Raw genomic sequence first — 57,671 nt, forward strand, 5'->3', positions numbered from 1 at the left:
ATGCCATCTATGACACTGTCGGGCCGCGCAAAATAGATATACTCGAAAACGCACAGCGACTTGCGCTGCTCCGTCGGTTTCTGTACAACGTGCAGGCCGTCAAAGTCGGCCATCACGATTTCGCCCGGCTCCACGTCACGCACAAATGTGGCACCGCAGGCGTCCAGTGCACAGGTCTCGGAAGCAAAGACATAGGTCTTTCCGCCGATGCGGCCAATGACCAGCGGGCGGAACCCGTTGGGGTCACGCGCGGCAACCAGTTTTTGCGGACTCATAATGACCAGCGAATAGGAACCCTGTATGTGCGGCAGCGCGCGGCGCACAGCTTCTTCAATAGAAGGCGCCGAAACACGCTGCTGCGCAATGATGTAGGCGATTGCCTCTGAATCGATCGTTGTCTGAAAAATGCAGCCTTTCTGTACCAGATCTTCATGCAGCTCATAGGCGTTGGTCAGGTTGCCGTTGTGGGCAATGGCCAGCGTACCTTTTACATAGCGCATGACCAGCGGCTGCGTGTTTTCGCGCACACTGCCGCCGGCGGTCGAGTAACGGACATGGGCACAGGCCATTTGGCCGGGCAGGCTGTCAAGCACCTGCTTGTCAAACACCTCACTTACAAGGCCCATGCTTTTGGAATAAGACATAACCCCGCGGTCATTTACAACAATGCCGCAGCTTTCCTGCCCGCGGTGCTGCTGCGCCAGCAGGGCATTATAGGACGCATAGGCCACATTGACCGAAGCGTCCGGACTGCAGATGCCGAAAACGCCGCATTCCTCGTGCGGTTTCTGTTCGTATGCAAATTCACTGAGCAAACAGTTTCAACCTCCTCGTTGAGTCAGCCGAACAGGTGGCTTTTTTTACAGGCCAATGCGCTTCATGACCTCAGCATAGGCTTCTTCTACACCGCCCAGGTCGCGACGGAAACGGTCTTTGTCCAGTTTTTCGTGGGTCTTTACATCCCAGAAGCGGCAGGTATCCGGGCTGATTTCGTCCGCCAGCAGGATCTGACCCTTGTAGCGGCCGAACTCCAGCTTAAAGTCGATCAGGTCGATTCCTACGCCTAGGAAGAATTTCTTCATCAGCTCATTGATGCGCAGAGCCATTTCTTTAATGGTCTTTACTTCTTCTTCTGTAGCCCAGCCCATTGCCAAGACATGAGAATCATTGACCATCGGGTCATCCAGCGGATCAGACTTATAGCAGAACTCCAGCACCGGGCACTTCAGCGCGGTGCCCTCGGGTACACCCAGGCGCTTGGAGAAAGAGCCGGCGGCGACGTTGCGGATAATGACCTCCAGCGGAACGATCTGCACCTTTTTCACCAGGGTGTCGCGGTCGCTGAGCTCCTTGACATAGTGGGTCGGAATGCCGTCTTTTTCCAGCATTTTGAACATGTAGTTGCTCATCTTGTTGTTGACAACGCCCTTGCCGGTAATAGTGCCCTTCTTTTTGCCGTTAAAGGCGGTCGCGTCATCTTTATACGAGACGATGCAGTAATCCGGGTCGTCGGTAGCAAACACTTTTTTGGCTTTTCCTTCGTACAGCTGTTCTGTCTTTTCCATGAAAAATACCTCCGTTGCGGTTTCTGTATGAGTTATAAGTTTCTATCTATGATAAAAGTGTTGTAAGCAAATAAAATCAGACCAGGTTGAGAAAGGTGTTGACCCGCGTAATATCCACAACGCTCAGCTGGGTAGTCTTTACCTGGCGCGCGCAGGTCAAAAATGCGTTTGCTGTATCCAGAGAGGTCAGGCAGGTGACGCCGCACTCGACCGCTGCACGCCGGATTGCAAAGCCGTCGCGACTGTGCTGAGCGATTGAAGTCGGTGTATTGATAATCAAATCAATTCTGCCGGAAGTGACCAGTGAAAGGGTATCGCGCTCGCCCGCGCCGATTTTGCAGACACGGATAGTGGGAATGTCGTGGTCATTGAGATACTCGGAAGTGCCCGCTGTGGCGTAAATTGTCCACCCTAAATCGTACAGGCCCTTGGCAATCGGCAAGACCTCCGGCTTATCGCTGTTTTTCACGGTAATGACCACACGGCCGTGCTGAATCATGTGCACACCCGCGCCGTAAAACGCCTTAATAAGGGCCTCATCAAAGGTGTGCGCAATGCCCAAGACCTCGCCGGTTGACTTCATCTCCGGCCCAAGGTTGATTTCGGCACCGCGGATTTTCTCAAATGAGAAAACAGGCATCTTTACAGCAACATAGTCATGCGGGCGCTGCAGGCCATAGTGGTAGCCCATCTGCGGCAGAGTCTTGCCAAAGAACGTGTTGACCGCCAGTGGCACAATCGGAATGCCTGTGACCTTGCTGATATACGGCACCGTGCGGGAAGAACGCGGGTTGGCCTCAATGATATAGACCTTTTCATCTTTTACAATAAACTGAATGTTGAGCAGGCCCTTGACATGCAGCGCCATGGCCAGCTGGCGGGTATAGGAAACGATTGTCTCCTGCACTTCTTCACTCAGGTTAATCGGCGGATACACCGAAATGCTGTCGCCAGAGTGAATGCCCGCACGCTCTACGTGCTGCATAATGCCGGGAATAACCGAATCGATACCGTCACAGACCGCGTCGACCTCTACTTCAGTACCCATGATATACTTATCAACCAAAATGGGGTGCTTCTGCGCAATGCGGTTGATAATACCGATTTGGTTGACAATATCCTGGTCCGTGTAGGCAATCTGCATTCCCTGCCCGCCAAGCACATAAGAGGGGCGCACCAAAACCGGGTAGCCCAGCTCATGTGCAGCAGCAATGGCCTCATCACAGGTAAACACTGTGCGGCCGGCTGCACGCGGAATAGAACAGGCATTTAAAATCTCGTCAAAGCGCTCGCGGTCCTCTGCCAAGTCGATACTGTCACTGGAAGTACCTAGTACCGGAACCCCCATTTTTTCAATCGAAGCTGCAAGCTTGATGGCTGTCTGGCCGCCAAACTGGCACACAGCGCCGTCCGGTTTTTCCAGTTCAATAATATGCAGCACATCCTCAGGAGTCAAGGGCTCAAAGTACAGCTTGTCTGCAATATCGAAATCAGTGGAAACGGTCTCGGGGTTGTTGTTTACGATAATGGTTTCGTAGCCAAGGTCCCGCAGCGCCCAGACACTGTGCACCGAACAGAAATCGAACTCAATGCCCTGGCCAATGCGAATCGGACCGGAACCGATAACTATGATTTTTTTGCGGTCAGACCTCGGACTGGACTCATTTTGTGTACCATAGCAGGAATAGTAATAAGGGGTTTCGGCCTCAAACTCTGCCGCGCAGGTATCGACCATTTTATACACCGGGTGAATGTTCCAGTCATCCTCCTGCTGGCGCAGCTCTTCGACTGATTCACCGTTTAACTCGCCGATGGTGCTGTCAAGGAAACCAAAGTTTTTGGCGTGCAGCAGCAAGTCACGGGTAAGCGGCTGTGTCTGCAGCGCTTTTTCGGTCTCGACAATGGCCTGCAGCTTGCCGATAAACCACAAATCAATTTTGGTAATATCGTGAATCTGCTGGGCCGGCACACCGCGGCGCAGGGCCTCTGCACACATCCAAAGGCGGCGGTCGTCAATGTTGTGCAGACGCTTTACAATTTCCTCATCGGGCAGATCTGCAAGGGACGGGTCACGCAGGCTGTAAAGATTCTGCTCCAGACAGCGGACAGCCTTCATCAGCGCCATCTCAAAGTTTGGCGCAATGCCCATGACCTCGCCGGTGGCCTGCATCTGTGTGCCAAGGGTGTGGCGCGCACCGATAAATTTATCAAACGGCCACTTCGGTATTTTTACTACGCAGTAGTCAAGGGTCGGCTCAAAGCAGGCATAGGTTTTCTTTGTAATGGCATTTTTAATTTCGTCCAGCGTATAGCCAAGGGCAATTTTACTGGCAACTTTTGCAATCGGGTAACCGGTAGCTTTACTTGCTAATGCGGAAGAGCGGCTGACACGCGGATTTACCTCAATGACGCTGTACTCAAAGCTGTCCGGATTCAGCGCAAACTGTACATTGCAGCCGCCCTCTACCCCCAGCTCCGTAATGATATCCAGTGCGGCGGTGCGCAGCATTTGTGTTTCTTTATCGGCAAGGGTCTGGCACGGTGCAACAACAATGGAGTCGCCGGTATGCACACCGACCGGGTCCAGGTTTTCCATATTACACACGGTAATGCAGTTGCCGTTGTGGTCACGCATAACTTCGTACTCAATTTCTTTCCAGCCGGCTATGCTGCGCTCGATAAGCACCTGGTTAACACGGCTGCGCTGCAGGCCGAGTGTCGCAATTTCTTCCAGTTCCTCTTTGTCGGCAGCAATACCGCCGCCGCTGCCACCCAGGGTGTAGGCCGGACGCACAACCACCGGATAGCCGATTTTATCGGCTATTTTAAAGCAGGTCTCCAGGTCTTCGGCCACGGCGCTGTCAGCACAGGGCTGATGAATGCGCTCCATTGCCTCTTTAAACAGCTCGCGGTCCTCAGCCATACGGATTGTGTCAGCGCTGGTGCCAATCATCTCGACATGGTGCTCTTTTAAGAACCCGGATTCCTCCAGCTCGACCGCCAGGTTCAGGGCATTCTGTCCGCCAAGGGTGGGCAGAATGCTGTCCGGTTTTTCTTTGATAATCACCTTTTTTACGGTATCGGTGGTCAGCGGCTCAATATACACTTTATCGGCAATCTGCTTGTCCGTCATAATTGTGGCAGGGTTTGAGTTGATTAAAACGACCTCAACGCCCTCTTCGCGCAGCGCACGGCAGGCCTGTGTGCCTGCATAGTCAAACTCAGCCGCCTGGCCGATGACAATCGGACCGGAACCGATAATAATTACTTTTTTAATTTCAGGGCGCTTACTCAAAGCTTCTCACCTCCAAGTACTTTCATGAAGCGGTCAAACAGAAAGGCTGTGTCACGCGGGCCGCCGCAGGCTTCTGGATGAAACTGCACAGAGAAGCACCGGCCGCTCTTGTAGCGAATACCCTCAATGCTGCCGTCGTTCATGCTGATAAAGCTTGCAGCGGCGACTGCGGGGTCAATGGTCTTTTCATCCACCACATAGCCATGGTTTTGGGAAGTGATATACACACGGTTTGTCGAAAGGTCTTTCACCGGGTGGTTAATACCGCGGTGGCCGTACTTCAGTTTATAGGTATCGAAACCCTGTGCCAATGCCATCAGCTGGTGCCCCAGGCAGATAGCAAAGGTCGGGATTTCTGACTTGTATACTTTTTTAAGTTCCTCGATTCCTTTTCCGCAGGCTTTCGGGTCACCGGGTCCGTTGCTCAGCATCATGCCGTCCGGCTTCCACTCCATAACTTCTTCAAAGGCGGCGTCCCACGGGAAGCACTTCACAGTACATCCGCGTGCCACTAGAGAGCGGATAATATTGCTCTTTACGCCGTAATCCATCAGGGCCACTTTTACAGCGCCATCACCGTACACATTGCCCCCGCGCACACTGACCTGCGGCACACAGGACTCCAGCTGATAATTCTGGATTTTCCGCTTCATAGCCGCCTGGTCAATCTGCTCAAGGCTGTCTGCATAGGCAATCATGCCGCGCATCGTGCCGCTTTCGCGCAGGATACGGGTCAGTGCACGGGTGTCTATCCCCTCAAGGCCCGGCACATGGTGCGTTTTAAGGTACGAATTCAGATCTACATCACAGCGAAAATTGCTTGCTATATTGGAAACGGAACGCACAATATAGGCGCGCAGCCACGGTTTGGAAGACTCAGCGTCTTCATAGCAAATGCCGTAGTTGCCGATCATTGGGTATGTCATAACAACACCCTGCCCAGCATACGAGGGGTCTGTTAAAAGCTCCGGATAGCCGCACATGGCGCTGTTGAACACAACCTCGCACAAAACATCGTGTTCGTCGCCAAACCCGGTTCCGGCAAAGGTCGCCCCGTTTTCCAGCATCAGCAATCCTTTCATGTAATCACCAGCCATTTCTATAAATTCAGCTCTGCTTTTCATTTATGCAGAAGATTTTGTCAGTTTTTTGTCTGCGGACAGAACGATTCCCCCAGTCACAAGAGACATGGCGTCTGGCGGTCTGAGGGATTCATTCTATTATGTGAACTGCTCTGCAATGCGCTGAACAGCTTTTTCTGTATTTTCTTTTGTATTAAATGAAGTAAGGCGGAAATAACCCTCGCCGTGTACACCAAAGCCAGAGCCAGGGGTGCCTACAACTGCACAGCGCTTGAGCAGCTCATCAAAAAACTGCCAGCTGGTCATGCCGGCGGGCACTTTCATCCAGACATACGGGGAATCTACACCGCCGTAAACGGTAAAACCGGCCTTTTTGAGGCCCTGCAGAATAATACGGGCATTCTGCTGATAGTAGGCGATATTTGCGCGCACCTGCTTTTGTCCCTCTTCTGAGTAGACTGCCTCTGCAGCGCGCTGTACGGGATAAGAAACGCCGTTCATTTTGGTAGACTGGCGGCGTCCCCAAAGCTGGTTAAGCGATGTTTCGCCAATTTTCAGTTCTTTAGGGATAACGGTAAATGCACAGCGTGTACCGGTAAAGCCCGCTGTCTTGGAAAAGCTGCGGAACTCAATGGCACAGGTTTTTGCGCCGCTGCACTCGTAAATGCTGTGTGGCACACCTGGGGTAACGATAAACGCTTCGTAAGCCGCATCATACAGAATAACTGAACCGTGCTCGTTGGCGTAATCGACCCACGCCTGCAGACAGTCTTTTTGTATACTGACCCCTGAGGGGTTATTGGGGAAACACAAATAGATAAGGTCAGGCACCGTTTCAGGGAATGACGGCAGAAAGTCGTTTTCCTCTAAACAGGGCATATATACAATTTTGCTCCAGCCCTTGCCCTCGGTATATTCGCCGGCACGGCCCGCCATAACGTTGGAGTCTACATAAACCGGATAAACCGGGTCGCAGACAGCGACAATATTGTCCAAGCCAAAAATATCGCCGATGGAGCTGGTGTCGCTTTTTGCACCGTCACTGACAAAGATTTCGTCCGCATCAATGCCAAGGCCGCGGTAGTCATGGTCAGCGATTGCTTCCCGCAAAAAGGAATAGCCTGCCTCTGGGCCATAGCCGCGGAAAGTCTCTTCCCTGCCCATTTCATCGGTCGCCTTTTTCATGGCCTCGACCACTGGCTTTACCAGCGGGCGGGTCACATCACCAATGCCAAGACGCAGAATTTCTTTTTCGGGATGTGCTTTCTGGTAGGCGTCCACTTTCTTCGCAATATCAACAAACAGGTAATTTGCGGGCAATTTTGCAAAGTTTTCGTTTACTTTTACCATCTGTTTTTTGTGCTCCCTTCCGCAAATAGACAAAGAGGAATTTTTCTTATACCTCTATCGTACCATCAAAGACAAATGCCGCCGGACCCTGCATGAAAACACGGCCGGTCTTTTCGTCCCATGTGACGTGCAGGTCGCCACCGCGCAAATGCAGCAGCACGCTGCGGCCAGTTTTTCCATTCAGCGCACACGCCACCGCAGACGCACACGCGCCCGTGCCGCAGGCAAGCGTTTCACCGGAGCCGCGCTCCCATACGCGCATCTTCACTTCTGTATTGCTGCGTACCTCAATAAATTCCGTATTGACACGCTGCGGAAAAATTTCCGCGTGCTCAAACGCAGGCCCGATTTTGGGCAGGTCCAGCACATCGACATCCGGCACAAACACAACGCAGTGCGGGTTGCCCATGGAAACACAGGTAATGCGCTCTTCTCTACCGCCCACAGTATAAGGAACGTCGATTGCGCGCGTGCCTGGCAGTTTCACAGGGATCTCTGCAGGCACTAAAATTGGTTCGCCCATATCGACCCGCACCGACTGCACCTGGTCATTCTCTACCTGCAAGTACAGCGTTTTGACCCCGCTTTGTGTATCAACCCGCAAGGGGTTCTTACGGCAAATGCCACGGTCATAGACATACTTGCCAACACAGCGCACGCCGTTGCCGCACATCATTGCACGGGAGCCGTCTGCATTGTAAATATCCATTTCACAGTCGGCTCTCTCGCTCGGCTTGATAAGGATAATACCGTCAGAGCCAATACCAAAATGGCGATCACTCAGGCGAATGCTCAGTGCGGACGGGTCCTTTACGGTTTCTTGAAAGCAGTTGATATAGATATAATCGTTGCCGATTCCCTGCATTTTTGTAAACTTCATAAAGTTGCCTCCAGCTGTAAAAACAAAGAATGCGGCAAGGCTGCCAGTAGAACGCTGCACCTCCTTGCCGCAAAATATTCGTATTGCCGTCTTTTTTGACCGCTTTCATTATTTTATTCTATTTTGCGGGTGCTGTCAATCACTTTTGCATGGAAAGTTCCCGCACTGCCCATTTCCCCCCGCGGCAGCGCAGCAAAAGCTGTCCCCCGCTGTGATTCTGCAGGATTTGTAAAAGCTGCACGCATTTTGGGCAAAATGACCACTGCTTCTCTTTACAGTAAATATTAGACTGCAATTTACAATAAAATATGTCCACTTTTCAATAGAAATATAGAAAACTTATAAATTTTTGTTTGCTTTTTTGTTCATTCTATGCTACACTAAGAAACGGAAAAGCAAGCCTGATTTCTGTTAGACAGAAAATGATGGGGCAAGCGTATGTACATTTTTCCTACCTGCCTTTTGGGGATTGTGCAGGAACTGTTGTGTTGAAAAAGAAGAAAGACGCTTTCAGGTGGAAACATCTGGAAGCGTCTTTCTTTTTCGGATTCGCTGTTATTTATGGTATTTTCCGTGATTTAATATCTGATAAGCCCGGTAAATCTGCTCACACAGCATGACCCGAGCCAACTGGTGCGGGAAAGTCATGGGCGACATAGAGAGCCGCAGACGGCCTGCCTGCTTTACCTGCAGCGCAAGACCAAAACTGCTGCCGATGACAAACGAAACCTGCCCTGCATCATGCACGGCAGCTTCCTGCAAAAAGCGCGCAAGTGCGGGCGAATCCATTTCCCTGCCCTCAATACACAGTGGAACCACTGCTCCGCTGCCGCATGCGGAAAGGATGTGCTTTCCCTCTTTTTGCAGAGCTGTGTCAATCTGTGCCTGCGATGGGGAATCTGGCAGGCGGCTTTCCGGCAGTTCCGTAATAGAAAACTGCGCAAACGAGCGCAGCCGCTTCTCGTACTCTGCGCAGGCCTGCCGCCAATAGTTTTCTTTAAGCGAGCCGATACAGACGATCTGCACTTTCTGCACTAAAACACCGTCACCTTTCCCGGGTTTTCACGCGGGGCCACTTCCAGTAAAAAGTCCCGGCCGTCCTGTGCACCCATCTGGGTAAGCGCACACAGGCTGGTTGTGCGCGCCAGTTCCGGTGTATTGTTCTCTTTGCTGAGATGTGCTAAGAAAATGTGCGCTGTGCCGCTGTGCACCAGGCCGGTGACTGCCTCAGAGCAGGCCGCATTGGAAAGATGACCGCGATCTGATAAAATCCGCCTCTTGAGCGGATAGGGATACGGCCCATTCTGCAGCATACCGACATCATGATTCGACTCCAGCACAACCAGCTCTGCACCGGTAATACTGCTGCGCACTTCGTCAGAAAAATAGCCCAAATCAGTGGCAAAGGCCACCTGGTGTGCATCAGCTGTCTCTACGCAGTAGCCATAGCCCTCGGCGCAGTCGTGCGACGTGTGAAATGGACGAATACGCATACCTGCGCAGGCCACTCCCTCTTTGCCAACCACATACGCAGGGAATTTGCCATTGAGCACACTCATTTTCTGCAGCGCCTGCAAAGTACCTGCTGAGCCATACACGGGTACCTCCATGCGCGAGGCCAGAACACGCAGACCCTTGATATGGTCTGTATGTTCATGTGTCACAAAAATTGCGTGCACTGCTTTCTGCGCAATGCCGCAAGCATCCAGTTTTTCCCGAATCTGCTTTGCACTGCGCCCAGCATCGACCAAAATGCCCTCATCTGCAGAACCTATGTAATAACTGTTTCCGCTGCTGCCGCTAAAAAGCGGACAAAATACTGCCATTCTCTTTGATAGCTCCTATCCTGCGCAGGAAAGACGGGACCGCGCCGAAAAAATTCCGCTTGCCCCGCCTAATAATTCTGTATTTATGCTTTATCCAGCTTCCTGCTCTTCTGCATTATCTTTGACGGTAACACGCCGAATATCCGCCCCAACGCTCTGCAGTTTATCTACAATATTTTCATAGCCGCGCTCAATATTGCGAATCTGCTCAATCTCTGTTGTTCCTTTGGCAGAGAGCGCCGCAATGACCATGGCTGCACCCGCGCGCAGGTCGGTTGCCTTTACCGGTGCAGCAGTCAAGCTTTCGACTCCCTCTACCACAGCAAGGCGGCCATTTACAGAAATCTGCGCGCCCATGCGCTTTAATTCCTCGACATACCGGAAACGGTTGTCCCATACGCTTTCGTTTACAATACTGGTTCCCTTTGCAATGGAGAGCAGTGCCGTAATCTGCGGCTGCATATCCGTTGGGAAACCGGGGTGCGGCATTGTTTTAATATTACACTTATTCAGCTGGCCAACATAACGCACCCGCACCGCTTCGTCGTACTCGGTGATTTCCAGGCCGACTTCCTCAAGTTTGGCCATAATAGACTCCAGATGCTTGGGGATGACATTGGTCACCGTTACATCGCCGTGGGTTGCAGCGCCCGCTACCATATAGGTACCTGCTTCAATCTGGTCAGGAATAATGGAATACGTGACACCATGCAGATGCTTGACACCATAAATTTTAATAACATCAGTGCCGGCGCCGCGGATATCTGCACCCATAGAGTTGAGAAAGTTTGCCAGGTCGACAATATGCGGCTCTTTTGCCGCATTTTCAATCACAGTAACACCGGTAGCTTTTACCGCCGCCAGCATGATATTGATAGTCGCGCCCACAGAAACAACATCCAGGTAGATATTGCTTCCATGCAGCTCTTTTGCGGAAACATTGACCATGCCGCCCTCAACCGTATGCGTTGCGCCCAAAGCAGCAAAGCCTTTCAAATGCAGGTCGATGGGGCGCACGCCAAAGTTGCACCCACCCGGCATGGAAACGATTGCATGGTGGCAGCGCCCTAAAAGGGCACCCAAAAGATAATAAGAGCCGCGCATTTGGCGCGCAAGCTCATAAGAAGCCACATAAGTGCTCAGCGAGCGCGGGTCGATAATTAAAGTAGAGCGGTTGATCCAGCGCACATCCACACCCATTTCGTGCAGAATATGAATCATCGCATTAACATCGGTAATATTCGGAACATTTTCTATACGGCAGGCATCATCACAAAGAAGGACCGCGGGGATAATCGCAATCGCTGCATTTTTTGCGCCGCTGATTCTGATCTGCCCCTTCAGCTGGTTGCCGCCATTTATTAAGAACTTATCCAAGTTCTGACACTCCATTTCATGATAGTCTTCCTGTCTGCCTGCCCGCGCTTTCATCAATTATAGTATATCGCAAAGCGACAAGAACTTGAAGAAAAAAGCAATTCCATTTTTCTCCTTGCACGGACCTGCCGGCAACGGAAAAGCGGCCGAAGTTTTTGGGTAAAGGCCCACTTTTCTGTGCCGTATTCCACTAACAGGGAATCCTATTTTCGGATTATGTAAATGTACCTTTATGATAATACCGCAAGAAACGGCTGTTGTCAACCGAAAAGCAGGGTGTAAACCCTGCAGAAAAAGCGGCGCTTTTCCCTGTAAAATACAGGCAAAGTGCCGCTTTTAAAAAAGTTGCATAATTTTTATTAAAAATACGGGATATTATTTTGTGGATAGAACAGTCGCGCTCTTTTGATATGACGCAAGTGATGTTTTCGCTGTGTTTTGTGCAGCCGTTGACATCGCGGTAATCTGCTCTGCTGTAAGCTTTTGCCCTAGATAAGACACTGCCTTGGCAGAGTCGGCATTTACCAAATTGGTCGGATCAATTTTTTCTCCATTTTTATGCACCTCAAAGTGGCAGTGGGCACCGGTAGAGTGGCCGGTGCTGCCAACCAGTGCAATCAACTGACCCTGTGCGACTTTTGCGCCCTGCGCTACCAGCAGCTTACTGGCGTGGCCGTAAATGCTGCAGAAACCGTTGCCGTGGTCAATCATAATATAATTGCCGTAGCCGCCCTCATCATAGCCGGCAACCTGTACGGTGCCGCCGTCGGCCGCATAGATTGGCTGGCCCATAGCGTCGCTGCCGGAAATATCAAGGCCATAGTGGAACTTGCCCCACCGCGCAGCATAGCCGGAAGTAATGCTGGTAAGTGTTGGGACCGGCCACAAAAAGCTGCCGGTTGCAGTACCCGCTGCCGCCGTGACAACAGGATGCACTTTTGTCCCCTTTGCGGTTACTTCATCTACCGGATTGGCAGTCTGCACCGCAGACGTACTGCGTGCCGTTTCAATTCCGTCGACATACGTAATTTGATAGGTTGTTGTCTTTTTGCCATTGGCACCTTTTGTCTGTACAGTTGTCTGCCCCTGGTAAAGAGAAGCGGACGAAACTGTCTTTTTCGCGTAGGGCAACGCCTGAGAAACGGTTTGGCTTCCAACTGTCTTGATAGAAACGAGTTTTTTGCGCGGCTCCAGCTGAATAACGTCTCCGGGCTGCAATGTCTTCATATTTGTGCCAAGGTTTACTTCTGCAAGCCTTGCCGGCGTCAGGCCATTCTTTTTTGCAATAGAATCTGCAGTGTCGCCCTTTGCCACGGTATACGTTTTGGTCTTTGCTTTTTCGCCGGAAAGCAGCACCTGCATGGCATCATCCGTCACAATGCTGGCGGTGTCATACTCACCAGGCACCAATTTCATCTGGCTTAAAAATACAGCATTTTTTCCGCCGGTACTGACCTGCTCATTCGCTAAAAGGGTATTCAGCATAGTCTGCAGTTTTGCGCTGTCTGTTACTGCACCGACAAAGGTTCCATCTACATAAAGGCCTGTAGCCGCCTGTTTTTGTTTTGGCGTATTGACTGCAAACATCTGCACAGTAGAAGCGCTCTTCTGTTGTTCGGCGGCATTATCGGTCAAGGCAAAGCGCAGCTCAAACTGCTGAGCCGGCCGCACAGACGACATATTCTGTACAAAAGGAGATGCGCTGCGCAGCTGCACGCTGGCAGCCTGTGTCGTTTCGTCCCACAAAGAATGCGCGCCATATGCCGCACCGGCAGTCACAAAAAGTGCCACTGCCGGCAGCAAAAAGCGTGCTGTATGTTTCGCTCGGGAAGAAGCCGTATACACCTGTGGCAAAAGAGATTTCTTCTCTGGCAGCGAAATCTTTTTCTCTTGTTTTTTCTGATCTTCCTGCATGAAAAGCGTATCCTTTCTATCTATCTTGTTTTCAGTTTTCTTCCTGTATTTTCTAAAAACTACTAAAAACTGATTTCATTATAAAGCAAGAGTTACAAACTTGCAACCATTTCTTCTCGACAAAAAAAGCAGGTCTTTCGCCAATTTTTTGGCTTATAACCCGCCTTACGTGCATATTCGGTTTCTTTCTGTTCCTAAAGATTTAATAAATCTTAATCATTCTGTATAAGAATTCACTTCATTTCCTCTCCTTGGTATTTTTACGGGCGGTACGCAAGGTCAGCGGGCTGCCACTTTGCAATAATCGGCAAAAAGGCCTTCGCCTCTTTTACTGCGCCTGCAAGGTCATGCTCCAGATAATTGCCGCACTCTGCTTTTTTGGCTCCGGGAATCTCGCCTTTCCAGTCGGCGATCTGCTGGAAGCTCTCTTGAATCAGCGTGATAGCGTCCTGCTGACTCATGCTGCGCACAAGCAGATAAAAACCGGTGCGGCAGCCCATAGGCCCAAAGTAGATGACGCGGTCGCCAAAGCGGCTGTTGCGCGCGGCAGTGGCAAACAAATGCTCTATCGTGTGCAGCGCAGCCTGCGGCAAAAAGGGCGGCTGGTTTGGTGTGCGCATACGGATGTCGTACGTTGTAATATCGCCGTCGATACGGGAAGTATAAATGCCGGGCGTTAAGGTATTATGGTTCACACAAAAACTTGCAATTCTTCTCATAATCTGGTCTATCCTTTCCCAATAATTCTTTTACAATAGAAAAGTACGAAGCAAATCCGCACCCAGCGGGATTATGTCCTCATACAGCTGCAAAAACGTGCGGCTGTCCGCTTGGGGTGCAGTGCCCCAGGGTAGTTGCTGCAGATTCGCGTAATCAAAACTGCCGTCTTCCATAAAGCTGCGCATTTGGCTGGACTTTTGGTGCAGACCATTTTTTTCGTGCCTTTGGTAAAAGATGCGCCTAAGCCCCGTGGGGTCTGTCGTGCGCCGATAAAGGCGGCGGCAGTCGGCAGCCGCTTTTTCACACAGCTCCTCACTTTCTGCGGTACTCGTCAGTTTTCCAAATAAAAAGGCACACAGCCCTGCTGTTTGCTGTGAGGCTGTGTCTGACTTTGGCAGTGTTTTCTGCAGCGGAAAATCGGTTGGCAGCAGCCCACGCTCATAGCGCAGCAAAATGGTATCTAGGGCTGTTTCCTCTTCATTAACCAAGATCTCCGCCGGCTGCTGCGGGTCTTGTTCCTGCAGCCTCTGCGCAAAGCAGCTGATGAATGGCGTCGTCTCTTTCTGCAGAACAGCCGCGCACAAAAAGCCACATGCACAGGAAAGCGATGCGGTACCCGCAGACTGCTGTACATAAATGCGCAAAAGGGACTGCAGCTGCTCGGATGTCTGCCGCTCTACAGCTGCTGCACCAATCTTTAGTTCAGGCTGCAGAGATAAAATCTGCAGTCCCTGTGCGCCCCACAAAAAGGCTGCTTCATCAGAAACGGAATCTGCCGCTTCCTGCAGTACTTCTTTTACACGCCCTGCATACAGATAATACGTAATTGCTGCCGGCATAGCAAGCCCTCCTTTTACAGACATCTGTATTGTACCATACTGTCAAAAAGAATACTACCTGCACGCCGGGCAGGAAAGCCCCAGCTCACACAGCAGAGCCGAAAAATCTGCCGGAAAAGGCGCAGAGACAGTCTGCTCCCCTGCTGCCGGCGAAACAAAGTGCGCACCTGCACAGTGCAGCGCCTGCCGACCGATCAGCTGCCTGCTGCCGCCGTAAAAGTCATCGCCGGCAAGCGGATGACCAAGGTACGCCATGTGTACACGAATCTGATGTGTGCGGCCGGTCTCTAAAACGCAGCACACCAGTGTATGGCCGTTTGCGCTGCCAACTGCCCGCCAATGGGTTACTGCCGGTCGGCCCTCTGCACAAACCTGTTGTTTTACTTTGCTGCCGGGCACTGGACCAAGCGGCTCGCGCACCGTTCCCTGGCCACTCAGCATGCCTTCGCAAACAGCCCAGTAGGTTTTCTGTACCGTAGGCGGGACCGCACAAGCAGCATAGCGGTCTTTAGCCAGCAGAACCAAGCCGGTCGTATCGCGGTCCAGGCGGTAGAGCGGGTGAAAAGCCGGGGCTTCGCCGTGCTGTTGAAAATAAGCAAGCGCTACATCTCGCAGTGTGCCGCTCAGCTGCCCCGCGCGTGCATAAATAATCATGCCGGCCGGCTTATCCGCCGCAAGCACAGAGGCATCCTCATACAAAACCGAAAGCGGCGGCGCTCCGTTGGGGTGCAGCTCTGCCTTTTCGCGCTCCTGCGGCAGGCGCAGAGTCAGCACTTCTCCTGTATGCAGTTTATCTGTGGCGATTTTCTGTATGCCCCCTACCGTGATGCCGTTTTCAACACGCTTGCACTGTGCCAGCAGCCGCGCGGAAACCCCGCAGTATCCGCGCAGGAAACCCCGCACGCGCACCCCTTCATGAGTTTTCGGTACTGTAAAAGAAATTTCGCGCATAGTTCCTCCGTAAAAAATGCCACCCCGCAGCGCAGAGTGGCATTTCTGAAAATTTTAAATTCAGCAGACTTTTGTGATCCAGTGCATGTCGTCCGGCAGACGACCCCACTGAATACCCGTAAGAGTATCGTACAGGCGCTGGGTAACTTCGCCGATGTTGCCGCCATTGATTTTGGCGACCTCATCTTTGTAGCGCAGCTCACCGACCGGGGAAATGACAGCCGCGGTGCCGGTGCCAAAGACTTCTTCTAGTTTGCCCTCTTTTGCCGCTTTCATAACATCGACAACCGGCAGACGTTTTTCAGAAACTTCATAGCCCCACTTTTTCAGCAGTTCAATACAGGACATGCGGGTGACGCCCGGCAGAACCGTACCAACAGTAGGCGCTGTATAAATGGTGCCGTCAATCTTAAAGAAGCAGTTCATAGATCCAACTTCTTCCACGTACTTGCGCTCTACACCGTCAAGCCAAAGAGTCTGGCTGTAACCCAAAGACTCCGCAATCTCCTGTGAAATCAGGGAAGCTGCATAGTTGCCGCCGCACTTGATGTAGCCTGTGCCGCCGGGTGTTGCGCGTACGTATTTGTCCTCTACGTAAATCTTGACCGGGTTGAGGCCTGTCGGGTAATAGGCAGCAACCGGGCAGCAGATAATCATGAATTTGTAAGTATCAGAAGGCTTTACACCTAAATGAGCCTCGGTCGCAATGCAGAACGGGCGAATGTACAAAGATTCGCCGGCCTGGCTTGGCACCCAGTCTTTTTCGGTCTTTACCAGTGCCTTGGCTGCCGTAACAAAGTCCTCTTCCGGCACGACCGGCATAACCATGCGCTCGTTGGTGGATTTAAAGCGCGCAGCGTTCTTTTCCGGACGAAAAAGCTGAATGTCGCCCTTGGGTGTACGGTAAGCTTTCATGCCCTCGAAAGACTCCTGCGCATAATGCAGAACAATGGCAGCAGGGTCAAGCTGCAGCGGCGCATATGGTACAATGCGGGGATCGTGCCAGCCAATGCCGACGGTGTAGTCCATAACAAACATGTGGTCTGTAAAAATGGTGCCAAAGGGCAGCGGATCGCCCGGGGCCGGTTTCTTCTTTGGCGTTTTTGTCAGTTCATAGCGGATCTCCTGCATAAAAAAAGCCCTCTTTCGTATTATTGCCTTCTATTCTATCACATCAGTACATTGCTGACAAGGCTAAGCTTGCCAACATTATGGCACAACACCGACAAAAAGAATGTAAAGCATGTTACATTCTTTGCTATTTTCTGCAGAAGTTATTTTCCTGCAAGCAGGCGCAGCCCTTTGGGGTAATGATTCTTTAAGCGGCCGCCGCTGCATTTGCCAAAGCCGACGGTCACGCCCGCGGCCGCGACCCCGCAGTAGCCGCGGCAGGATTCTTCAGCTTCAATTTCTTCTCCGCGCAGAAAAGCAAAAACGCGCGGGTCTTCATGGGAAAGATTCACGCACTGCCGCAGCTGATCGGGACGTGCTGCCATAAAGGCCGCATGGTCAGGTTCTAAGCGCGGCGGCGCATTTTTTCGGTGCACCGGTTTTGCCTCGCCGAGCAGTACGCCGGCACGCAGCACGCCAAGGTGCATAAGCGGCGGCAGGCCCTGCGGCAGTAAATAGAGCCGCTCACCAATCTGCGCCGGCACGCCGGGCATCGGCTGCACGTACAGCTCTTTGGCAAGCTCTGCGGCGGCAGCAGAAAACGGCAGCTGAGATGCAGAAATTTCCGTACCCGGGGCGTCGCCCTCCCGACGAAGAAAAGCGACGAAGTGCCCCTCCCCGCCATCCATCGGATAAATGCGGCGGGCTGTCTGCAGCGCCGGCCGCCCTGCAGACAAGCCAGTATCTTCTAGATGAAAATCCGGATTATTCTGCAAAAATGCAGTAATGGTCCCCTCGTTTTCTTCCGGTGAAAAAGTACAGGTTGAGTAGACCAGTACACCGCCCGGCCGGACCGCCTGCCGTGCACTTTGCAGAATTGCCAGCTGCCTGACTGCGCAGGCTGCAGCATGCGCAGGGCTCCATTCCTGTACAGCGCCCTCATCGCGCCGAAACATGCCCTCACCAGAGCAGGGCGCATCTACCAGCACACGGTCGAAAAAGCCGCTCAGCGTACTGCAGAGCACATCCGGCCGACAGGAACTGACAACCGCATTTGCAACCCCAAGACGCTCAATGTTGGAAAGCAGACTGTTTGCGCGGCCGTGCACAACCTCATTGCTCCACAAAAGGCCGCGGCCCTGCAGACAGCCTGCAATCTGAGTGCTCTTTCCACCCGGTGCCGCACACAAGTCCAGTATGCGTTCCCCCGGCTGCGGGGCCAGTGCTGTTACCGCGGCGGCCGCACTGGGCTCTTGCATATAAAAGGCACCGGCGTGGTGCAGCGGCTCTCTGCCGGGACGAAACGACTCTGGCACATAATAAGAGAGCGGCGAAAATGGTGCTTTTTTTAAAGAAAACGGCAGATTTTTTTCCAGAATCTCCTGTGTGCATTTCAGCGGATTGCGCCGCAGTGCACGCAGCGGCGGCTGCTGATAACAGGCAAAAAAGGCCGAAGCTTCTGCACCCAGCTGATGCTGCATACGCTCGGCAAAGGCGGTGGGCAGCTGCAATTTCATCACTCTCTTCGTATATTTTTTATCTCCCGGTTCATACTAGACCGTGTAAGGAGGTGAGTATCTTGGATAACCAGAACTATTCTTCTGACAAATACGAGAACTGCACTCATACTGACAAAGCTCAGCAGAACGGCCAGAACAAGTCCCAGCAGTATGGCCAGAACCGCAAAACACAGAACGCACAGAACAAAAAGGATTCTTCCGATACAGAAGGCTAAAGTCGGCTGGAACAGCAAAAGCCGGGCCGGACAGCCCCGCAGAACTCTCTGCGGCACTGTCCGGTCCCTTTTTTATTTTTGGTCAGAATCCGATTTTTTATGTTCCGACAGAATCTCAGGCAGGGTTTTATCTGCCGGAGTGGAACTGCGAAAGCCCTCGCCGCGAATCTGTGCTGCCTCGCCGGCAATGATAAAGGCATCTTTATCTTCATCTTTCACAAGGTCCATGACCTGGTAAACCTCTGACCGGCTGACCGCACACATCAGCACTTCACCCTCGCGGCCGCTGTACATGCCCTTGGAGTGCATCGCCGTTACGCCGCGGTCCACTTCTTTAAAAATGCGCTGCGCAATTTCGTCCGGATATTTTGTGACAATCCACAGCACCTTACCGCTGCCGCTGTCGGCGCCGTACAGCAGTGCATCAATTACATTGGTAGAAACAAACAGGTAAATGACTGCATACAAAACGCTTTCCACACGGCGGTAAATGATTGCCGAAATGACAACGACAACCACATCGACGGACATCATCAGTTTGCCCGTGCTCAAATGGCGAAAGTGCCGCTGCAGCAGGCGCGCGACTAAGTCAGTTCCGCCGGTTGTTGCGCCGCGCATAAACACAATGGCAAGACTGATGCCCTCAAGCAAGCCACCAAAAATGGCCGCAAGCATTGGGTCGCCTTTGTAAGCCGGCAGCATAGAGCCGAACCAGTCGATTGCAATAGAGCTGAAAAGCGAAGCGACAATCGTTTTGGAAACAATTCGGTAGCCAATGCCCATAAAGGCCGCAATAAAAATCGGTATATTGATAAGAAAACTGACAAGACCGATTGGCAGACCAAAAACGTAGTTTAGCACGGTAGCAAGGCCGGTAACCCCGCCTGGCGCAATTTTATTGGGCGCCGTAAAGACCCGAATGGCTACGGCAAAGATACATCCGCTGGCAAAGTAAAGCAGCAGATCAACCAGCACGCTTTTGGCGGTTTTCTTTTGTTTTCCCGACACTTTTCCTTACTCCTCCTGCGTTTTTTTCTCTCCCTGCAGCAAAGCCCCAAACAGCTCGCGCAGGCGGTCAAGCTTGCCCTGCAAATACAAATAACCAAACAGCGCCTCAAGCCCGGTTGCTGCGTGGTACTCGGCGACAGAGGCATTTTTGGGGACATGGTTAGTATGTGCATTTCGGCCGCGATGTAAAACCGCTGTCTCTTCTTCTGTCAAAAGCGGCTGCAGCACTGCACAGTCCGCGGACTGTGCAGTACAGCAGACCTGGCGCACGGCACATCTGTGCAGGGTATTGACCGGGCGGTTTGCCTCGCACACTAGTTTTTCGCGTACAAAAAGCTCAAACACACCGTCCCCCACAAATGCAAGCGTCAGGGGACTCAGCGTTTTCGGGTCACAGGCAAGATCTAAAAAGCGTTCCATATTCTGCCTTTCCGCCTGCGGCGGCAGGCATTCTTTTTATTTTATTCTACAAAATCAAACTGTACATCATAAATGGAAACCGTGTCGCCTTCTTGTATGCCGGCCTCGCGCAGATGGTCGATGACGCCGGTCTCAATGAGCACACGCTGAAAATACTGCATGGACTCATAATCGTCGAAATTGACAGAGCGCATAACCTGAAGAAGCCACGGTGCCTCTACCAGATAGATGCCGTCCTGGTGAGTAATCTTGACCTCACCGCGCGGAATCTCCTCTGGCTTTTTCAGCGGTGCAGCTTCCGGCTCAAAGCGGCGGATAGGCGGTAGCTGGCTGAGCTTTTCGCTGACCGCATTGAGCAGTGGGGCGACTCCCTCATGAATGGGTGCCATGATGGGGAAAAATGCATAACCCTGCTTTTCGACATAGGCAGCAAAATCTGCAATATGGGCCTCATTTGTTAAGTCACACTTATTGCCCGCAACAATCATGGGGCGCTTTGCAAGTTCCGGATTGAATTTTTTGAGTTCCTCATTGATAATACGGAAATCCTCTTTCGGGTCGCGGCCCTCACTGCCGGAAACGTCAACCACATGCAGCAAAAGGCGGCAGCGCTCGACGTGCCGCAGGAACTGGTGACCCAGACCAACGCCCTGCCATGCGCCCTCGACCAGGCCGGGAATATCTGCCATGACAAATGAGCGCCCTTGCGGCAGGTGCACAACCCCCAAAACTGGGGTCAGAGTGGTGAAATGATAATCCGCAATATTAGGCTTTGCCTCGCTTACCACGCTGATAAGCGTACTTTTCCCAACATTTGGGAAACCGACAAGGCCGACATCTGCCAAAAGCTTCAGCTCCAGCTGCACGTCCAGCTCCGGACCAGGTGTGCCCGGCTTTGCAAAGCGCGGGACCTGCCGGGTTGGTGTTGCAAAATGGATATTGCCCCAGCCGCCGCGGCCGCCCTGCAGCACGCTCTGCGGCTCATCGCCGGAAATATCCGCCAACAGCCGTCCAGTGGCAGCATCTTTTACCAGAGTACCGCGCGGCACACGTAAAAGCAGGTCTTCGCCCTTTTTTCCGGAACAGCGCTTGCCACGGCCGGCCTCGCCATTTTTAGCGACAAATTTGTGCCGGTAGCGGTAATCGGAGAGGGTGGAAATGCTGTCATCGGCCTGAAAAAAGACACTGCCGCCGCGGCCACCGTCGCCGCCGTCTGGGCCGCCGGCAGCAACATACTTTTCCCTGCGGAAAGAAACCGCGCCGTCGCCGCCGTCACCCGCTTTAATATGGATTTTTGCCTGATCTATAAACATAAAAAACTCCTTCGGCGCTGCGGGCATGTCTTCCGCAGAAATAAAATAAATGTCTTTGCTAAGTGTATTCTTTCCCGAAAACAACAAAAATCCCAGGCCAGAAAAGCCCGGGATTTACTTTGCCGATTTACTGTTCTACTTCGTAAACGCTGACTTTCTTGCGATCTGCGCCCATGCGCTCAAATTTTACTTTGCCGCTTACTTTTGCAAACAGCGTATCGTCCGAGCCAATGCCCACATTCTGGCCGGGATGAATATGTGTGCCGCGCTGCTTGACGAGGATGTTGCCAGCCAACACATACTGACCGTCTCCGCGCTTTACGCCAAGGCGCTTAGACTCGGAATCACGGCCGTTCTTTGTGGAACCCATACCTTTTTTATGAGCAAATAACTGAATATTAACTTTCAGCATTTTTTACACCTCTTTATTTGTCATGTGGATCTGTTGCGGATACTGCTCTTTCAGATTTGCGAGATGAAGCCTGAGTGCCTGAAAAAACGGAGCACAGCGCTTCTGCTGCGCTGCAGACACCCGCACAAGCAGATGCCCGTCATTTTCACTTTCCTCTGCCGGGACCTGCAAAACATCCGTTACTGCATTGGCAACAAGGTAAGCAGCGGAAGAAACCGCCGCACAGACAATACTGCTGCCGCTTTCCGCGTCCTCTGCATGGCCCTGCAGCTCAAAGCCGACACACTGCCCTGTCTGAGAATCCGAAAGGAAACTGCAGGTAATCATCAGGCTTCGATAGACTCAATCTGAACCTTTGTGTAAGGCTGGCGGTGACCCATTTTGCGAGACTCGCCTTTTTTGGCTTTGTAAGTCCAAATATTGATTTTCTTTGCTTTTCCGTTTTTCAGGACTTTGCCCTTTACGGAAGCGCCCTCGACATATGGCTTACCAACGGTAAGGCCGTTGTCGCCGCTGACTGCGATGACTTTAAAGTCAACTGTGCTGTTTTCATCTGCTGCAAGCTTTTCGACAAAGACAACGTCGTCTTTTTCTACTTTATACTGCTTGCCGCCGGTTTCAATAATTGCATACATAAACTGAGAACCTGCTTTCATTAGACTCGCTATTGTAGGCGGGACCAAAAAGGCCCACTTATACCCAAAATAAGCGGCTTCATTATTTTATCATGGCTTAATCTTTTTGTCAACACATTTTAGCAGGGCTGACTGTGTTGATTAACAGCCTGTACTTAATTTTTACGCTGAGAGAGGCTGTCTGCCAACATACAGAGGAACTCAGCATTTTTGCCAAAGGGTGCCAGCGCCTGTTTGGCACAGTCGGTCAGCTTCTGCACCGTCTGCTGCGCTTTCTGCAGGCCCAGCAGCGTGACATAAGTGGCCTTGTCATTTTGCGCATCACTGCCCACCGGCTTGCCCAGGGCCTGCATGTCACCTGCGACATCCAGAATATCATCCTGAATCTGAAACGCAAGGCCCAGTGCTTTGGCATAACTGTCGGCTGCAGCAGTCTCTGTTTCGCTAGCGCCCGCTAAGACACAGCCCATCTTTGCCGCTGCACGAATCATGGCACCGGTCTTTTTGGCATCGATATCTTTTAGTTCCTGTACTGTGATCTGCCTTTTCTCATTGAGCAGGTCCAGCACCTGTCCCGCCACCATACCGTGGTCGCCGGCTGCCTTTGCCAAAACTGCGGCAGCTTTCAGGGCACGCCCGCTGCCAACCTGTTTTGCAGAAGAGTCTGCCGCAGCCACCTCAAACGCCTTAGTAAGGAGGGCATCGCCGGCCAAAAGAGCGTTTGCTTCACCAAACTGTTTGTGGCTAGAGGGACGCCCGCGCCGCAGGTCGTCGTCGTCCATGCAGGGCAGGTCGTCATGAATCAGCGAATAGGTGTGTACCATTTCCAGCGCGCAGGCAAACGGCAGCGCTGCCTGCACACTGCCGCCACAGAGCGTGCAGAACGAAAGCATCAGAACCGGGCGCACCCGCTTGCCGCCGGCCAAAAGGCTGTAGCGCATAGCACTATACAAAACGGCCTCGGGCAGCTGCGGCTCCTCGGGCACCAATTCTTTTATTTTTTCCTCGGTCATATGCGCATAGGTTTTCATCTGCGCATCAAACTCAGAGTGATTCATGATTTGCTCCTTTGCACGAGCTTTCTTTAGAGAGTGTCAGAATCCCGGCACAAAAAGAAATCTTTTGGAATACAGCTGCAGGAAAAAGCGGCTTTAACTGGTCAAAGACAAGATAATGTTCGCTTGAGTCCCAGTCATCTCCACTCTTTTCGCGGCAGGCTTCCCTCTCGGCCAAAGTACGGAACATCACGTCGCCGATGATAATTTTCCCTTGCGGCTTCAAGTACTGCAGCAATTCCCGCAGAAATGCGGCCTTCTGCTCATCTGTCAGGTGATGAAACGCATAGGTGCTGATGACGGCATCAAAGTTTTCGCCGCGCAGCTCTTGTGGCAGGCCCTTGGAAAAGTCCGCCTGTACCAGCTTTGCCTCCGGCATTTTTTCCTGTGCTGTTTCTACCATTTTAATGGAAAAATCAATACCCGAAATTCTGCACCCGGAATCATACAGCTTCTTTGTCAGTTTTCCTGTACCAAAGCCGAAGTCAAGCACAGACGGCTGTTTTTCGGTATCAATTTTATGGTAAACAGTGCGCAGCACGGTCTGGTAGCCGGCAAACGGATATTTCTGTGCTGCCTCAGTTTCTTTTACGCTTTCGTCATACGTATCCGACCACTCGTCAAATCCTTCTTCATCACGCATGTTTAAAATACCTCCCAACAGATTTTTTACGTTTTTGTATCAGCCGAAGCTTTTCCCTCGGTGACTATTTTCATCTTTTGCTCTGCTTTCTGCAGCTTATCATAACAGAAAGCAGTCAGTTCAACGCCCTCTTGATAGAGCTTCATGGTTTTATCCAGCGGTGCACTAGCGCTTTCCAGCTGCTGTACCACCTGCGCTAGTTTATCCATAGCCTGCTCAAATGTCATTTTTTTGTTCATGCAGGTCCTCCTTTTTCTCCACCATACAGGAAAGTGTCCCCTGATGCATGCGCACACGTACCCGCTCGCCTACAGAAACCTCTTTGGGATCCGTCAGCACACAGCCGCCGGCGTCGGTTACGAGCGAATACCCGCGGGACAATACGCGCAGCGGATTTAGGTCCTCCAGTCTACCTGCAAGGGTGCGCAGCTCCTGCCGGCGCAGCTGCGTCGGCTTTTCCAACGCTTCCTTTAAAGACTGCGATAGCAGATCCAGCTGCATACGCTCATCATTAAGCCGATTTTCCAGCCCTGTATGCAGAGAGACTGCCGTCTGCAGAAGGGTTTCTTTCAACTCGGCAGCATCCGGTGCGGCAAGCTCAGCAGCAGCACTCGGAGTAGGGGCACGCAAGTCAGCGGCAAAGTCCGTAAGGGTCACATCTGTTTCGTGTCCCACCGCCGAAATAACCGGGACGCTGCACGCGGCCACCGCGCGCACGACTGCCTCCTCGTTAAAAGCCCATAAATCTTCGGCACTGCCGCCGCCACGGCCGATAATCACAACGTCTGCACACTGTCTTTGACTGAAGCTCTGCAGTGCCTGCACCAGCTGCGGTGCCGCCTCTGTCCCCTGCACCGCCACCGGGTATAAAAGGATCTCTGCCAGCGGCCAGCGCCGTGACAGCACATTCTGTATATCGTGGATAACTGCGCCGGTCGGTGAAGTGATGACGCCGATTTTTGTGGGGCAGCGGGGCATCTGCCGCTTGCGGGCCTCATCAAACAGGCCCTCTTTCTGCAGCTTTTCTTTCAGTTGCTCATAAGCTACCGCCCGCTCGCCCGCGCCGACCGGCTGCATTTCTTCCACATACAGCTGATACTGCCCGGAAACTTCATAGGAAGAAACGCGCCCGCGCACCAACACCTTCATTCCGTTTTCCGGATGAAAGCGCAGCCGCCGTGCAGCGGAAGCAAACATGACTGTCTTAATGGCACATTTTTCGTCTTTTAAAGAAAAGTACAGATGTCCTGAGCGGTAGTGGTCGGTAAAGTTGCTGATTTCCCCCGCCACATAGACGCAGTGCAGGTTGTCATCGCCTTCGAGCAAAGACTTTACGTACTGGTTTATCTGCGTCACGGTCAGTACAAAACTCTGCTTCACAGAAGGCCCTCCTCACGTGCCGCCAGCACCGCCACCCCGGCAGCATTGTCCGCAGAAAAAATGGGTTCAGCAAAACAGGCGCCGTACTTTTGTGTCAGCGCTTTTCGGATAAACTGATTTGCCATCACTCCACCTGCAAAGACCAGCGGCAGGCCGGGGTGTTCCTTCAGCAGCGCGGCCGCCATCGCGTCCAGTGCGGCAAGCACACTGCACAGACAGTACTTCGCGATATCAGCCGCCGGCTCATTTTCCGCTTTCATTTTCTGACATTTGTTTTCAATACCGGAAAGGGAACAGTCTGCGCCCTTCATCGAGGGGTGAACACGAAACTGCCGCTGTGACTGCGCCGCCAGCTTTTCCAGCTGCGGACCGGCCGGGAACGGCAGACCCAGAAGCTTTCCGACGCGGTCTACGGCCTGTCCGCCTTTTAAATCCAGCGACTGAGCCAGCAGCGTGACTGTAAAAGGCTCTTCGCCGCCGGGACTCGCCAGTACCGCTTCCGTCGTACCGCCGGAAACATGGAATGCAAGAAAGGGCTTTGAAAACAGATCCAGCCGCTTTGCCGACCACAACGCCGCCGCGATATGCCCCTGCTGATGAGAAAACAGGTGCAGTGGCACACCGAATGCGGCCGAAAGCGCCCGCGCAGCGCCGTGGCCAACCGTAAAGCAGGGCATATAGCTGCCCAGCTGGGTGCGCGGCCGTGTAGAGCAACCCACAGCTTTTAGGTTTTTGAGCGGCTCCTCTTTCAGTAGAGCTTCCAGCAGCTCTGGCAGCTGCTGCACGTGGTGAAATACCGCGTCACTCTGCCGCAGGCCAAGCTCCCCTTTTTTTACCGGCAGCAGGCGTTTCTGCTGAAAGATTTCTCCATCCCGAAAAAGCGCAGTACTCGTGGTGTAGTTGCTGGTATCCAGTGCAAGGATCTCACTCATTCTGCGGCAGCTCCTTTGCAGCGCTGCCCAAAATGCCGTTTAAAAAGGGCGGATCCCCTGCATCGCCGTACTGTTTGGCGAGCTCGACCACCTCGTTGATGGAAACACTCACCGGAATTTCTTTTTCCCATTTCATCTCGTACAGAGCCAGCCGCGCAAGTGCCAGACACACCCGGGAAAGGCGCTGCAGCGACCAGCCACGCGCGTACTTGCTGATCAGCTGGTCAAGCTCTGCCTGGTGTGCTTCTGCGCCGCAGGCAATTTTTACGGCAAAGTCATCTACCGGCACAGGTGCCTGGTTTTCGCTGTCTTCCGGCACAAAAGAGCCGGCTTCATTCGCGTAATCGATCAATTCATCAATTGTGCCGCCGTTAAGGCTTTGCTCAAACAGCAGGCAAAAAGCCTGTCTGCGTGCTTCATGTCGTTTCATAGTTACCCCCAAAATGAAAAAATCCCCCTGAGCGGAGGATTTTATGCAGGAACTGTTCATTTGTCAAATTCCGCTTATCATTAGTATAACACGCACGTACCAGGACTTGCAAGGAAAACACCAGAAACCCGCGCGGCGTTTAAGAAGCTTTCTGTTCTATCACTTTGATTTTATCATAAGAAACGCCTGTCTGCCCCGAAACGGTATCTTTTACCAGCAGCGCGGCGTTTTCCATATTGGTGCTGCCCTCTTTTACGACCACGCTGCATTCGCCGTTTTCCAAAAACACGACACAATCCGAAAAGCCCTTTGCCTTGAGAATGCTTTCGGCATTGCTTTCTTTTAGCTGGTTTTGTGCAAGGTCTGCCGACTGTTTGACAGCCTCTTTTTTCGCGGCGTCACTCGAGCCCGCGTCAGTCAGCGTTTTTTCCAGCATCTGCGCCGCATTGTCACGGGCTTTTTGGCGGTTTAGGCGCGCCTCGGTAAAGTAATCGCTGCCGGAAGATGCTGCGGCCTTGGTGCTGGAAGCTGCCGATGAAGCAGACGATGCAGCCGAAGGATTACCGGAACTTGCGGCAGAAGACGATGCCTCTCCAGCATTGACTAGCTGCACCTGCCCTAGGTCACGCGATGCGGCTGCATCTTTTGCAAGGACCTGATTCCCATTGGAAAACCTCCAGTTCAAATAAACGGCCGCCCCCAGTGCCACCACTAGCGCGGCCAGTACCAGCTGACGCTTTTCTACCTTCATTCTGTACTCCTCCATTCGCTTTCCCGTAAACGGACTGTGTCCGGATTTTCTGATTATTTTATGTTTATGCGGTACACTGCCTGAGAATACCAGGAATCTATGGACTACGCCGACGGCACAATGCAGACCCGGGCACTGCTGACCCCTGCCGCAGCGGAAACCGCCTCAAGTACGGCCTGCTGTACGGCAGGCTGTGCGGCACCAGGGCAGGCAACCACTACTCCCTGCACTTTAGGCTGCCGGCGGGTGACTGTCAGGGCGTGTTCACTGCCGTCTGCGTCTTTTACAATGATGTATCCAGTTTCCTGGCTGTCGGTATTTTGACCGGAACTGCCCTGTTGCTGGGTCGCGCGCTTTTCTTCCTGCGCATAGATTTCGGCACTGCCCTCTTCCAGAGTCACCAGCACATGCGGGGTACCGGCGCCCTGGATATGTCCAATTATCGAGGTCAGTTCCTGCTCAAGCTTTTTAGCATAGGTGTCATCGGCTGCGGCAGCGCTGACGGTACTGCTGGCTGCCTGCGCTGTGGAAGACGTGCCTTTGCTGCCGCTGGAAAGAATACTGGACAGGAAAATAAGCCCGATACCCACGACGCCGAGAATCAGGACCGCCCGACGGCCGGTATCACTGTGCGAAAGTTTTTGCAGAAATCCTATTTTTTTATCTGTTTCATCCACTGCTTGTCACCTCCACATCCACGCCCAGTGTTTCTTTCAGTAGGGCCTTGGCCCGCTGTATGTTTCCACCCTGCGGCAGAGTAACCAGCACACTGACGGTACAGGTCCTATTGCCGGAAGTACACTGCAGCTGCGTGTCAATTTTGCTGTACGGAATGCCTGCATGCTGCAGTGCGGCTGCGGCAATACTCTCTGTCTGTTTTTGCACAGCGCTTTCCTCCTGCTGCTGCACCAGCTTGGTAAAATCCGATACAGCTGTACTGGAAGTCCTCTGCTGCTGCGCTGACGAAAGTTTTGGGATTGTCTGCAGCAACGGGTTAATGATGGCACACAACACTACAGCCCCCATAATCAACCGGAGCATTTTGCGCATGGAGCCGTCCGGCGCCAAAAAGCGAATCATTGCTGCCGCAACCGCCAACGCACACAACCCGCCCGCCCACGCGCGAATCACGACGCACCGCCCATGGTCAGCATAACAGTGCACGAAACAATCAACACCGTCATAGAGCACAGCAAAACTGCCAGCAGAATTTCCAGTACATTTCCGCAGGCCTGCAGTAAAGTTTCTACTTCTCGCAAATCAAAGACCTTGCTGACTGCAGCACAAAGCTGCAGCATCAGCATCCACAAAAGGCTGCTGAGAATAATCGGCAGAAACAGTGCAAACAATGCCAGCAGTACAAAAGCACCAACACCGGAGCGGAGCATCTGCACACAGCCCGTCACAGCCCCCAGCGCATCGCTTAAAGAATTTCCCACGACCGGCACCGCGCTGCTGACTGCAAAGCGCACAGCCCGCCCTGTCATGGTGTCGGTGCCGCCGGCCACCAGCTGCCGCATTCCCAAAATACCTGTAAATAACGTCATAGAAAGGCCTAAAAGCCACTTGACCGCTTTGCTGAAAAAGCGAAAAATACCCAAAAGGCTTATGTCGGGCGAAATGGCCGAAACTACCGCCATGGCAAGGCAGATTTTCATAGCTGGAGCGAACACGCAGGCCGACAGCACCTGCAGCGCATTGCCCGCTGTGGTCAGCATAATCTGCATTGAGGCGGCACTTGCCGGGCGGCCGGCCGCCGCCAGTACTGCTGCCCCCACCGGCACCGCTGCCAGCGTAAACCCACACGCGGTCTTAATAATTGAGGCCGCCCGCACCAACACCTCCACAACTGGCTCAATAATGCCGACGCAGATGCTCAAAGCGGCAATTACATCTGCAACCCCGCCCAGCGGCCGATCCCCGAAAGAAAGCTTCATAGAATTAACCAGTGCACAAAGCAAAATAATGCCTAGGCAGGCACCGGCTGCATGAAGTGGTCCTTTTCCCTCTGTACCGGCAATACCGAACACGGCTGAAAAGAATTTTTTGGGGTCAAGGTTTCCAATACTCTGAAAGTGATTGTCGTCCACCCCAAAATTGGCAATTTGCTTTCTCGTTTCTTCCGGCAGCTTTCCCGGCAGCTGGTCGGCGCCGCTCGCCTGCGCCTGCTGCGCGTAATAGCTCTCTGCTGTGCTTTGACTAGAACTTTCTGCGGCAGCAGACGGAATGCAGGCGCAGGCCGTGGCCAGTAAAGCAGCCAGCAGCGCCACCACGCCGCGGAAAAGCTTTTGTGAAATTCTGCCTTTCATACTTCCCCCTACTTTTTCACCAAAGCTGCCGCAATAGAAGCCACCCGCGCAAAAAGTGGCAGCGCCAGTACAAGAATACTTACCCGGCCGGCGAGCTCCACTTTATTGGCAAGTGCACGCTCCTCTGCATCGCGGCAAGCATCTGCCGCAAACTGTGTAAGAAACACGACCCCCAGCGTGCGCAGCAGAATGCCGCTGTACTCCCCGCCGACCCCCGCCGCAGACAACAGACTGGAAATCTGCCGAAGCGCAGGCAGTACTGCCTGCAAGATCTCCAGTGCAATTAAAATACCGGCGGCAATGCGCAGCACCATGGCGTACTCGCTGCTTTCTCGGCGCAGCAAAGCAGTAAACACCGCCGCAATAAGCGCCGCGCCGATCACCCCTGTCAGATTCATATTCACAGCCCAAATGTAGACTTGATGGTGCGAAACAGGACATCGATCTGCTGAATGATCATCATCAGCACCACGATCAGCCCTGCCAGCGTTGTCATCATTGCCTGCTCTTCCCGACCGGAACGAATCAGCAGTTGATTTAAGACGGCCACAATGATGCCGATTGCGGCAATTTTAAAAATCAGGTCTACATTCATGCAACGTCCCTCCGCATTCCTTTACAGTAATACCAGAGCAAAAATAAGCCCCGCGCAGACACCCAGCATGCGGTAAAGCCGGCCGTCTTTCTGGTAGGTTTTCTGTGCTTCCCCTAATTCCTGCCTGGTCAATTCCTCATACAGGCTGCAGTGCGCAAGCTGGCCCTGCACATCCGTTGCACCGAAGCCTTCACCGAAATCCCGCAGCAGCACGCGCTCCTGCGGCGTAAGGGCCGGGTTTGCGGCGGCTTTTCGCCACGCCTGCACAAATGGCTGACCTTCTTGTACCGCCTGAAAATATGGCTGCAAAAAGGAAAGTTTTTTTCCGTGGCGCTCCACGATTTCTTCCACTGGCGCCGCCGTATAAGATATTTCCGTTTTTGCCTCTGCTAAGAACTGCAGAAAAGCCTGCAGCCGGTCGCGTCTTCTGCGCAGCTTACGCGATTGCAGGCAGCCCGCCGCTGTTCCCGCGAAGATGAGGCAGAGCGCCCCCACCGCTTTGAGCAAGCAGATCACCTGCCTTTACAAGCTTTGTGATCCTGCCGGGTTTTCCGCCCGCCAAAAGGGCAACATGCTGAAAAGCGCCGCTCTGCAGCATGGCATACGCCTGTGGTCGTGACGCAAGCTGCTCTAAACTGCCCGCGTGAATACTTGCAACAACGCTGGCACCGGCATTTACGCTCTGCAGCAGGGCTTCTGTCTCCTGCCGCGTTCCGAGTTCGTCACAGATGAGATACTCCGGCGACAGGGTGCGCAGCGCCATCAGCATGCCCTCTGCTTTGGGAAAACCGTCCAGTACATCGCAGCAGGGACCAAGGTCGCTGCCGTACTCTCCGCAGCTTGCTCCGCAGAGCTCACCGCGTTCATCTACAACGGTTACTTTATGAATACGCCCGCAGGCACCGCTGGAAAGCTGCCGTGCAATATCCCGCAGCAGGGTCGTTTTGCCGGAAGCCGGCGGCCCCGCAAGCAGCAGCCCGCCGCTTAAATCTCCGGCACGCTGCAAAAGCGGTTGTGCGCACCCCTCGATTTGCCGGGCGATACGCAGATTGACAGAAGTGATGTCGCGCATACCGCTGACCCTGCCGCCGCTGAAAACGGCCGTGCCGCCAAGACCCGCGCGGTGGCCGCCGCGCAGTGTAACATAACCTTCACGTATCTGCTCCTGATAGCTGTAAACTGAAAAGCTGCATAAGGTACGGAAAGATTCATATAAATCTGTTTTAGTGGCACAGATGCCGTTCTGCGGCAGTGGTGTCACACCGCCGTCAGTTAAAAACCAAGTGCTGCTGCCGTTCCAAAGGCAGACCGGCCTGCCAACATGCAGGCGTATTTCTGATACTTTTGCCTGTATTTCTTCCGGCAGACGCAGCAGCAGCACCCGCAGCCGCGGGCACAATGCCGACACTGCCTGATGAAACTTCTGTGCATTTTCTGTTTCCATTTTCATTTTTGGTTTGTCCCACCTTTCCCATGTCCCTATATCCTATGAAGCCCCTTTGCCGCTTAGAACCGGCAAAGGGGCAGCAAAAAGCGCCGCGGGGCATTTTACCTGCTCCACGGCGCTTTTATGTTTTTGTATTTTATTTATCGGCCGGTACAATATATTCATAATCGAACGCTGTACGTGCACAAACGACCTCGTGCACTAGTTTTTTAATCTTTAGATGCTCCGGATGTGTCTGGTAAGCCTCCTGTGCAGCTTTGTCAGTAAAATCCGCTATCAGGCACATATCGTACTCACCGCCGTTATAGTTGACGCCAACGTCAATGGCGGTAAGGCCCTCTACAACGCCCAACAGAGATTTAAAACGGCTGCGCAGACCGGCTGCGGTACCTGCGGCATTGCTGCGCTGGGCTTCTTTCAGCTTCCACAAAACAATATGTTTGACCAAAATTGCATTACCCCCTTTGTTTTCATAAACAGGCTTCAACATAAACTCCGCAAATTACTCAGTACAGCATTCTGTACCGATAGTGCCATTATATCATAAATGAATCGGGGGAAAAGCAAAATCTGTTTTTTACCTGAAAAATTGTTGTTCTGCACAAATTACCTCTGGTGCTTTAGCAGTTTTCACAGTGAATCTGCTCTAAAATATGCTGTAAAGTCTGTGCAGAGAGCGCAAAAGCGCGCTGCTCATTTTCATCCAGTGCAATGTCCAGCACATGCTCGGCGCCGCCGCTTCCCAAGATGGTAGGCACCCCCATACACACCCCCTGCAACCCGTAGTGGCCCTGTATCAGGCTGCTGACCGGCAAAATACTGTGTTCGTCCCGCACAATACACTCACAGATACGCCTCACTGCCAAAGAAATCCCGTAATAGGTGGCGCCTTTCTTTTCAATAATCCGGTAGGCACTTTCCTTTACCTCTTTATACAGCTGCTCCTGATGAAAAGCGTGCTGCCGAAAGCCACGCAGTTCACATAAATCATTGAGTGGCACACCGCTGATATTGGCGCTGCTCCACACTGCAAGTTCGCTGTCGCCATGCTCACCGATAATAAATGCGTGTACACTGCGCGGGTCAACATCTAAGCGGCGGCCGACAAGGTACTTTAGGCGGGCGCTGTCCAGCACGGTCCCGCTGCCGATGACCCGCTGCGGCGGAAATCCGGAAAGCCGCAGCGCAACCCATGTGAGGATATCTACTGGATTGGAAACCACCAGCAGAAAGGCATCTTGATTGTACTTTACGATTTCCGGAATGATTTTTTCAAAAATACGCACATTTTTGTGTACCAAATCTATGCGAGACTCACCCGGTTTCTGCCCAGCGCCAGCGGTAATGATGATAACACCCGCATCTTTTAGGTTTTCATAGCTGCCGGCATAAATCTCCATTGGTCTGGTAAAGGGCAGGCCGTGGCTCAGGTCCATAGCTTCGCCCTCTGCTCTGTTTTTATCGACGTCGATTAAGACCATTTCACTGAAAACGCCACGGTCCATCAGTGCAAATGCACTGGAAGCACCCACATAACCGCAGCCAATAACCGCGCATTTCTGCATATCTACCATTTTGCATTCCTCCTGTTTCTCTTCCAGTATTGCCCGCTTTACAAAAGCCATACGGAAGCAGCAGGATTTTTTATGCCGGCACACAAAAAAGCGGCGCACCCATTCTTTTGCAGGGCCGCCGTCTTCTTGTTTAACTCTCAGAGTTTACGGGCTGTTTTCAGTCCTCACCCTGCAGTGCGTCAAATCCGGTTTCACCGGTACGCACTTTCACAACATCACGCACATCGTAGACAAAGATCTTGCCATCGCCGATGTGGCCGGTATACAGAACTTTCTTTGCAGTGTCGACCACTGTCTTGACCGGGATTGCGGAAACAACCATTTCCAGCTTGACCTTTGGAAGCAGATTAACGTCGTCAATCTTTACACCGCGGTAGTATTCCTGACGGCCTTTCTGCGTGCCGCAGCCAAGTACGTGGGTAACGGTCATGCCCATAATACCGATATCATTCATGGCCTTTTTCATATCTTCAAAGCGGTTCTGGTTAAAGAGCATAACAACCTTTGTCAGCGGAGCTTCCGGATTTGCGGAAGTCGACGGTGCAGGCATATGCTCGACCGGAACAGACTTTTCAACAGAAGCAACCGAAGCCTTAAAGGCGGTTTCGGCACGAACCTTACCTTCGCTGATGCCTGTCAAAACAGCTGGAGGCATCGGCATAAAGTCAGCGTAAGAGCTGGGAATGCCATGCTCGGTAACATCAAGGCCGCGCAGTTCTTCTTCTTCGCTGCAGCGCAGGCCGATGGTGTGCTTCAGAATCTGGAAGACGACGGTAATGCTGACGGCAATGAAAGCCGCAACAGAAACAACGCCAAGCAGCTGTGTACCCAGCAGCTTAAAGCCGCCGCCGTAGAACAGACCCGAGTTTTCACCGAACGTATCATTCATCGGGTACTTTGCAAACAAACCAACAAGGATGGTGCCCAAGGCACCGTTTACACAGTGCACGCCAACTGCACCGACGGGGTCATCAATGTGCAGCTTTTTGTCCAGCAGTTCAACGCCAAAAGTGACAGCGAAGCCGGAAATAATGCCGATAATCAAAGCGCCAACCGGAGTGACCGTGTCACAACCGGCAGTGATGGCAACCAGGCCTGCCAGAGCGCCGTTCAGGGTCATGGAAATGTCAGGCTTGCCATAGCGCAACCAAGTGAAGATCATAACTGTGCAGGTAGCAACTGCAGCGGAGATGTTGGTGTTCATAAAGATAAGACCGGCGGAAGTGATGGACTTTGTGTTGTCCATGCAGACAGTGGAGCCGCCGTTGAAACCAAACCAGCAGAACCAAAGAATAAATACGCCCAAAGCGCCCAAAGTTAAGCTGTGCCCTAGTATTGCACGCGGCTTGCCGTCTTTGTCATACTTGCCGATACGGGGCCCAAGGATGATGGCGCCAACCAAAGCGCAAATGCCGCCGACCATATGTACAGCGGTGGAACCGGCGAAATCATGGAAGCCGAGCGTGGAAAGCCAGCCGCCGCCCCAGATCCAGTGGCCGGTAATGGGGTAAAGGATACCGCTGATGACAGCGGAATAAATGCAGTAAGAAATGAATTTCGTGCGCTCTGCCATAGCGCCGGAAACGATTGTAGCAGAGGTTGCGCAGAAGACGGTCTGGAAAATGACGTATGCCCATTTAGGTACGCCTGTAGGCAGAATCTGTGCATAAGACTGCTGAATGCCAGGGTCGAGCCAGCCGAAAAAGCCATTGCCGGCACCAAACATGACGCCAAAACCGATTAAGAAAAACAGAGGTGTTCCGATACAGAAATCCATCAAGTTTTTCATAATGATGTTGCCTGCATTCTTTGCTCGCGTAAAGCCGGTTTCAACCATTGCAAAGCCAGCCTGCATGAAGAATACCAGTGCTGCACCCACCAAAGTCCATATGGTGTTTACAGCCGAAGCTGCTACAGTTCCATTCATAAGATTACTCCCTTATTCTTATTTGTATATCTTTATATATATATAGAAAAAGAGCCGTGGCAGAGTGATTCCTCTGCTGCGGCTCCATTGCCTTTTGCATAAGTAAATTTTGTTTCTTTTCAGTTAAACATGATAAATCAAATCAGAGTAGGTTGGGAAAGGCCAGTAGGCAGTACCGGTCACAGTTTCCAGCTTATCGGCATCGCCGCGCAGGGTTTCCATTGCCGGCAGGACCAAGTCTTTGTAGGCACAGGCGTTCTCTTCAAAGTTAGAAATTGCCGCAGCTTTGTCGACAGCGTCCTGAAGATCGTATGCTTCATCATAGACCTTTGCGCTCAAGTCGCTGAGCATTGTCACACGCTCATACTCGACGTGGCAGTTCATATTCGGATTCATTGCCTTCTTGTGCGTAAACGCAAGGCTCAGGTCATCCACATATTTTTCGACTGCCGGCAGGATCTGCTTGTTAACCATATCTATCATGGTCAAAGCCTCAATATTGAGGGTCTTGCTGTAGTTTTCCATTGAAACTTCATAGCGAGAGCGCATCTCAACTTCGGTAAAGATATGGTGTTTGGTAAAGAGCTCGACATTCTTTTTGTCGAGGAAATGCGGCATGGCATCGACTGTAGTTTTCAAGTTCAGCAGGCCGCGCTTTTGGGCTTCTTTTACCCACTCATCGGTGTAGCCATCGCCATTAAAGACAATGCGCTTGTGCTCTTTAATAGTCTTGCGCACCAGGGAATCCAGGTCTTTCTTAAAGTTTTTGCTCTTTTCGAGTTTATCGGCAAAGCCCTCAAGTTCTTCCGCAACAATGGTATTGAGCACAACGTTCGGCCCAGAAATGGATGCTGCGGAGCCAAGCATACGGAACTCAAATTTATTGCCGGTAAAAGCAAAGGGAGAGGTGCGGTTGCGGTCTGTGCTGTCTTTCGGGAAACGCGGCAGCGTATGTACGCCGACTTTTAAAATTTCTTTATCTTTCTGGCTGTACGGCTTGCCTTTTTCGATGCACTCCAGGATTTCGGTCAGCTCGTCACCGAGAAACATGCTTAAAATAGCCGGCGGTGCTTCGTTGGCACCCAAGCGGTGGTCATTGCCGGGACTTGCAACGGAAATGCGCAGCAAATCCTGGTATTCATCAACTGCTTTTACGACTGCAACCAGGAACAGAAGGAACTGCGCGTTTTCCATAGGGGAATCGCCGGGCTCAAGCAGATTGTCACCGGTATCTGTGGAAATAGACCAGTTGTCGTGCTTGCCGGAACCATTGACACCCTCAAAGGGCTTCTCGTGCAGCAGGCAGTACATACCGTGGCGCTCTGCCACTTTCTTCATGACTTCCATGGTCAGCTGGTTGTGGTCTGCGGCAACATTGGTATTCGTAAAAATCGGCGCCAGTTCATGCTGAGCAGGTGCAACTTCATTGTGCTCTGTCTTTGCCAAAACGCCCAGTTTCCAAAGCTCATCGTCCAGGTCGCGCATGAAATCGGCCACTTTCATTTTAATTGTACCGAAGTAGTGGTCTTCCAGTTCCTGCCCGCGCGGCGGGCGTGCACCAAACAGGGTGCGACCGGTCAGCACCAAATCTTCACGCTGATTGTAAAGGTTGCGGTCAATCAGGAAATACTCCTGCTCGGGGCCGACAGTGGAGTTAATGCGCTGTGTTTTGGTGTCGCCAAACAGTCTCACAATGCGCAGTGCCTGTTTATTGAGCGCCTCCATAGAGCGCAGCAGCGGTGTTTTTTTATCCAGTGCTTCGCCAGTGTAAGAACAGAATACTGTAGGGATACAAAGGGTCTTTCCTTTAATAAAGGCATAGCTGGTGGGGTCCCATGCGGTATAGCCGCGGGCTTCAAAGGTGGCGCGCAGCCCGCCGGATGGAAAAGAGCTGGCGTCCGGTTCCCCACGGACTAATTCTTTACCGGAAAACTCCATCATCACGGAGCCATCCCCTGCAGGGGAAATGAAGCTGTCGTGCTTTTCGGCGGTAATACCGGTCATGGGCTGAAACCAATGGGTAAAGTGCGTACAGCCATTTTCCAGTGCCCAGTCTTTCATCGCGCTGGCCACCGTGTTGGCAATACCCACATCCAGGCTTTTTCCTTCCTGAATGGTTTTCTCCAATGCTTTAAAGGTGTCGCGCGGAAGGCGCTCCTGCATAGTCCGCTCATCAAAGACCATGCTTCCGAAGATTTCCGGCACAGATGCTGTTGCCATAACGTAATCCCTCCAGGTATCAAAAGATTTCCTGTAAATAATATAGGCAAGAATCATTTCCTGCACAAATGCTAACTGAAAATTAAATAAAAAAGGCACGGCGGCCAAAAAGCCGCAGCGCCTTTGCTACTATGCTTTGCATTATATGCCTGCAGGTGATATTTGTCAATAGAAAATATGGAAATTGAAGCACAAACTTTAAAAACCGTCATTCTTACTCACTGGTAAGAGTAAGCCACGGCTAAAATTGATAATTTTGCAGGAATCTTCTGCCGACATGCAAAAACGCGCGAAAAAGCGTTGACGAATACAATCTATATGCGTATAATAAGGGGCAGTGAACAAAGGCGTTCATTACAAGGGGATTTTCTGTAAATTCCGTGTAATGAATGCTTTTTTTATTGTTTGCTTTACTTTTTTGAGTTGTTTTTGTTTCTTCTTTCTTTTATTAAGCTTTTAGGGAGGCACTCGTCATGCAAAAAGAAGGCCAGATCCATATCCCCTCCGGCTGCGCGATTGCAGGCATTTTCTGCAAGGACGGCAGACGCGTCAGCGGCGAAAGCATGATTAATTCGATTCGGATTATGCACGACCGCAGCAACGGGCTGGGTGGCGGCTTTGCCGGCTACGGCATTTACCCCGAGCATAAGGATGCTTACGCATTCCATGTATTTTACGACAGCATCACCGCAAAAGAGCAGGTGGAAGATTTTCTTGCCCATCACTTTGAAATCGAGAGCCTGTCAAAGATCCCAACCCGGCAGACTTTGGGCATTACCGATGCGCCCTTGATTTGGCGCTACTTTGTTTATCCGCTGCCACGCAAGCTGCACGATGCACAGCTGGATGAGCGCGAATATGTGGTGCGCTGCGTGATGAATATTAACGCTCATATTGACGGCGCCTATGTCTTTTCTTCTGGCAAAAACATGGGTGTCTTTAAGGCAGTCGGCTACCCCGAAGATGTCGGCCGGTTTTATAAACTGGAAGAGTACGCGGGCTACTGCTGGACCGCTCACGGCCGCTACCCCACAAATACACCGGGCTGGTGGGGTGGTGCCCATCCTTTTGCGCTGCTGGATTACTCTATTGTACATAACGGCGAAATTTCGTCTTATGACGCAAACCGCCGCTGTATTGAGATGTATGGCTACAGCTGCAACCTGATGACAGATACAGAAGCCATTACTTATATTGTAGATTACCTCAACCGCCGGCAGGGCCTGACCTTGGAAGAAGTCGCCAATGTCATTGCGGCGCCTTTCTGGAGTACGATTGAGGCAATGCCCGAGCCAAAGCGCAGCCAGCTCACTTACCTGCGCAATACATTTGCAAGTTTACTGATTACCGGGCCGTTTTCCATACTGCTGGGCTTCAACGGCGGCCTGATGGCTTTGAATGACCGGCTGAAGCTGCGCTCTATGGTAGCCGCACAAAAGGGTGAAACCATTTATGTTGCAAGTGAAGAGAGCGCAATCCGCCGTATACAGCCGAGCCTTGACCAAATTTGGTCGCCCATGGGCGGCGAACCGCTGATTTTCAGACTGAACGAAGGGGTGGAATTCTAATATGGCCATCAATTATATTGTACCAGAATATGAAGTTCTGCGTGACCCGCAGCGCTGCATTGCCTGCCGTGTCTGTGAGCGTCAGTGTGCCAATGAAGTGCACCGCTATGACCCGGAACTCAACTGCATGCGCAGCGACGAAACCAAGTGTGTCAACTGCCACCGCTGTGTTTCGCTGTGCCCAACCCATGCACTGAAAATTGTAAAGAATTCAGATACCTTTAAACTTAATGACAACTGGAGCAACCAGGCCATGACGGAAATCTACCGTCAGGCAGATACCGGCGGCATGCTGCTTTCCTCTATGGGCAACCCAAACAACTACCCAGTCTACTGGGATAAAATGTTGATAAATGCCTCTCAGGTGACAAACCCCTCCATTGACCCGCTGCGCGAGCCGATGGAGACCCGTGTATATCTTGGCCGCAAGCCGGATCATGTAGAGCGCAAGGCAGACGGTACTCTGAAAGTCAACACACCCCCGCAGCTGCGGCTGGACGTGCCGATTATGTTCTCTGCCATGAGCTACGGCGCTATCAGCTACAACGCACACGAAAGTTTGGCGCGCGCAGCAACCGAACTGGGCACTTACTACAACACCGGCGAGGGCGGCCTTCATAAAGACTTCTATCAGTACGGTCCGCACACCATTGTACAGGTTGCTTCCGGCCGCTTTGGTGTACACCAAAAGTACCTAGAAGCCGGCGCCGCGATTGAAATTAAAATGGGGCAAGGCGCAAAGCCGGGCATCGGCGGCCATTTGCCGGGCACCAAGAGTGTAGGCGACGTGGCCCGCACCCGCATGATTCCAGAGGGCAGCGACGCTATTTCCCCCGCCCCGCACCACGACATTTACTCGATTGAAGACCTGCGGCAGCTGGTCTATTCCTTAAAGGAAGCGACCAATTACCAAAAACCGATTATTGTAAAAATTGCCGCAGTACATAATGTAGCGGCAATCGCCAGCGGTATCGCCCGCAGCGGCGCCGATATTATTGCCATTGACGGCTTCCGCGGCGGCACCGGCGCCGCCCCTACCCGTATCCGCGACAACGTAGGTATTCCGATTGAACTGGCACTTGCCAGTGTAGACCGCCGCCTGCGCGAAGAGGGTATCCGCAACAATGTTTCCCTGGTGGTCGGCGGCTCTATCCGCAACTCCGCCGATGTGGTAAAGGCGATTGCGCTTGGCGCGGACGCCGTTTACATTGCTACAGCAGCGCTGCTGGCACTGGGATGTCATTTGTGCAGAACCTGCCAAAGCGGCAAATGCAACTGGGGCATTGCCACCCAGCGCCCGGACCTTGTAAAACGCCTGAACCCAAACATCGGCTATAAGCGCCTTGTCAATATGGTGAGCGCCTGGCAGCATGAAATCATGGAAATGATGGGCGGCATGGGAATTAACTCGATTGAAGCACTGAAAGGCAACCGCCTGATGCTGCGCGGCATCGGCCTGAATGAAAAGGAACTGGAGATTTTGGGCATTCAGCATGCCGGCGAATAAGTTCCCGATAAACCATAAACTTTGGACCTTTGAATGAGGTGTCACTGATGAAACGAGTCTATGTCAATGAAGAATGGTGCCTGGGCTGCCATTTGTGCGAATATAACTGCGCGTTTGCCAATTCTGGCGAAGACTATATGCCAAAGGCACTAAAAGATAAAAAAATCAATCCACGCATTCAGGTAGAGGAAAGTGACAAAATCAACTTTGCCGTTTCCTGCCGCCACTGTGAAGACCCGCTGTGTGTAAAGAGCTGCATTACCGGCGCGCTCTCTATCGACAACGGCGTCATTCGGGTGGATACCGACAAATGCGTGGGCTGCTATACCTGCATTCTGGTATGTCCCTACGGCTGTGTCATGCCGGCGGACGACGGCCGTGTAATACAGAAATGTGAGTTGTGCACCCAAAACGCCTGCGGCGAGCCTGCCTGTGTAAAAGGCTGCCCCAACCAGGCCATTGTCTATGAGGAGAGGGGGTAAAACAATGAATTACGTCATTATCGGAAACTCAATCGCCGGAATCGGCTGCATTGAGGGCATTCGCGCCAAAGACCCGACAGGCAGCATTGCCCTGGTCGGTGAAGAGCCGTACCCTGTCTACTCCCGCCCGCTCATCTCCTATCTGCTTTTGGGCCGGGTAGACGAAGAACACATGCACTACCGCCCCAAAACTTTTTATCAGGATAACGATGTAAAAACATACTTTGGCCGCCGCGCGGAAAGCGTAGATGCTGCCAAAAAAGCCGTTGTGCTCGATGACGGCACCTGCCTGCCTTATGACAAACTGCTGCTTGCAGCCGGCAGCCGCCCCTTTGTACCGCCGATGGCCGGACTGGATTCTGTAAAAAATAAATTTACTTTTATGAATCTTGATTCAGCCAAAGCATTGGAAAAGGCCCTGACTCCCCAAAGCCGCGTGTTGATTATCGGCGCGGGACTGATTGGCTTGAAGTGTGCCGAGGGCATTGCCGCACGGGTCGCAGAAATCAATGTTGTAGATATGGCCGACCGTGTACTGCCCAGTATTCTGGACGAAACCGGCTCCGCTGTGATGCAGAAGCACCTGGAAAAACACAAGATGCACTTTTTTCTCTCTGACAGTGTCGCCCGCTTTGCAGACGGCATGGCAACCCTGAAAAGCGGGAAAACACTTGCGTATGATATTGTTGTCGTTGCAGTCGGCGTGCGGCCAAACACGCAACTTGCTGAACAGGCCGGCTGCAAAGTAGAGCGCGGCATCTGCACAAATGTTTCCTGCGAAACGACAGTGCCCGGCATTTACGCTGCGGGCGACTGCGCTAAGAGCCACGATATTACCAGCGGCACAGACCGTGTGCTGGCGCTGCTGCCTAATGCACACATGCAGGGCATGGCTGCAGGCACAAATATGGCTGGCGGCAGCGAGTACTATGACAAAGCCATTCCGATGAACTCTATTGGGTTCTTTGGTCTGCACATCATCACCGCGGGCAGTTATGACGGTGAAGTTTACCTTTCGCAGAAAGACGGTGCCTATAAAAAGCTGTTTACCAAAGACAACCGCCTCACGGGCATGATTCTAATTGGCGACATTCGCCGCGCGGGCATTTACACTTCCCTGATTCGGGAGCAGACACCGCTGGACAGCGTTGATTTTGACCTGATCAAAGAAAAACCGCAGCTGATGGCTTTCTCGAAAAAAGACCGCAAAATCAAGCTGGCTGGCGCAAAACAGGAAGGAGATGCCTGAAAATGAAAATTGAAGCGGATGACATGTATTTTCAGGAATTAAATGAAGAGGTGCGCAGCGCATCGGATACCGAAATCCAGATTGACCAGTGCCTTGGTCAGCGGTATATCGGCGCAGGCCTTTCCGGCAAAAAGATTATCATTTCCGGTACTCCTGGCAATGCGCTTGGCGCTTACTTAGATGGCTCTGACATCACGGTGTACGGCAATGCACAGGACGCTACCGGTGACACTATGAATGGCGGCACCATCAGCATTTTCGGCAGTTCTGGCGACGCCACCGGCTACGCAATGCGCGGCGGCAAAATTTTTGTACGCGACAGCATTGGTTACCGCGCCGGCATTCATATGAAAGCGTACCAGGAAAAAATACCAAAAATTGTTGTCGGCGGCTGCGCGGGCAGTTTCCTTGGCGAGTACCAGGCAGGCGGCGTCATCATTGTGCTGGGGCTGCACCGCAAAGCTAGTGCACCGCTGGTGGGCCATTTCTGCGGTACCGGCATGCACGGCGGGGAAATGTTCCTGCGCACTGACACCCTGCCTTCCGATATGCCGGCACAGGTAAAAGCAGAGGACGCCTCCTCAAAGGATTTAGACTCTATTCGCCCGCTCCTGCAGGAATTTTGCAGCAAATTTGGTGAAAACCTAAAGGATATTTTGGGTTCTCACTTCTTTAAGCTGACTCCTGACTCTACAAATCCCTATAAAGCGCTTTACACGGCAAACTGAGCCTGCTCTGTTTCCGGCAAAACCGCAGGACAGTTTTTGGCCCGGCGGTTTTGCTTTTTTTATTTGTGCTTTGCTTTTAAAGATGATACACTAAAGCAAAAGCCGGAAAAGGAACTGATAAAATGAAGAAAGTCCCCTGTGCAAAAGCATTCTTGAGCTAACAGACCGGACCCTATGGAAAATGAAAAATCTGATTGCCTGAATTTTCCTAACAGCCTATGGCCAAAGCGTTACGATGACCTGCCGCGGCTCTCCATTTTACACAAAAAGTCTGGCAAACCTAATGCCGCACCGCAGGACTGTTCTTTTCGGTTTCATCTGATCTTAGGGCATTTCGCCATTGGCTCCGGCGCATGGGGAATTTATGGATTCCCTGCAGAGGACACACAAAAGGCCTTTTCTCTTAACCATATATGGCGGTGTGCCCGAAGAAAAGATGCCGGCCTACGATCCCTAAAGCATTGTGCTTTTTAAATTTTCAGGAGGTGTTTTGATTGAATTATACACGCAGCGAAGTCATGCAGTATGTGGAGGACAATGATGTAAAATTCATTCGTCTGGCTTTCTGCGATATCCACGGCATGCAGAAAAATGTGGCGATTATGCCCTGCGAACTGGACCGCGCCTTTGACACCGGCGTTGGCTTTGACGCAAGCTTTGTCCGTGGTTTTATGAACGAAGTAAAATCAGATTTGTTTTTGGTGCCAGACCCCAGCACCTTTACCGTAATGCCGTGGCGTCCCTCTCACGGACAGGTTGTGCGCCTTTTCTGCGATGTGCGCTATCCAGATGGAAAACCTTTTGAAGGCGACTGCCGTTCTCTGCTGAAATCCGCTGTGCGCCAGGCGCGCTCAATGCACCTCTCCTGCAAAGTCGGCACTGCCTGTGAATTCTACCTATTTAAAACAGATGAAAACGGCGACGCCACCCAAGAACCATACGATTTCGGTACGTACTGCGACACCGCCCCCCGTGACAAATGCGAAGATGTGCGCCGGGAAATCTGCCTCGCCTTAGAGGCCATGGGACTGCGCCCGGAAACCAGCCGCCACGAAGAGGGCCCCGGACAAAATGAAATTGATTTTCGACACAGCGATATTCTAAGTTCAGCAGATAACTTTATCGCCTTTAAGGGCGCCGTCAAATCGATTGCCGAGGGCAGCGGCCTGTACGCCTCCTTTATGCCGAAACCCCTGCCTGGCTTTAGTGGCAGTAGCCTGCGCATCAATATCTCTTTAACCCGCGACGGCGAAAACCTCTTTCAGACCACAAACGACAAATGCAGCCCACTGGCAGAGAGCTTTATGGCAGGCGTTTTGCGGCGCGTGTCTGAAATCACTCTGTTTTTAAATCCGATCACAAATTCTTATGAACGTTTTGGCTGCTTTGAGGCACCGAAGTTTGTCACATGGTCGCACCAAAACCGCTCGCAGCTGATTCGTATTCCCTCTGCACCAGACCCGGACCATGCCCGCATGGAACTGCGCAGCACCGATCCCGCCTGCAATCCGCACCTTGCCTTTGCCCTGCTGCTGTGGGCCGGGCTTGAAGGGATTCAGGATGGTCTGCAGCTGCCACCGGCGGAAAACCGCAATCTGTTTGATGTGCCCGAAGAAGAAACCGCCAACTTGGAGCAGCTGCCCGCCAACCTGTATGAAGCGCTGCAGCTGGCCGAAAAAAGCGACTTTATCCGCAAATGCCTGCCTGAAAAGCTGCGCCTGAGCTTTTTGGAACAGAAGCGCCGCGAGTGGGAGCGCTACCGCTCCTCTGGCAACGGGCAGGAATTTGAGCGCCGCGAATATTTTCTGACTGTATGACGACAGAAAAATTCTGTAAAAAGTTGGTGATGAGGGTTGGAGCATGTCTTAGTTGTCGCTAGTTCCGAGAAAGGTCAATCCTATTTTCTGGATTTTCTGCGGTCACATGCGGTACAGTCCGTCAGCAGCGTTTTCACCGGCGGAGAAGCGCGCCGCACAGTGATGCAGCAGGACTTTGACTTAGTGATTATCAATGCGCCGCTGCGCGATGAATTCGGCCACAAGCTTGCGGTTGACCTGACGGAAAAGACACAGGCCGGCGTTGTTCTAATTGTAAAGACAGACCTTTTCGAGGCAGTTTCCGCCAAAGTGGAAACAGCGGGCGTAATCGTTGCACAAAAGCCTTTTAACCGTATGCTTCTGTATCAATCCATGCGGGTGGCGGCGGCCTCTGGCAGGCGGCTGGAAGCTCTGCAGAAAGAAAACCAAAAGCTGCACAAGAAAGTGTACGAGCTGCAGCTAGTAGGGCGTGCCAAGTGTGCGCTTGTGCAGTACCGCCACCTGACCGAACAGGAAGCGCACCGCTACATTGAAAAGCAGGCAATGGACAGGCGCATTCCGCGGCTGGAAATTGCAGAAGATATTTTGCAAACTTATGAAGACGTATAAAAACGGACCGCTGCAGATAACCTGTAGCAGTCCGTTTTTTTGTACTTCTTTTAGCAGCAGTTTACACCAGATGTTCCTCCAACTGCAGCTTTGCCTGTTCCGTGTAATGTGCCGCGTTGGCACGGTTCTGCTCGATTTCCTGTGGCGTAAGCATCCGTTTGACCTTTGCCGGACTGCCCATCAGCAGTGCTCCCGCCGGATAGGTGTGATTTTGCGGCACAAGTGCACCTGCGGCGACAATCGAATTCTTCCCGACAGCGGCGCCGTTTAGAAGAATGGCGCCCATGCCGACAACGGTGTTGTCACCAACGGTGCAGCCGTGCAAAATTGCACCGTGCCCCACCGTTACGCCGCTGCCAAGCCGCAGCGGAAAGCCCTCATCGACATGCAGCACACAGCAGTCCTGTATATTAGTCTGTGCACCTAAAACAATCGGTGCACTATCTGCACGCACAACAGCACCGTACCAAATCGAACAGCCGCTGTCGAAAGAAACATTCCCTATAATCGTTGCATTTTGCGCCGTATAAATTCTGTATTTTTTCTGCATTGCTGCCTCCTGTCTGCCGCCCGGCCCAAAAGCAGCCAGGCAGAACAAAAAACTGTTTTTTACTGCCCTTGCACCGGTTTTTAAAAAATAGAACTGTGCAGAAAGACCCGATTTCCCGTGTACGGCAGAATCTATGCAAATTGCTTTTTCTTGAGTATAGCCGGTTTGCATTTTATTGTCAATTTTGCAAAACAGTACAGAAGTCTTTTGTACCCGTGCCGGCGCTGCTCTCTTTTACGGATTTCTGTACAGAAAGATGGCGTAAAAGCGCATAGCAAAAGCCGCGGCGTTCCTGCTTTGAGGAACGCCGCGGCTGGAAAAACTTTAAGGCACAAGAGAGAGCCCGGATTTCTGACTGTGCAGGTCTGCCAGATAATTTTCGGCAAAGCGCGCTTCTGCTTCCGGTAGGTTGGCAAAATCCACTTTTCCCAATAAAGGATCTACCAAAAAAAGGTGATTCTGCTTGCCTTTTACGTAGAAAGAATGCTCTGGCACATAAACACACGCGGCGCTTTTCTGCACGGGGCGATACTTTCGGAACATCTGCCGCATTTTTCGGTTAAGCTGAATCTTACGCTTCATTTCTTCCGCGGCCTTTTCCTGCGTTTTGTGAAACTGCAGCACACAGCGCTGGTCACAGGTCTGAGGTTCCTGACAGGCACCGCTTTTTGCGCTGAAAAATGCCGTACTTTCACACAGCACACTCTGCAGGATGAGATAGATTTCCTTTGTCTTAGGAATTTCAAAAGTAAACAGATAGCAGGGAATATAAAACACCTCTCCCCTGTAAATCACAGTCTTTCCGTATTTCATCACGGCAACCATTGTTTTTAAAAAGTCCGCCAGGATTTGCAGCGGCTCTCCGGCATTTTTCAAAGTCAGACATTCCAGTTCCATCGTGTACTCCTTTTTAGATAATGGACAAAATAATGCATTGCACTACAAAGAAAGCAATCAGGCCATAACCGATCTTGTCAATTTTACCCGGAATAACATAGTAGCCCTCTTTGTCCTTTTCGGCAATTTTCCCGGCAACGGCCAGTTTTGTAATGTTGTGAATAGTCAGCGCGCTGCCGGTGGCGGTGGTGAAGTCAAAGTTTTCAAGGTCTTTCTGCTGTTCTTTTTCGGTTTTCTCCTCTTTTTTGCTGGTTAAAACACTGACCAGATAGCCGACCGCCACAGCGACAATGGTCCCAAAGAAGCTCCACCACAAAGAACCGATAGAAGTAAAGCGGAACATGTAAATATCTACAACCAAGCCGGTAAGGATGGCGGCAAGGCAGCCTTTCTCATTACCGCGCTTGCAGAAAACAGCCAAGATAAATGCACTGAGCATGCAGGGATAAAACATCGGCCCTATGACATTGATAAGGTCAAGCACCGTGCCCAGCCCGCCCAGCAGCAACGCAAAGACGGTGCAGAACAGCCCCCAGAAGAATGTGGCAAATCGGGAAACTCGCAGACACTGGCGGTCATCAGCCTGCGGTTTCCACTTTTTATAAAAGTCGCTGACTGTAACCGTTGCCAGGGAGTTTAAAGCAGAGGAAACACTGGACATTCCGGCAGCGAAAACACCTGCGGTAACCAGCCCGGCAATGCCTGCCGGCAGATACTTGGTAATAAAGGTCAGCATAACATAGTCGGAGTTTGCAAAGTGTTTGCCGCCAAAGGCTGTGAACAGGTTAATGCCGGCGCACAGAAACAGCAGCGTCTGAATCGGCACAATAAAGCCACACAACGCCATGGACATTTTCGTCTCGCGTACGGACTTGGCTGTGAGCAGACGCTGCACTTGGCTCTGGTCTGTACCAAAATAAGCCAAATACAGGAAGCCGGAACCGAGCAGCCCGCCCCAGAAGGAATACTGGTTATTGATATCAAAAGAATAATCCAGCCGAGTCAGAAAATGATTTGCCTGCGCGTTGGCCAACACGGTTGAAAAACCGCCGCTGTGCAAAAGCGGAAACAAAATGGCCAGCAAGATGCCGCCCCAAATAATGAACATCTGCACAACATCCGTCCAGATAACCGCAGTAATGCCTCCCAGCACCGTATAAGCAATGGAAACGCCACCCATGATGAGAATTGTGATTTTAGGGTCTATACCGGTAATCATGGAAAGTGCCAGCGCCGGGGCAAACATGACAATAGCGGTCTGCAGCCCGCGGGAAAGCAGGAAAATAAAAGCCATAAAGCCCCTCGACTTTTTGCCGAAACGCTTTTCTAAGTATTCATAGATGCTGACGACCTTTGTGTGATAGAAAAACGGAACAAAGGTAGCCATTATGATGAGCATGACAATTGGAAACTGAAATGTAAAAGTCAGCCGCTTTAAGCCGCTGGTGTAGCCCCAGCCCGGCATACCGATAAAAGACACCGCCGAGCACTGTGTTGCCATTGCAGAAAGACCAATTGCCCACCATGGAATCTTTCTGCTGCCTAAAAAGTAAGCTTCTGTACTATTGTTGCTTTTGCCAATCTTTTTCCCCATGATCATCATGGCGACAAAATAGCCCAAAAGGACGACCCAATTCAATACGCCGAATGTACCCATTATCTTCTCCTTATCCCAAACCTAATCGTTTTTTTATTTCTCCGCCGGTAAAATAGAAGCCGCGCGCTCCGCTTTGAGAAAGACCGGAATGTCCTGAAGCGCAGCTTTGCACACAATTTCCTGCCCGCCGCGGCAGATTTCGCCTGTCGCAAGATTCTGCCAGTTTCCCTCAGGCAGATAGACGCTTCTTTCCCGGCAGCCGGCATCCGTTACCGGCGCCACCAAAATGTCTGGTCCAAATAAGTACTGGTCCTCTACATGCCAAGCGCGCCTATCCTGTGAATAATCGTAAAACAGTGGGCGCATGATTGGCGTACCCTTTTCGTGTGCAGCTTTCATCTGCTCGTCTATATAGGGGCGCAGGCGCTCACGCAGAGTTAGATACTTTTTGCAAATGTGGTATACCTGATCCCCATACGACCAAACCTCGTTTGGCGAACCGCTGGTGTACTTCCAAATATCCGCATCGCCTGCACGAAAGGTCTTTCCATCGGCCATCACCAGGGGCTTGCGGAAACCATGAGAGCGAAACACCGGACAGAAAGCACCAAACTCAAACCAGCGCACGAAGCACTCGCGAAACTCTGGCGAACGGATGTCTCCACCGGTAAAACCGCCTATGTCGGTCGTCCACCACGGCAGCCCCGCAAGGCCCATATTTAAGCCGTTTGCAATTTGATTCTTCAGGGAAGCAAAGTCGGAGGAAAGGTCTCCTGTCCAAACCAGAGCACCATATTTTTGTGAACCAGCCCAAGCACAGCGTGTCAGGCTGACAACATTCTGTACGCCCTGTTTGTGCAGGCCCTCATAAGCCATGCGAGAAAACTCTTTCGGATAAATATTCCCCACAGCTTTATCAGAGCCCTGATAAAAGCGGAAGTTTTCATATTCATATCGGCTGATTTCCGGCTCACATTCGTCAAGCCAAAAGAGGCGGATTCCCTTGTCAAAATAATTTTTTTTCAGCTGCTGCCACACAAATGCGCGAGCGCCTGGGTTGGTTGCATCCATATAAGTATCTTTGTTTTTGATGCCCATGCGCGGCCCTGCTTCTGAGCGGATGAGATAGCCCATCTCCTCCATGTACTTAAAGTTTTCGCTTTTTTCCTCTACAGTAGGCCAGACAGAAACCATGGTTTCTATGCCCATCTCTTTCAGCTCCCGCACCATTGCCGCGGGGTCAGGCCATAGCACGGGGTCAAATTTCCAGTCACCCTGCGCAGTCCAGTGGAAAAAGTCGATGACAATCACGGAAAGCGGCAGGCCGCGTTTGCGGTACTCGCGCGCCACGTTGAGCACCTCTTGCTGAGAACGGTAGCGTAGCTTGCTCTGCCAGAAACCAGTAGCAAATTTCGGCATAAGCGGCACTTTTCCGGTCGCATCCGCATAGGCCTCTACGACCTTAGCAGGAGTATCGCCCGCGGTAATCCAGTAGTCCATCTGGCAGGTTGAGTCGGCGGTCCACTCGGTCAAGTTGCGCCCAAACACCACCTTTCCGATTGCCGGATTATTCCACAAAAAACCGTAGCCGCGGTTGGAAACCGCAAACGGCACTGTCACCTGGGAATTGCGCTGGGAAAGCTCCAGCACACAGCCGCGCAGATTGAGATACGGCTGCGGATACTGCCCCATGCCGTAAAAGCGCTCTCCCTCTTTCGCCTCAAAACGCACTGTTAAAGCAAAGTGGTCTGTCTGGCGGTGTGGCACAAAAGTGCGTGGGGCAATCTCCAGAGCGCTGTCCGCTTCGCCGGGTGCGCTTTCGCGAAAGCGATTTTTATCGTATTCTTCTAGCAAAAGATCTCCATTCCGATTGTAAAACTTCAGTTTTCCGGTACAGAGAACCTCGCAGATAATGTCCCCATTTTGCAAGCGCGCACTGTTTCCTGTTATCTCTGCACTTGAAAAGGGCTGCGGTGCTTTGGGCTCTGTCAGCGCAGAGGGCTGGCTTGCTTGAAACGTAGAAAGCTGGGTTGCCCTCACGCGAAAACCATTTTTTCCAAAGGGCTGAATGCACAGCAGTTCTTTATCAAAACGGCGGTAAAAGGTATCTTCTTGTATAAACAGCAAATTGACTCCCTCCTGTAATCGAATTTTATATTTAACACGTGTTAACAGCATTATAGTAGCATGTATGTACCTATTTGTCTATAATTATTTATTTAATATTAAGATTTTCGTCGTAATTGTCGAAATCAGGTGCTCAGTTTTGTGAAATTGTACCTCCTTACGCACAGTTTTATTTACTTTTCCGTGGAAAGGCACGCGTAGATATGCAATTTATGTTATAATAGGGAAAAGTATTTTTATATCATTTGCAAAGAACCTATTCCCAACCGGGCAGGAGGAAAACATGATTTCAACGAACGCCCGCTCTACCTTGGAAGAAATTGCGGAAGAGATTCACATTTCCCGCACCACTATCTACAAAGTATTGAACAACAAGGGCCGCGTCAGCGAAAAAACACGCCAAACCGTAACGGAGGCTCTAAAAAAATATCACTATGTCCCCAACAACAATGCCCGCAACCTTGCACTGAACAAAGCTTACCGCATAGCCTGCTGCTACTATGAGTCCGCGGATGCGGCCTATTTTGCGCCAGCCATTCATGCGGGGCTGCGCAAGGCTGCGGCACAGTACGGTGACCATGGGCTGACGGTGCAGGCCTGTGCGGCAGGGCCGCAGGAGCCAGAAAAGCAGGAGGCCTTTTTGCTGGAATCCCTGCGCAGTGGCATTCGCAGCTATGTGATTGCCGCCTCTGACCCAGAACGTCTGCTTCCCGTCCTACAGCGTTTGCAGCAGGAGGGCTGTACGGTAGTGCTGCTGAGCAAGCAGATTCCCGGCGCGCCCTGCCAAAGTTTTATCGGTATTGACGAATATAAAGCCGGGCGCTTGGCAGCAGATTTGCTGGGCCGCATGGCTTTTCCAGGCGGGACTGTGCAAGTGCTGGTGCCAAAAGAATCGCATGCAAACCGCTATGTAACCCAAAACCGCCTGCGCGGCTTCACGGATGGAATGCAGCAGTTTTCGGAAGTATGTCTGGCAAAGCCGCTGGAAGTCCCGGCGGGCAGCGCCGCAATGGAAGCTGCTCTGGAGCCGCTTTGGGGAGTGACGAACCTAGCCGGTATTTTTGACCTGACCTATCGGCTTGAAGCTATAGCCGCTGCATTGAAAAAGCATGGGAAAGCGCAAATACGGTTAGTCGGTATTGACCTTACCGCGCAAAGTGAACCTTACCTGCGAGAAGGCATGATTGACGCAGTGGTTTTTCAAGACCTAAAAGAACAGGCGCGCCTAGCCTGCAGTCTCTTATTTCGCCAAATGTGCTACAACCAGCCTATTGCACAGAGCCGCTATGACACGAAGCTGGAGGTCATATTGCCAAGCAATCTGGAATACTTTATTGGACGGCTGTAAAAAAGCTGCCGCGAAAAGAATCGCCGTATTCCTTGATTCACTGGTACAAAGCCCAGTGTTTTCTGTACCAGTGATTTAAAAACAAATTATTAAATAACAAAAGCCGCGGCGCTCCTGTTTTGGGGAGCGCCGCGGCTTTTGTTATTTTTATTGTATTTCGAAGTACAAAAATCTTTACACAGCAGTAGAAGAAATTGTTTTTGCATCCGCCTGCGGTGCTGCAGAAATCAACACCAGCATGGCAAAAACAGCAGCAAAACCCACCGCATCCCACAGGGTAAAAGAGGAGCCAAGCACCAGCGTACTGATCAGTGCAGCGGTAATCGGCTCAGAAAAGCCGTATAGAATGCTTCTTTCCGGACCAATCAGCTTCACCCCGGACATAAAGCTCATAAACGCCAAAATATTGCCTACGACAACGACAAAGACAATACCGAGCAGTCCCTTGAAGTTTGGCACATAGCCAAAGCTCCACGGACGAAAGGCCAGCGAAAACAGCACGCCACCCATCAGAAAAGCCCACGCCTGCAGCACAGCCACTGGGAACTGCCGCAAAAGGCGCTTTGGCTCCACATTGTAAATTGTCACACAGACTGCACTTAAAACACCTGTGAGCAGCGCAGCCGGGGAAACGGCAAAGCTGCCAAGACTGCCGTGCGTTGTCAGCAAAAGCACCCCAGACAACGCCAGTACAATGCTGACCCACTCAAAGGCACGGGGAAAGCGCCTCGCACTTACACAGCCGCACAGCAAAATCATAATAGGAGAAAGGTCCTGCAAAATTGTGGCAGTGCCAGCACTGGAAAGCTGTATCGTCAAGAAATATAGGAATTGGCAGACGCTGACGCCCGCCACACCGTAAATAAGCAGATCAACAGCATTGCGGCGGCTTTTCCACGGAGCAAACAGCTGTGAACGATACCGAACCAGACAATATAAAAACAGCAGAATGCCGGCAAGCCCCAAACGAATAGGAACAAGCCAGCGGCTGTCCATTCCCTGCCGGGTAAAAAGGTACTGCCCAACAGAGCCGGAAACGCCCCAGCACGCCCCGCCGAAAATTGTGAGAAAAGCACCCATGGCCCGCTTGCTCATTTTGTACCCTCCTTAATTGCATTCTGTCGGATAAGCGACTGATTTTCATTATAGCAAATTCCAACAGACGGCGCAAGACAAGGTTTCAGCAAATCCGGGCTTACAAAGGAATTCCGTTATCTCCCGGGAAATAAGGCTTTAGCTGCCGCCGGCAGAGGCTTTGTATTCAGAGGGTGTCAGGCCAAAATGTTCTTTAAAACATCGAAAAAAATGAGATGGATACTCAAAGCCAACCATACTTGCAATTTCGTGAAAAGACATATCCGTCGTGCAGATTAAGATTCCAGCACAGTCAAGCCGATAGTTCGTCAGATACTGTTTTGGCGAAATGTGCACCTCCTGCTCAAAAATACGGTAAACCTGAGAACGGTCAAGGGAAAGATAGTCGGCAATATCGGTCACTTTCAAATCCCGCATATAGTTCTGCCGGATATAAAAGCAGGCATTGGAAAAATAATCGCGTTTGCCGGCCTGCGGCTTCGCTTTGTCTGTCTCAATCTGCCCCTGCAGCCTGCCTAGGAGCAGCAACAGATAGCCGGTGCCCACGATACTGCTCACAGAAAGGTCGCGGCAGCACTCCATCAGGTGAGCAAAGCAATCTGTGAGGAAATCGTCTTTGTCATAGTGAAAGACCAGGCTGCTGCCGGTCAGGCCTGCATGTGCCAGTAGAGGGCGCGCAGCGGTTCCATTAAAGCCAACCCAGCGGTAAGTCCATGGGTCATCGTCTGAAGCTTTGTAAAACGTGCTGACATTAGGTTGAATCAAGAAGCCGTCCCCTGCCTGCAGATGATATACTCTGCTATGCACATGGTACTCTCCTTTTCCGGAAATTACATAATGAATCAGGTAATGTGCACGTGTAGTGTAGCCAAAATAGTGCCCGGGCGAGCACACCTGCCTGCCCGCGTGCAGCACCTGCAGACCCAAAATAGCCAAGTCGTCTGCTTTCTTGTAGTAATCCTTTATCTGCTCTGTCATCTTTTCCCCTCCCCGCCATCAGCGCTGTAAAGTCTCTGCATCATTTCTATAACAATTACATCAAATATTTATTTTTTGGGGCACTGTTTTTATTTATAATAAAACTGTCAAAAGCAATAAATTATATGTAATATATAGAAAATTTTTAAGCATCACATCCGAGTCAGCAAAAGGATCTCCGGATTATCTGCTGATTTTAGCAGCAGATAGATACAGATTTCTGTGCCTGCATCAGCAAAACGCTATTCCTTTTTTCATCATTTTTTATAGTATATCAGCCCATACTTTAAAGTGCAATCTCTTTTAAAAAGTAAAAGGAGGAATCCAAATGCCAATATTCTATGACGCAAAGAAGCAGCTCTTTCATCTTTCAAACGACTGTGTCAGCTATGTACTACAGGTCTCACAAGACGGCCGCCTTTCCCACAAATACTGGGGAAAAAAGCTGCGTGCATTTCACGAAAGCGCACCACACGTCTTTATGGACCGGGCCTTTTCCCCAAACCCAACTGGTGAAGACCGCACCTTTTCTCTGGACAATCTGCCGCAGGAGTACCCCGCCTATGGAAATGGAGATTTTCGCGTGCCGGCTTTTGAGGCTGCCTATCCAAACGGCTCAACTGTCACAGACCTGCGCTGCTGCGCACACCGCATCATCAAAGGAAAGCCAAAGCTGCAGGGGCTTCCTGCCACGTACACAGAAAGTCCCGAAGAAGCAGAAACGCTGGAGCTCACCATGCAGGACACCCTTTCCGGCCTGGAAGCGGTGCTCCTATACACCATTTTTACAGGGAATGGTGCAATAGCACGCAGCGTACGCTTTGTAAACCGTGGAAAAAAAGAGATACGCCTAAACAGGGTCCTCAGCGCAAGCGTTGATTTCACAGACGACCAATTTGACCTGCTCACACTGGACGGCGCCCATGCAAATGAGCGAAACATTGCTCGGCGTCCGCTCGCGCCGGGGACTCAGTTAGTCGACAGCTGCCGCGGGGCCAGTAGCCACCAACATAACCCTTTCTTTGCCCTGCTGCGCAAAAATACAGGCGAAGCTTCCGGGGAAGCTTACAGTATGAACCTGGTATACAGCGGAAACTTTCTCGCAGAAGTGCAGACAGACCAGTTTCATACAGCACGCATGAATATCGGCATCAATCCATTTGATTTCAGCTGGCTGCTAAAGCCCGGTGAGGAATTTCAGTCGCCGGAGGCCGTTTTAGTCTACTCCGACAAAGGCCTGGACGGCATGTCGCAGATTTACCATCCGCTGTACCGGCGGCGCCTCTGCCGCGGAAAATTCCGTGATGCGCAGCGCCCTGTTTTAATCAACAGCTGGGAAGCCGCCTATTTTAATTTTAACGAAGACAGTATTCTTAAGCTTGCCTCTGAGGCCGCAAAGGTGGGCATTGAGCTTCTGGTCCTTGACGACGGGTGGTTTGGCAGGCGCGACGACGACAATTCTTCCCTTGGCGACTGGGTCGTCAACCGGAAAAAACTGCCCGGCGGGCTAGCGGGTCTTGGAGAAAAGACACACCGCATGGGGCTGAAATTCGGCATCTGGCTTGAACCAGAAATGGTCAGCGAAGACAGCAACCTTTACCGGACACACCCAGAGTGGTGCCTGCACGTAAATGGGCGAGTCCGCTCAAAAGGCCGCAATCAACTAGTCCTCGACCTTTCCCGAAAAGACGTATGCCATTATATTACAGACGCTGTAGAAGAAGTACTTTCCAGTGCACCGATTGATTACGTCAAATGGGATATGAACCGCCACATGACTGAAGTAGGCTCGGCGCTTCTGCCGCCGGAACGGCAGCGCGAAACCGCCCACCGCTACATGCTTGGTCTTTATCAAGTTCTTGAGGAAATCACCAGCCGCTTCCCGGATATCTTATTTGAGAGCTGCTCAGGCGGCGGAGGAAGATTTGACCCCGGTTTTCTTTACTACATGCCGCAGACCTGGGCCAGCGACAACACCGATGCCGTGTGCCGGCAGAAAATTGAGTACGCCACCAGTTTGGTTTATCCCCCTATAACCATTGGTTCGCATGTTTCTGCTTCCCCAAATGAGCAGGTCGGCCGCATTGCGCCGCTCTCTACCCGCGGGCTAACCGCGATGTCCGGCTGCTTCGGCTACGAGCTGGATTTGGGCCAGCTGACTGAACAGGAACGGGAGGAAATCCGCAGGCAGGTACAGCTGTACAAAGAACTGCGCCCCATGATTCAGTTTGGTACACAGCACCGCTTGCTCAGCCCGTTTGAAGGAAACGAGGCCGCGTGGCTGTTTTTGTCGCAGGACCAATCAGATGCTGCCGTTTTCTACTTTAAAGTCCTTGCAGAGCCCGCCGCGCCCGTGCATATTCTGCGTCTGCGTGATCTTGACCCCAGCGCACAGTACCAGGATACCGATACCAAAGCAGTCTACGGCGGTGACGAATTGATGTACGCAGGCTTGACCGTACCACCGGTTCTCGGAGACTTCACAAGCCGCCTGTGGCGCTTCCATCAGGTATGAAATGATCTGCAAAAATTGAAAAGGTGTTATCTTTGTCATCCTCTGCGGAAAAGGCCGCAGAGAAATACAGAATGGGAGGTTTGCAATGAAACAGCACTTGAAGCACCTGCTTGCCCTGCTGCTCGCCGCCAGCATGATCCTCGGCATGGGGGTCATCACAGCGGGATGCACAGCGGACAGCGGAAAAGTAACCATCGAACTTTTAGAGTACAAACGCGAAGCAGTTTCCATTTTTCAAAAAATGGCTGCTGACTTCAACAAAGAAAACCCGGACATTAACCTGGTCGTCTCTTCCCCAAATGATGCTGTAACCGTATTGAAAACGCGCCTGATTAAAAACGACGCGCCCGACATTATCGGTATTGGCGGCGACAGCACCTACTCCAATCTTTTGGACGCAGATATGCTTGAGGATATCAGCAGCTACAAGGGCCTGCAAAGCATTAAGAGCGTCTATAAGGAAATGGACAAGAATCTGGAACTGGTGCCAAAGGCGGGGACCTACGCCCTGCCCTATGCTGCAAATGCCTCCGGTGTCCTTTACAACCGGGCAATTTTCAAAAAGTACGGCTGGAGCATTCCCACCACATGGGAAGAGTTGATCTCTCTGTGCAAAAAGATGCAGGCCGCCAAGGTTACACCATTTTACTTTGCCCTGAAAGATTCGTGGACATCGCTCGCCCCGTGGAACGCTATTGCGGTGGACCTGGTAGAGCCCAACATTGCCCAGGAAGTAAATCTAGGCAGAACGACCTTTACAAAAGCTTATAGTGAAGTGGCAGACAAAGAAAAAGAACTGACGAAATACGGACAAAAAGATATCTTTGCCTACGGCTACAACGATGCGTGCACAGCCTTTGCCAAAGGGCAGTCGGCTATGATGCTGATTGGCAGCTACGCGGTTCCGCA

The 57,671-nt window shown here is 51.8% G+C and carries 56 protein-coding genes and 1 other annotated feature (2 of these 57 cut by a window edge); of the genes, 11 read left to right on the top strand and 45 right to left on the bottom strand.

The window, feature by feature from the left end; all coding sequences use genetic code 11:
- The 15 genes from purF to LKE53_05730 form a co-directional block, all read right to left on the bottom strand.
- Positions 1 to 815 carry the 5' portion of an amidophosphoribosyltransferase gene (purF, locus tag LKE53_05660; protein MCH3972238.1) on the bottom strand. 643 nt of this gene lie to the left of the window's left edge, so 815 of the gene's 1,458 nt are visible here — the first part of the coding sequence; its start codon is at positions 813 to 815; its stop codon lies beyond the left edge, outside the window.
- Between the two features lie 45 nt (positions 816 to 860).
- Positions 861 to 1,565, bottom strand: a complete 705-nt coding sequence (locus tag LKE53_05665) for a phosphoribosylaminoimidazolesuccinocarboxamide synthase (GenBank protein MCH3972239.1) — start codon at positions 1,563 to 1,565, stop codon at positions 861 to 863.
- 76 nt (positions 1,566 to 1,641) lie between these two features.
- Positions 1,642 to 4,860: a carbamoyl-phosphate synthase large subunit gene (carB, locus tag LKE53_05670; GenBank protein MCH3972240.1), complete on the bottom strand. Its 3,219-nt coding sequence runs from the start codon at positions 4,858 to 4,860 to the stop codon at positions 1,642 to 1,644.
- A complete protein-coding gene (locus LKE53_05675; GenBank protein ID MCH3972241.1) occupies positions 4,857 to 5,942 on the bottom strand; it encodes a carbamoyl phosphate synthase small subunit in 1,086 nt (361 codons plus the stop codon). The genes carB and LKE53_05675 overlap by 4 nt, the downstream gene beginning before the upstream one ends.
- A gap of 138 nt (positions 5,943 to 6,080) precedes the next feature.
- Complete coding sequence (locus LKE53_05680; protein ID MCH3972242.1) at positions 6,081 to 7,292, bottom strand: LL-diaminopimelate aminotransferase; 1,212 nt, start codon at positions 7,290 to 7,292, stop codon at positions 6,081 to 6,083.
- Positions 7,293 to 7,338: 46 nt separating this feature from the next.
- Positions 7,339 to 8,172 (bottom strand): diaminopimelate epimerase, encoded by an 834-nt coding sequence (gene dapF / locus LKE53_05685; GenBank protein ID MCH3972243.1) that lies wholly within the window; start codon positions 8,170 to 8,172, stop codon positions 7,339 to 7,341.
- 555 nt (positions 8,173 to 8,727) lie between these two features.
- Positions 8,728 to 9,207: a 23S rRNA (pseudouridine(1915)-N(3))-methyltransferase RlmH gene (locus LKE53_05690; protein MCH3972244.1), complete on the bottom strand. Its 480-nt coding sequence runs from the start codon at positions 9,205 to 9,207 to the stop codon at positions 8,728 to 8,730.
- Complete coding sequence (locus LKE53_05695) at positions 9,207 to 9,998, bottom strand: MBL fold metallo-hydrolase (GenBank protein MCH3972245.1); 792 nt, start codon at positions 9,996 to 9,998, stop codon at positions 9,207 to 9,209. The genes LKE53_05690 and LKE53_05695 overlap by 1 nt, the downstream gene beginning before the upstream one ends.
- Before the next feature lie 90 nt (positions 9,999 to 10,088).
- Positions 10,089 to 11,375 (bottom strand): UDP-N-acetylglucosamine 1-carboxyvinyltransferase, encoded by a 1,287-nt coding sequence (locus LKE53_05700; GenBank protein ID MCH3972246.1) that lies wholly within the window; start codon positions 11,373 to 11,375, stop codon positions 10,089 to 10,091.
- Between the two features lie 375 nt (positions 11,376 to 11,750).
- Positions 11,751 to 13,289, bottom strand: coding sequence for a M23 family metallopeptidase (locus LKE53_05705; GenBank protein ID MCH3972247.1), 1,539 nt, complete (start codon positions 13,287 to 13,289; stop codon positions 11,751 to 11,753).
- 260 nt (positions 13,290 to 13,549) lie between these two features.
- Positions 13,550 to 14,008: an S-ribosylhomocysteine lyase gene (locus LKE53_05710; protein MCH3972248.1), complete on the bottom strand. Its 459-nt coding sequence runs from the start codon at positions 14,006 to 14,008 to the stop codon at positions 13,550 to 13,552.
- 30 nt (positions 14,009 to 14,038) lie between these two features.
- A complete protein-coding gene (locus LKE53_05715; GenBank protein ID MCH3972249.1) occupies positions 14,039 to 14,848 on the bottom strand; it encodes a hypothetical protein in 810 nt (269 codons plus the stop codon).
- A gap of 54 nt (positions 14,849 to 14,902) precedes the next feature.
- Positions 14,903 to 15,799, bottom strand: a complete 897-nt coding sequence (locus LKE53_05720) for an RluA family pseudouridine synthase (protein MCH3972250.1) — start codon at positions 15,797 to 15,799, stop codon at positions 14,903 to 14,905.
- A gap of 60 nt (positions 15,800 to 15,859) precedes the next feature.
- Positions 15,860 to 16,930 carry a branched-chain amino acid aminotransferase gene (locus tag LKE53_05725; protein MCH3972251.1) on the bottom strand — a complete coding sequence of 357 codons (1,071 nt, stop codon included), beginning with the start codon at positions 16,928 to 16,930 and terminating at the stop codon, positions 15,860 to 15,862.
- 143 nt (positions 16,931 to 17,073) lie between these two features.
- Positions 17,074 to 18,426, bottom strand: a complete 1,353-nt coding sequence (locus LKE53_05730) for an RsmB/NOP family class I SAM-dependent RNA methyltransferase (protein MCH3972252.1) — start codon at positions 18,424 to 18,426, stop codon at positions 17,074 to 17,076.
- A 62-nt stretch (positions 18,427 to 18,488) separates the two neighbouring features.
- On the opposite strand from LKE53_05730, the gene LKE53_05735 reads away from it, so the two are divergent.
- Positions 18,489 to 18,644 (top strand): hypothetical protein, encoded by a 156-nt coding sequence (locus LKE53_05735; protein MCH3972253.1) that lies wholly within the window; start codon positions 18,489 to 18,491, stop codon positions 18,642 to 18,644.
- Between the two features lie 72 nt (positions 18,645 to 18,716).
- On the opposite strand, the gene LKE53_05740 is transcribed toward LKE53_05735, so the two are convergent.
- The 24 genes from LKE53_05740 to LKE53_05855 all read right to left on the bottom strand — a co-directional run bounded on the left by LKE53_05740 (position 18,717) and on the right by LKE53_05855 (position 37,695).
- Entirely contained in the window at positions 18,717 to 19,652 is a 936-nt protein-coding gene (locus LKE53_05740; protein ID MCH3972254.1) for a YitT family protein, read from the bottom strand.
- Positions 19,653 to 19,658: 6 nt separating this feature from the next.
- Complete coding sequence (locus LKE53_05745; GenBank protein ID MCH3972255.1) at positions 19,659 to 20,072, bottom strand: ribonuclease III; 414 nt, start codon at positions 20,070 to 20,072, stop codon at positions 19,659 to 19,661.
- 41 nt (positions 20,073 to 20,113) lie between these two features.
- On the bottom strand, positions 20,114 to 21,385 hold the full coding sequence (gene obgE, locus LKE53_05750) for a GTPase ObgE (GenBank protein MCH3972256.1): 1,272 nt from the start codon (positions 21,383 to 21,385) through the stop codon (positions 20,114 to 20,116).
- Between the two features lie 127 nt (positions 21,386 to 21,512).
- Positions 21,513 to 21,797, bottom strand: coding sequence for a 50S ribosomal protein L27 (gene rpmA, locus LKE53_05755; GenBank protein ID MCH3972257.1), 285 nt, complete (start codon positions 21,795 to 21,797; stop codon positions 21,513 to 21,515).
- A 3-nt stretch (positions 21,798 to 21,800) separates the two neighbouring features.
- On the bottom strand, positions 21,801 to 22,124 hold the full coding sequence (locus LKE53_05760) for a ribosomal-processing cysteine protease Prp (GenBank protein ID MCH3972258.1): 324 nt from the start codon (positions 22,122 to 22,124) through the stop codon (positions 21,801 to 21,803).
- Positions 22,124 to 22,432, bottom strand: coding sequence for a 50S ribosomal protein L21 (rplU, locus tag LKE53_05765; protein ID MCH3972259.1), 309 nt, complete (start codon positions 22,430 to 22,432; stop codon positions 22,124 to 22,126). Before rplU ends, LKE53_05760 begins: the two co-directional genes overlap by 1 nt.
- 12 nt (positions 22,433 to 22,444) lie before the next feature.
- Positions 22,445 to 22,521 (bottom strand) — a sequence feature (ribosomal protein L21 leader region).
- Positions 22,522 to 22,587: 66 nt separating this feature from the next.
- Complete coding sequence (locus tag LKE53_05770) at positions 22,588 to 23,490, bottom strand: polyprenyl synthetase family protein (GenBank protein ID MCH3972260.1); 903 nt, start codon at positions 23,488 to 23,490, stop codon at positions 22,588 to 22,590.
- The gene (locus LKE53_05775) at positions 23,477 to 24,130 is read right to left on the bottom strand and encodes a class I SAM-dependent methyltransferase (protein MCH3972261.1); all 654 of its coding nucleotides are present in this window, start codon (positions 24,128 to 24,130) and stop codon (positions 23,477 to 23,479) included. The genes LKE53_05770 and LKE53_05775 overlap by 14 nt, the downstream gene beginning before the upstream one ends.
- 26 nt (positions 24,131 to 24,156) lie before the next feature.
- Positions 24,157 to 24,369, bottom strand: a complete 213-nt coding sequence (xseB, locus tag LKE53_05780; protein MCH3972262.1) for an exodeoxyribonuclease VII small subunit — start codon at positions 24,367 to 24,369, stop codon at positions 24,157 to 24,159.
- Positions 24,347 to 25,510 (bottom strand): exodeoxyribonuclease VII large subunit, encoded by a 1,164-nt coding sequence (gene xseA, locus LKE53_05785; protein ID MCH3972263.1) that lies wholly within the window; start codon positions 25,508 to 25,510, stop codon positions 24,347 to 24,349. The genes xseB and xseA overlap by 23 nt, the downstream gene beginning before the upstream one ends.
- A complete protein-coding gene (locus LKE53_05790) occupies positions 25,507 to 26,442 on the bottom strand; it encodes a peptidase M22 (GenBank protein MCH3972264.1) in 936 nt (311 codons plus the stop codon). The genes xseA and LKE53_05790 overlap by 4 nt, the downstream gene beginning before the upstream one ends.
- Positions 26,435 to 26,872, bottom strand: a complete 438-nt coding sequence (gene nusB, locus LKE53_05795) for a transcription antitermination factor NusB (GenBank protein ID MCH3972265.1) — start codon at positions 26,870 to 26,872, stop codon at positions 26,435 to 26,437. Before nusB ends, LKE53_05790 begins: the two co-directional genes overlap by 8 nt.
- Positions 26,873 to 27,011: 139 nt before the next feature.
- Positions 27,012 to 27,623: a SpoIIIAH-like family protein gene (locus LKE53_05800; GenBank protein ID MCH3972266.1), complete on the bottom strand. Its 612-nt coding sequence runs from the start codon at positions 27,621 to 27,623 to the stop codon at positions 27,012 to 27,014.
- 104 nt (positions 27,624 to 27,727) lie between these two features.
- Positions 27,728 to 28,300 (bottom strand): stage III sporulation protein AG, encoded by a 573-nt coding sequence (locus LKE53_05805; protein MCH3972267.1) that lies wholly within the window; start codon positions 28,298 to 28,300, stop codon positions 27,728 to 27,730.
- Complete coding sequence (locus LKE53_05810; GenBank protein MCH3972268.1) at positions 28,293 to 28,754, bottom strand: stage III sporulation protein AF; 462 nt, start codon at positions 28,752 to 28,754, stop codon at positions 28,293 to 28,295. Before LKE53_05810 ends, LKE53_05805 begins: the two co-directional genes overlap by 8 nt.
- Complete coding sequence (locus tag LKE53_05815; protein ID MCH3972269.1) at positions 28,751 to 29,932, bottom strand: stage III sporulation protein AE; 1,182 nt, start codon at positions 29,930 to 29,932, stop codon at positions 28,751 to 28,753. The genes LKE53_05810 and LKE53_05815 overlap by 4 nt, the downstream gene beginning before the upstream one ends.
- 8 nt (positions 29,933 to 29,940) lie before the next feature.
- On the bottom strand, positions 29,941 to 30,330 hold the full coding sequence (locus tag LKE53_05820; protein MCH3972270.1) for a stage III sporulation AC/AD family protein: 390 nt from the start codon (positions 30,328 to 30,330) through the stop codon (positions 29,941 to 29,943).
- A gap of 2 nt (positions 30,331 to 30,332) precedes the next feature.
- Entirely contained in the window at positions 30,333 to 30,527 is a 195-nt protein-coding gene (gene spoIIIAC, locus LKE53_05825; protein ID MCH3972271.1) for a stage III sporulation protein AC, read from the bottom strand.
- Between the two features lie 21 nt (positions 30,528 to 30,548).
- Positions 30,549 to 31,034 (bottom strand): stage III sporulation protein AB, encoded by a 486-nt coding sequence (locus LKE53_05830; protein ID MCH3972272.1) that lies wholly within the window; start codon positions 31,032 to 31,034, stop codon positions 30,549 to 30,551.
- Complete coding sequence (locus LKE53_05835) at positions 30,964 to 31,977, bottom strand: stage III sporulation protein AA (protein ID MCH3972273.1); 1,014 nt, start codon at positions 31,975 to 31,977, stop codon at positions 30,964 to 30,966. The genes LKE53_05830 and LKE53_05835 overlap by 71 nt, the downstream gene beginning before the upstream one ends.
- A gap of 133 nt (positions 31,978 to 32,110) precedes the next feature.
- Positions 32,111 to 32,422, bottom strand: coding sequence for a Dabb family protein (locus LKE53_05840; GenBank protein ID MCH3972274.1), 312 nt, complete (start codon positions 32,420 to 32,422; stop codon positions 32,111 to 32,113).
- A 172-nt stretch (positions 32,423 to 32,594) separates the two neighbouring features.
- Positions 32,595 to 33,548, bottom strand: coding sequence for an L-lactate dehydrogenase (locus LKE53_05845; GenBank protein MCH3972275.1), 954 nt, complete (start codon positions 33,546 to 33,548; stop codon positions 32,595 to 32,597).
- Between the two features lie 157 nt (positions 33,549 to 33,705).
- Entirely contained in the window at positions 33,706 to 35,475 is a 1,770-nt protein-coding gene (locus LKE53_05850) for an ammonium transporter (GenBank protein ID MCH3972276.1), read from the bottom strand.
- 123 nt (positions 35,476 to 35,598) lie between these two features.
- Positions 35,599 to 37,695 carry a glutamine synthetase III gene (locus LKE53_05855; protein ID MCH3972277.1) on the bottom strand — a complete coding sequence of 699 codons (2,097 nt, stop codon included), beginning with the start codon at positions 37,693 to 37,695 and terminating at the stop codon, positions 35,599 to 35,601.
- Between the two features lie 473 nt (positions 37,696 to 38,168).
- Here LKE53_05855 and LKE53_05860 point away from each other — a divergent pair, with 473 nt between their 5' ends.
- The 7 genes from LKE53_05860 to LKE53_05890 all read left to right on the top strand — a co-directional run bounded on the left by LKE53_05860 (position 38,169) and on the right by LKE53_05890 (position 45,655).
- Positions 38,169 to 39,263: a glutamine amidotransferase family protein gene (locus LKE53_05860; GenBank protein ID MCH3972278.1), complete on the top strand. Its 1,095-nt coding sequence runs from the start codon at positions 38,169 to 38,171 to the stop codon at positions 39,261 to 39,263.
- A gap of 1 nt (position 39,264) precedes the next feature.
- Positions 39,265 to 40,770: a glutamate synthase-related protein gene (locus LKE53_05865; protein MCH3972279.1), complete on the top strand. Its 1,506-nt coding sequence runs from the start codon at positions 39,265 to 39,267 to the stop codon at positions 40,768 to 40,770.
- Between the two features lie 47 nt (positions 40,771 to 40,817).
- Positions 40,818 to 41,252, top strand: a complete 435-nt coding sequence (locus tag LKE53_05870; GenBank protein MCH3972280.1) for a 4Fe-4S binding protein — start codon at positions 40,818 to 40,820, stop codon at positions 41,250 to 41,252.
- Between the two features lie 4 nt (positions 41,253 to 41,256).
- Positions 41,257 to 42,501 carry an FAD-dependent oxidoreductase gene (locus tag LKE53_05875; GenBank protein MCH3972281.1) on the top strand — a complete coding sequence of 415 codons (1,245 nt, stop codon included), beginning with the start codon at positions 41,257 to 41,259 and terminating at the stop codon, positions 42,499 to 42,501.
- 2 nt (positions 42,502 to 42,503) lie between these two features.
- Positions 42,504 to 43,229, top strand: a complete 726-nt coding sequence (locus tag LKE53_05880; protein ID MCH3972282.1) for a glutamate synthase — start codon at positions 42,504 to 42,506, stop codon at positions 43,227 to 43,229.
- Positions 43,230 to 43,723: 494 nt separating this feature from the next.
- Positions 43,724 to 45,046 (top strand): glutamine synthetase family protein, encoded by a 1,323-nt coding sequence (locus LKE53_05885; GenBank protein MCH3972283.1) that lies wholly within the window; start codon positions 43,724 to 43,726, stop codon positions 45,044 to 45,046.
- Positions 45,047 to 45,082: 36 nt separating this feature from the next.
- The gene (locus tag LKE53_05890; protein ID MCH3972284.1) at positions 45,083 to 45,655 is read left to right on the top strand and encodes an ANTAR domain-containing protein; all 573 of its coding nucleotides are present in this window, start codon (positions 45,083 to 45,085) and stop codon (positions 45,653 to 45,655) included.
- A gap of 61 nt (positions 45,656 to 45,716) precedes the next feature.
- Here LKE53_05890 and LKE53_05895 read toward each other — a convergent pair whose 3' ends face one another.
- The 4 genes from LKE53_05895 to LKE53_05910 form a co-directional block, all read right to left on the bottom strand.
- Entirely contained in the window at positions 45,717 to 46,205 is a 489-nt protein-coding gene (locus LKE53_05895) for a gamma carbonic anhydrase family protein (GenBank protein MCH3972285.1), read from the bottom strand.
- Between the two features lie 324 nt (positions 46,206 to 46,529).
- A complete protein-coding gene (locus LKE53_05900) occupies positions 46,530 to 47,102 on the bottom strand; it encodes a hypothetical protein (GenBank protein MCH3972286.1) in 573 nt (190 codons plus the stop codon).
- Positions 47,103 to 47,115: 13 nt separating this feature from the next.
- Entirely contained in the window at positions 47,116 to 48,759 is a 1,644-nt protein-coding gene (locus LKE53_05905) for a sodium/solute symporter (protein MCH3972287.1), read from the bottom strand.
- Between the two features lie 33 nt (positions 48,760 to 48,792).
- A complete protein-coding gene (locus LKE53_05910) occupies positions 48,793 to 50,826 on the bottom strand; it encodes a family 31 glucosidase (GenBank protein ID MCH3972288.1) in 2,034 nt (677 codons plus the stop codon).
- A 283-nt stretch (positions 50,827 to 51,109) separates the two neighbouring features.
- On the opposite strand from LKE53_05910, the gene LKE53_05915 reads away from it, so the two are divergent.
- Positions 51,110 to 52,174: a substrate-binding domain-containing protein gene (locus LKE53_05915; protein MCH3972289.1), complete on the top strand. Its 1,065-nt coding sequence runs from the start codon at positions 51,110 to 51,112 to the stop codon at positions 52,172 to 52,174.
- A gap of 174 nt (positions 52,175 to 52,348) precedes the next feature.
- Here LKE53_05915 and LKE53_05920 read toward each other — a convergent pair whose 3' ends face one another.
- Both LKE53_05920 and LKE53_05925 read right to left on the bottom strand, forming a co-directional pair.
- The gene (locus LKE53_05920; GenBank protein MCH3972290.1) at positions 52,349 to 53,269 is read right to left on the bottom strand and encodes a DMT family transporter; all 921 of its coding nucleotides are present in this window, start codon (positions 53,267 to 53,269) and stop codon (positions 52,349 to 52,351) included.
- A 138-nt stretch (positions 53,270 to 53,407) separates the two neighbouring features.
- Complete coding sequence (locus LKE53_05925; GenBank protein MCH3972291.1) at positions 53,408 to 54,247, bottom strand: AraC family ligand binding domain-containing protein; 840 nt, start codon at positions 54,245 to 54,247, stop codon at positions 53,408 to 53,410.
- A 328-nt stretch (positions 54,248 to 54,575) separates the two neighbouring features.
- Here LKE53_05925 and LKE53_05930 point away from each other — a divergent pair, with 328 nt between their 5' ends.
- On the top strand, positions 54,576 to 56,762 hold the full coding sequence (locus LKE53_05930; GenBank protein ID MCH3972292.1) for an alpha-galactosidase: 2,187 nt from the start codon (positions 54,576 to 54,578) through the stop codon (positions 56,760 to 56,762).
- 85 nt (positions 56,763 to 56,847) lie between these two features.
- Positions 56,848 to 57,671, top strand: the 5' portion of a protein-coding gene (locus tag LKE53_05935; GenBank protein MCH3972293.1) for an extracellular solute-binding protein. Its footprint extends 481 nt past the window's final position; the window shows 824 of its 1,305 coding nt (coding positions 1-824); the start codon lies at positions 56,848 to 56,850; its stop codon lies off the right edge, out of view.

Source organism: Oscillospiraceae bacterium (genome assembly GCA_022483045.1).
GTDB lineage: Bacteria > Bacillota > Clostridia > Oscillospirales > Acutalibacteraceae > Caproicibacterium.

Excerpts from the sequence above, each read along its gene's own strand:
- LKE53_05790 (MCH3972264.1), bottom strand. The coding sequence starts at position 26,442 with ATGAGTGAGATCCTTGCACTGGATACCAGCAACTACACCACGAGTACT.
- LKE53_05900 (MCH3972286.1), bottom strand. The coding sequence starts at position 47,102 with ATGGAACTGGAATGTCTGACTTTGAAAAATGCCGGAGAGCCGCTGCAA.
- rpmA (MCH3972257.1), bottom strand. The coding sequence starts at position 21,797 with ATGCTGAAAGTTAATATTCAGTTATTTGCTCATAAAAAAGGTATGGGT.
- LKE53_05730 (MCH3972252.1), bottom strand. The coding sequence starts at position 18,426 with ATGAAATTGCAGCTGCCCACCGCCTTTGCCGAGCGTATGCAGCATCAG.
- LKE53_05875 (MCH3972281.1), top strand. The coding sequence starts at position 41,257 with ATGAATTACGTCATTATCGGAAACTCAATCGCCGGAATCGGCTGCATT.
- LKE53_05895 (MCH3972285.1), bottom strand. The coding sequence starts at position 46,205 with ATGCAGAAAAAATACAGAATTTATACGGCGCAAAATGCAACGATTATA.
- LKE53_05820 (MCH3972270.1), bottom strand. The coding sequence starts at position 30,330 with ATGAATCTGACAGGGGTGATCGGCGCGGCGCTTATTGCGGCGGTGTTT.
- LKE53_05705 (MCH3972247.1), bottom strand. The coding sequence starts at position 13,289 with ATGCAGGAAGATCAGAAAAAACAAGAGAAAAAGATTTCGCTGCCAGAG.
- LKE53_05925 (MCH3972291.1), bottom strand. The coding sequence starts at position 54,247 with ATGACAGAGCAGATAAAGGATTACTACAAGAAAGCAGACGACTTGGCT.
- LKE53_05720 (MCH3972250.1), bottom strand. The coding sequence starts at position 15,799 with ATGCGCGAAATTTCTTTTACAGTACCGAAAACTCATGAAGGGGTGCGC.
- LKE53_05860 (MCH3972278.1), top strand. The coding sequence starts at position 38,169 with ATGCAAAAAGAAGGCCAGATCCATATCCCCTCCGGCTGCGCGATTGCA.
- LKE53_05835 (MCH3972273.1), bottom strand. The coding sequence starts at position 31,977 with ATGAAAATGGAAACAGAAAATGCACAGAAGTTTCATCAGGCAGTGTCG.
- LKE53_05775 (MCH3972261.1), bottom strand. The coding sequence starts at position 24,130 with ATGCGTGATGAAGAAGGATTTGACGAGTGGTCGGATACGTATGACGAA.
- dapF (MCH3972243.1), bottom strand. The coding sequence starts at position 8,172 with ATGAAGTTTACAAAAATGCAGGGAATCGGCAACGATTATATCTATATC.
- LKE53_05770 (MCH3972260.1), bottom strand. The coding sequence starts at position 23,490 with ATGAATCACTCTGAGTTTGATGCGCAGATGAAAACCTATGCGCATATG.
- LKE53_05715 (MCH3972249.1), bottom strand. The coding sequence starts at position 14,848 with ATGCCGGCAGCAATTACGTATTATCTGTATGCAGGGCGTGTAAAAGAA.
- LKE53_05665 (MCH3972239.1), bottom strand. The coding sequence starts at position 1,565 with ATGGAAAAGACAGAACAGCTGTACGAAGGAAAAGCCAAAAAAGTGTTT.
- LKE53_05920 (MCH3972290.1), bottom strand. The coding sequence starts at position 53,269 with ATGAGCAAGCGGGCCATGGGTGCTTTTCTCACAATTTTCGGCGGGGCG.
- LKE53_05800 (MCH3972266.1), bottom strand. The coding sequence starts at position 27,623 with ATGAAGGTAGAAAAGCGTCAGCTGGTACTGGCCGCGCTAGTGGTGGCA.
- LKE53_05760 (MCH3972258.1), bottom strand. The coding sequence starts at position 22,124 with ATGATTACCTGCAGTTTCCTTTCGGATTCTCAGACAGGGCAGTGTGTC.
- LKE53_05880 (MCH3972282.1), top strand. The coding sequence starts at position 42,504 with ATGAAAATTGAAGCGGATGACATGTATTTTCAGGAATTAAATGAAGAG.
- LKE53_05855 (MCH3972277.1), bottom strand. The coding sequence starts at position 37,695 with ATGGCAACAGCATCTGTGCCGGAAATCTTCGGAAGCATGGTCTTTGAT.
- LKE53_05815 (MCH3972269.1), bottom strand. The coding sequence starts at position 29,932 with ATGAAAGGCAGAATTTCACAAAAGCTTTTCCGCGGCGTGGTGGCGCTG.
- LKE53_05870 (MCH3972280.1), top strand. The coding sequence starts at position 40,818 with ATGAAACGAGTCTATGTCAATGAAGAATGGTGCCTGGGCTGCCATTTG.
- LKE53_05680 (MCH3972242.1), bottom strand. The coding sequence starts at position 7,292 with ATGGTAAAAGTAAACGAAAACTTTGCAAAATTGCCCGCAAATTACCTG.
- LKE53_05905 (MCH3972287.1), bottom strand. The coding sequence starts at position 48,759 with ATGGGTACATTCGGCGTATTGAATTGGGTCGTCCTTTTGGGCTATTTT.
- nusB (MCH3972265.1), bottom strand. The coding sequence starts at position 26,872 with ATGAAACGACATGAAGCACGCAGACAGGCTTTTTGCCTGCTGTTTGAG.
- LKE53_05695 (MCH3972245.1), bottom strand. The coding sequence starts at position 9,998 with ATGGCAGTATTTTGTCCGCTTTTTAGCGGCAGCAGCGGAAACAGTTAT.
- LKE53_05675 (MCH3972241.1), bottom strand. The coding sequence starts at position 5,942 with ATGAAAGGATTGCTGATGCTGGAAAACGGGGCGACCTTTGCCGGAACC.
- LKE53_05710 (MCH3972248.1), bottom strand. The coding sequence starts at position 14,008 with ATGAGAAGAATTGCAAGTTTTTGTGTGAACCATAATACCTTAACGCCC.
- LKE53_05845 (MCH3972275.1), bottom strand. The coding sequence starts at position 33,548 with ATGGTAGATATGCAGAAATGCGCGGTTATTGGCTGCGGTTATGTGGGT.
- LKE53_05725 (MCH3972251.1), bottom strand. The coding sequence starts at position 16,930 with ATGCAGGAGATCCGCTATGAACTGACAAAAACGCCAAAGAAGAAACCG.
- LKE53_05850 (MCH3972276.1), bottom strand. The coding sequence starts at position 35,475 with ATGAATGGAACTGTAGCAGCTTCGGCTGTAAACACCATATGGACTTTG.
- LKE53_05930 (MCH3972292.1), top strand. The coding sequence starts at position 54,576 with ATGCCAATATTCTATGACGCAAAGAAGCAGCTCTTTCATCTTTCAAAC.
- obgE (MCH3972256.1), bottom strand. The coding sequence starts at position 21,385 with ATGTTTATAGATCAGGCAAAAATCCATATTAAAGCGGGTGACGGCGGC.
- rplU (MCH3972259.1), bottom strand. The coding sequence starts at position 22,432 with ATGTATGCAATTATTGAAACCGGCGGCAAGCAGTATAAAGTAGAAAAA.
- LKE53_05865 (MCH3972279.1), top strand. The coding sequence starts at position 39,265 with ATGGCCATCAATTATATTGTACCAGAATATGAAGTTCTGCGTGACCCG.
- LKE53_05745 (MCH3972255.1), bottom strand. The coding sequence starts at position 20,072 with ATGGAACGCTTTTTAGATCTTGCCTGTGACCCGAAAACGCTGAGTCCC.
- spoIIIAC (MCH3972271.1), bottom strand. The coding sequence starts at position 30,527 with ATGAATGTAGACCTGATTTTTAAAATTGCCGCAATCGGCATCATTGTG.
- LKE53_05915 (MCH3972289.1), top strand. The coding sequence starts at position 51,110 with ATGATTTCAACGAACGCCCGCTCTACCTTGGAAGAAATTGCGGAAGAG.
- xseB (MCH3972262.1), bottom strand. The coding sequence starts at position 24,369 with ATGAACAAAAAAATGACATTTGAGCAGGCTATGGATAAACTAGCGCAG.